At 72.8% G+C, this 46,142-nt stretch carries 50 protein-coding genes and 1 riboswitch; of the genes, 32 read left to right on the top strand and 18 right to left on the bottom strand.

Going from position 1 to position 46,142, the window contains the following annotated elements; translation table 11 throughout:
• Window positions 1–108 precede the first annotated feature (108 nt).
• Both rpsT and HA073_RS29005 read right to left on the bottom strand, forming a co-directional pair.
• Entirely contained in the window at window positions 109–375 is a 267-nt protein-coding gene (gene rpsT, locus HA073_RS29000; protein ID WP_030503107.1) for a 30S ribosomal protein S20, read from the bottom strand.
• 427 nt (window positions 376–802) lie between these two features.
• A complete protein-coding gene (locus tag HA073_RS29005; protein WP_240926015.1) occupies window positions 803–1,903 on the bottom strand; it encodes a phosphotransferase family protein in 1,101 nt (366 codons plus the stop codon).
• On the opposite strand from HA073_RS29005, the gene HA073_RS29010 reads away from it, so the two are divergent.
• From HA073_RS29010 to HA073_RS29040, 7 genes are all read left to right on the top strand, one after another.
• A complete protein-coding gene (locus HA073_RS29010; protein ID WP_043328995.1) occupies window positions 1,902–2,438 on the top strand; it encodes a DUF4240 domain-containing protein in 537 nt (178 codons plus the stop codon). The two genes, HA073_RS29005 and HA073_RS29010, sit on opposite strands and share 2 nt — an antisense overlap.
• A 106-nt stretch (window positions 2,439–2,544) precedes the next feature.
• Complete coding sequence (lepA, locus tag HA073_RS29015) at window positions 2,545–4,422, top strand: translation elongation factor 4 (RefSeq protein WP_069087980.1); 1,878 nt, start codon at window positions 2,545–2,547, stop codon at window positions 4,420–4,422.
• A gap of 220 nt (window positions 4,423–4,642) precedes the next feature.
• The gene (locus HA073_RS29020) at window positions 4,643–4,930 is read left to right on the top strand and encodes a GlsB/YeaQ/YmgE family stress response membrane protein (RefSeq protein WP_043328996.1); all 288 of its coding nucleotides are present in this window, start codon (window positions 4,643–4,645) and stop codon (window positions 4,928–4,930) included.
• A gap of 250 nt (window positions 4,931–5,180) precedes the next feature.
• A complete protein-coding gene (locus HA073_RS29025; protein WP_043328998.1) occupies window positions 5,181–5,465 on the top strand; it encodes a GlsB/YeaQ/YmgE family stress response membrane protein in 285 nt (94 codons plus the stop codon).
• Between the two features lie 222 nt (window positions 5,466–5,687).
• Entirely contained in the window at window positions 5,688–6,980 is a 1,293-nt protein-coding gene (locus HA073_RS29030) for a sugar ABC transporter substrate-binding protein (protein WP_043329000.1), read from the top strand.
• On the top strand, window positions 6,977–7,963 hold the full coding sequence (locus HA073_RS29035) for a carbohydrate ABC transporter permease (RefSeq protein WP_166457759.1): 987 nt from the start codon (window positions 6,977–6,979) through the stop codon (window positions 7,961–7,963). Before HA073_RS29030 ends, HA073_RS29035 begins: the two co-directional genes overlap by 4 nt.
• Window positions 7,960–8,793 carry a carbohydrate ABC transporter permease gene (locus HA073_RS29040; RefSeq protein WP_064448692.1) on the top strand — a complete coding sequence of 278 codons (834 nt, stop codon included), beginning with the start codon at window positions 7,960–7,962 and terminating at the stop codon, window positions 8,791–8,793. The genes HA073_RS29035 and HA073_RS29040 overlap by 4 nt, the downstream gene beginning before the upstream one ends.
• 13 nt (window positions 8,794–8,806) lie before the next feature.
• On the opposite strand, the gene HA073_RS29045 is transcribed toward HA073_RS29040, so the two are convergent.
• Both HA073_RS29045 and HA073_RS29050 read right to left on the bottom strand, forming a co-directional pair.
• Window positions 8,807–9,667, bottom strand: coding sequence for a hypothetical protein (locus tag HA073_RS29045; RefSeq protein ID WP_030503116.1), 861 nt, complete (start codon window positions 9,665–9,667; stop codon window positions 8,807–8,809).
• Window positions 9,668–9,816: 149 nt separating this feature from the next.
• Window positions 9,817–10,602, bottom strand: coding sequence for an enoyl-CoA hydratase family protein (locus HA073_RS29050; RefSeq protein ID WP_166457760.1), 786 nt, complete (start codon window positions 10,600–10,602; stop codon window positions 9,817–9,819).
• 19 nt (window positions 10,603–10,621) lie between these two features.
• Between HA073_RS29050 and hemW the strand changes: the two genes are divergently transcribed.
• The gene (gene hemW / locus HA073_RS29055) at window positions 10,622–11,845 is read left to right on the top strand and encodes a radical SAM family heme chaperone HemW (RefSeq protein WP_176722777.1); all 1,224 of its coding nucleotides are present in this window, start codon (window positions 10,622–10,624) and stop codon (window positions 11,843–11,845) included.
• 39 nt (window positions 11,846–11,884) lie between these two features.
• Here the strand turns inward: hemW and HA073_RS29060 are convergent, their stop codons facing one another.
• A complete protein-coding gene (locus tag HA073_RS29060) occupies window positions 11,885–12,529 on the bottom strand; it encodes a DUF4870 domain-containing protein (RefSeq protein WP_082931180.1) in 645 nt (214 codons plus the stop codon).
• Between the two features lie 233 nt (window positions 12,530–12,762).
• On the opposite strand from HA073_RS29060, the gene hrcA reads away from it, so the two are divergent.
• The 3 genes from hrcA to HA073_RS29075 all read left to right on the top strand — a co-directional run bounded on the left by hrcA (window position 12,763) and on the right by HA073_RS29075 (window position 15,740).
• Complete coding sequence (hrcA, locus tag HA073_RS29065; RefSeq protein WP_030503120.1) at window positions 12,763–13,785, top strand: heat-inducible transcriptional repressor HrcA; 1,023 nt, start codon at window positions 12,763–12,765, stop codon at window positions 13,783–13,785.
• Window positions 13,786–13,858: 73 nt separating this feature from the next.
• Window positions 13,859–15,004, top strand: coding sequence for a molecular chaperone DnaJ (gene dnaJ / locus HA073_RS29070; RefSeq protein WP_176722776.1), 1,146 nt, complete (start codon window positions 13,859–13,861; stop codon window positions 15,002–15,004).
• Window position 15,005: 1 nt separating this feature from the next.
• On the top strand, window positions 15,006–15,740 hold the full coding sequence (locus tag HA073_RS29075) for a 16S rRNA (uracil(1498)-N(3))-methyltransferase (protein WP_064448691.1): 735 nt from the start codon (window positions 15,006–15,008) through the stop codon (window positions 15,738–15,740).
• Window positions 15,741–15,754: 14 nt separating this feature from the next.
• Here the strand turns inward: HA073_RS29075 and HA073_RS29080 are convergent, their stop codons facing one another.
• Complete coding sequence (locus HA073_RS29080) at window positions 15,755–16,516, bottom strand: SDR family NAD(P)-dependent oxidoreductase (RefSeq protein WP_069087978.1); 762 nt, start codon at window positions 16,514–16,516, stop codon at window positions 15,755–15,757.
• A gap of 93 nt (window positions 16,517–16,609) precedes the next feature.
• On the opposite strand from HA073_RS29080, the gene HA073_RS29085 reads away from it, so the two are divergent.
• The 8 genes from HA073_RS29085 (at window position 16,610) to HA073_RS29120 (ending at window position 24,018) form a co-directional block, all read left to right on the top strand.
• Window positions 16,610–16,954 (top strand): histidine triad nucleotide-binding protein, encoded by a 345-nt coding sequence (locus HA073_RS29085; RefSeq protein ID WP_013475524.1) that lies wholly within the window; start codon window positions 16,610–16,612, stop codon window positions 16,952–16,954.
• Complete coding sequence (locus HA073_RS29090; RefSeq protein ID WP_166457761.1) at window positions 16,951–18,327, top strand: serine hydrolase; 1,377 nt, start codon at window positions 16,951–16,953, stop codon at window positions 18,325–18,327. The genes HA073_RS29085 and HA073_RS29090 overlap by 4 nt, the downstream gene beginning before the upstream one ends.
• A gap of 134 nt (window positions 18,328–18,461) precedes the next feature.
• Window positions 18,462–19,520, top strand: coding sequence for a PhoH family protein (locus HA073_RS29095; RefSeq protein ID WP_030503125.1), 1,059 nt, complete (start codon window positions 18,462–18,464; stop codon window positions 19,518–19,520).
• A gap of 38 nt (window positions 19,521–19,558) precedes the next feature.
• A complete protein-coding gene (gene ybeY, locus HA073_RS29100; protein ID WP_030503126.1) occupies window positions 19,559–20,032 on the top strand; it encodes an rRNA maturation RNase YbeY in 474 nt (157 codons plus the stop codon).
• A complete protein-coding gene (locus tag HA073_RS29105) occupies window positions 20,008–21,417 on the top strand; it encodes a hemolysin family protein (protein WP_176722779.1) in 1,410 nt (469 codons plus the stop codon). The genes ybeY and HA073_RS29105 overlap by 25 nt, the downstream gene beginning before the upstream one ends.
• On the top strand, window positions 21,410–21,796 hold the full coding sequence (locus HA073_RS29110) for a hypothetical protein (protein WP_030503128.1): 387 nt from the start codon (window positions 21,410–21,412) through the stop codon (window positions 21,794–21,796). Before HA073_RS29105 ends, HA073_RS29110 begins: the two co-directional genes overlap by 8 nt.
• Window positions 21,793–22,689, top strand: coding sequence for a GTPase Era (era, locus tag HA073_RS29115; RefSeq protein WP_043329016.1), 897 nt, complete (start codon window positions 21,793–21,795; stop codon window positions 22,687–22,689). Before HA073_RS29110 ends, era begins: the two co-directional genes overlap by 4 nt.
• Before the next feature lie 150 nt (window positions 22,690–22,839).
• A complete protein-coding gene (locus HA073_RS29120) occupies window positions 22,840–24,018 on the top strand; it encodes an acyltransferase (RefSeq protein ID WP_166457762.1) in 1,179 nt (392 codons plus the stop codon).
• Between the two features lie 6 nt (window positions 24,019–24,024).
• Here HA073_RS29120 and HA073_RS29125 read toward each other — a convergent pair whose 3' ends face one another.
• On the bottom strand, window positions 24,025–24,804 hold the full coding sequence (locus HA073_RS29125; RefSeq protein ID WP_043331022.1) for a DUF4097 family beta strand repeat-containing protein: 780 nt from the start codon (window positions 24,802–24,804) through the stop codon (window positions 24,025–24,027).
• A gap of 102 nt (window positions 24,805–24,906) precedes the next feature.
• Here HA073_RS29125 and recO point away from each other — a divergent pair, with 102 nt between their 5' ends.
• The 4 genes from recO (at window position 24,907) to HA073_RS29145 (ending at window position 27,190) form a co-directional block, all read left to right on the top strand.
• Window positions 24,907–25,779 (top strand): DNA repair protein RecO, encoded by an 873-nt coding sequence (recO, locus tag HA073_RS29130; RefSeq protein WP_043329020.1) that lies wholly within the window; start codon window positions 24,907–24,909, stop codon window positions 25,777–25,779.
• A complete protein-coding gene (locus HA073_RS29135; protein ID WP_166457763.1) occupies window positions 25,776–26,588 on the top strand; it encodes an isoprenyl transferase in 813 nt (270 codons plus the stop codon). The genes recO and HA073_RS29135 overlap by 4 nt, the downstream gene beginning before the upstream one ends.
• Before the next feature lie 70 nt (window positions 26,589–26,658).
• On the top strand, window positions 26,659–26,844 hold the full coding sequence (locus HA073_RS29140; protein ID WP_013287960.1) for a hypothetical protein: 186 nt from the start codon (window positions 26,659–26,661) through the stop codon (window positions 26,842–26,844).
• 121 nt (window positions 26,845–26,965) lie between these two features.
• Window positions 26,966–27,190, top strand: coding sequence for a hypothetical protein (locus HA073_RS29145; RefSeq protein WP_043329023.1), 225 nt, complete (start codon window positions 26,966–26,968; stop codon window positions 27,188–27,190).
• Window positions 27,191–27,205: 15 nt separating this feature from the next.
• Here HA073_RS29145 and gndA read toward each other — a convergent pair whose 3' ends face one another.
• Window positions 27,206–28,648 (bottom strand): NADP-dependent phosphogluconate dehydrogenase, encoded by a 1,443-nt coding sequence (gene gndA, locus HA073_RS29150; RefSeq protein ID WP_043331024.1) that lies wholly within the window; start codon window positions 28,646–28,648, stop codon window positions 27,206–27,208.
• A gap of 344 nt (window positions 28,649–28,992) precedes the next feature.
• On the opposite strand from gndA, the gene HA073_RS29155 reads away from it, so the two are divergent.
• Window positions 28,993–29,286 carry a hypothetical protein gene (locus HA073_RS29155; RefSeq protein WP_166457764.1) on the top strand — a complete coding sequence of 98 codons (294 nt, stop codon included), beginning with the start codon at window positions 28,993–28,995 and terminating at the stop codon, window positions 29,284–29,286.
• Between the two features lie 267 nt (window positions 29,287–29,553).
• On the opposite strand, the gene HA073_RS29160 is transcribed toward HA073_RS29155, so the two are convergent.
• The 3 genes from HA073_RS29160 to HA073_RS29170 all read right to left on the bottom strand — a co-directional run bounded on the left by HA073_RS29160 (window position 29,554) and on the right by HA073_RS29170 (window position 32,477).
• Complete coding sequence (locus HA073_RS29160) at window positions 29,554–30,354, bottom strand: energy-coupling factor transporter transmembrane component T (protein ID WP_166457765.1); 801 nt, start codon at window positions 30,352–30,354, stop codon at window positions 29,554–29,556.
• The gene (locus tag HA073_RS29165; RefSeq protein ID WP_166457766.1) at window positions 30,351–31,769 is read right to left on the bottom strand and encodes an ABC transporter ATP-binding protein; all 1,419 of its coding nucleotides are present in this window, start codon (window positions 31,767–31,769) and stop codon (window positions 30,351–30,353) included. The genes HA073_RS29160 and HA073_RS29165 overlap by 4 nt, the downstream gene beginning before the upstream one ends.
• Window positions 31,770–31,886: 117 nt before the next feature.
• Window positions 31,887–32,477, bottom strand: a complete 591-nt coding sequence (locus HA073_RS29170; RefSeq protein WP_064448685.1) for an ECF transporter S component — start codon at window positions 32,475–32,477, stop codon at window positions 31,887–31,889.
• Window positions 32,478–32,552: 75 nt separating this feature from the next.
• A riboswitch (TPP riboswitch) is annotated at window positions 32,553–32,659 on the bottom strand.
• A 76-nt stretch (window positions 32,660–32,735) separates the two neighbouring features.
• On the opposite strand from HA073_RS29170, the gene HA073_RS29175 reads away from it, so the two are divergent.
• The 4 genes from HA073_RS29175 to HA073_RS29190 all read left to right on the top strand — a co-directional run bounded on the left by HA073_RS29175 (window position 32,736) and on the right by HA073_RS29190 (window position 36,995).
• Entirely contained in the window at window positions 32,736–33,572 is an 837-nt protein-coding gene (locus HA073_RS29175) for an alpha/beta fold hydrolase (RefSeq protein ID WP_205798956.1), read from the top strand.
• A complete protein-coding gene (locus HA073_RS29180; protein WP_030503141.1) occupies window positions 33,569–34,318 on the top strand; it encodes a sugar isomerase domain-containing protein in 750 nt (249 codons plus the stop codon). The genes HA073_RS29175 and HA073_RS29180 overlap by 4 nt, the downstream gene beginning before the upstream one ends.
• Before the next feature lie 91 nt (window positions 34,319–34,409).
• Entirely contained in the window at window positions 34,410–34,913 is a 504-nt protein-coding gene (locus HA073_RS29185; RefSeq protein WP_043329032.1) for a DUF6328 family protein, read from the top strand.
• Window positions 34,914–35,021: 108 nt separating this feature from the next.
• Entirely contained in the window at window positions 35,022–36,995 is a 1,974-nt protein-coding gene (locus HA073_RS29190; protein WP_069087970.1) for an acyl-CoA dehydrogenase family protein, read from the top strand.
• Window positions 36,996–37,391: 396 nt separating this feature from the next.
• Here the strand turns inward: HA073_RS29190 and HA073_RS29195 are convergent, their stop codons facing one another.
• The 6 genes from HA073_RS29195 to HA073_RS29220 form a co-directional block, all read right to left on the bottom strand.
• Window positions 37,392–37,997: a hypothetical protein gene (locus tag HA073_RS29195; RefSeq protein WP_113972675.1), complete on the bottom strand. Its 606-nt coding sequence runs from the start codon at window positions 37,995–37,997 to the stop codon at window positions 37,392–37,394.
• Between the two features lie 52 nt (window positions 37,998–38,049).
• Window positions 38,050–38,352 (bottom strand): metalloregulator ArsR/SmtB family transcription factor, encoded by a 303-nt coding sequence (locus HA073_RS29200; RefSeq protein ID WP_030503145.1) that lies wholly within the window; start codon window positions 38,350–38,352, stop codon window positions 38,050–38,052.
• Window positions 38,353–38,395: 43 nt separating this feature from the next.
• Window positions 38,396–39,271 carry a metal ABC transporter permease gene (locus HA073_RS29205; protein ID WP_166457767.1) on the bottom strand — a complete coding sequence of 292 codons (876 nt, stop codon included), beginning with the start codon at window positions 39,269–39,271 and terminating at the stop codon, window positions 38,396–38,398.
• Window position 39,272: 1 nt separating this feature from the next.
• Window positions 39,273–40,037 carry a metal ABC transporter ATP-binding protein gene (locus HA073_RS29210; RefSeq protein ID WP_030503147.1) on the bottom strand — a complete coding sequence of 255 codons (765 nt, stop codon included), beginning with the start codon at window positions 40,035–40,037 and terminating at the stop codon, window positions 39,273–39,275.
• Window positions 40,034–40,981: a metal ABC transporter substrate-binding protein gene (locus HA073_RS29215; protein ID WP_043329040.1), complete on the bottom strand. Its 948-nt coding sequence runs from the start codon at window positions 40,979–40,981 to the stop codon at window positions 40,034–40,036. Before HA073_RS29215 ends, HA073_RS29210 begins: the two co-directional genes overlap by 4 nt.
• 88 nt (window positions 40,982–41,069) lie before the next feature.
• On the bottom strand, window positions 41,070–41,333 hold the full coding sequence (locus HA073_RS29220) for a DUF6703 family protein (RefSeq protein ID WP_030503149.1): 264 nt from the start codon (window positions 41,331–41,333) through the stop codon (window positions 41,070–41,072).
• Window positions 41,334–41,360: 27 nt separating this feature from the next.
• Here HA073_RS29220 and HA073_RS29225 point away from each other — a divergent pair, with 27 nt between their 5' ends.
• The 3 genes from HA073_RS29225 (at window position 41,361) to HA073_RS29235 (ending at window position 43,763) form a co-directional block, all read left to right on the top strand.
• Window positions 41,361–41,702: an antibiotic biosynthesis monooxygenase gene (locus HA073_RS29225; RefSeq protein WP_030503150.1), complete on the top strand. Its 342-nt coding sequence runs from the start codon at window positions 41,361–41,363 to the stop codon at window positions 41,700–41,702.
• Between the two features lie 94 nt (window positions 41,703–41,796).
• Entirely contained in the window at window positions 41,797–42,270 is a 474-nt protein-coding gene (locus HA073_RS29230) for a hypothetical protein (RefSeq protein WP_043329042.1), read from the top strand.
• A gap of 113 nt (window positions 42,271–42,383) precedes the next feature.
• On the top strand, window positions 42,384–43,763 hold the full coding sequence (locus HA073_RS29235; RefSeq protein WP_013475540.1) for a glycine--tRNA ligase: 1,380 nt from the start codon (window positions 42,384–42,386) through the stop codon (window positions 43,761–43,763).
• Between the two features lie 56 nt (window positions 43,764–43,819).
• Here the strand turns inward: HA073_RS29235 and HA073_RS29240 are convergent, their stop codons facing one another.
• Window positions 43,820–44,791, bottom strand: a complete 972-nt coding sequence (locus HA073_RS29240) for a type IV toxin-antitoxin system AbiEi family antitoxin domain-containing protein (protein WP_113972674.1) — start codon at window positions 44,789–44,791, stop codon at window positions 43,820–43,822.
• 178 nt (window positions 44,792–44,969) lie between these two features.
• Between HA073_RS29240 and dusB the strand changes: the two genes are divergently transcribed.
• Complete coding sequence (dusB, locus tag HA073_RS29245) at window positions 44,970–46,133, top strand: tRNA dihydrouridine synthase DusB (protein WP_069087966.1); 1,164 nt, start codon at window positions 44,970–44,972, stop codon at window positions 46,131–46,133.
• The last annotated feature ends 9 nt before the right edge of the window (window positions 46,134–46,142 follow it).

The following is a 46,142-nucleotide window of genomic DNA, read 5'->3' on the forward strand; positions in this document are numbered from 1 at the left end:
TCAGGGGGCCGTTTCGTACCAAGATCTGCGGCGTGATCGGAGTGGGACAGCCGGAAGCCCCGTGGGCTCGATGGCCCCGGGGCTTCCGGTCGGGATCTGCGGTGCCGGTCAGGCAGAGAACGAGGCGACGCGCTTGGCGATCGCCGACTTCCGGTTGGCCGCCTGGTTGGCGTGGATGACACCCTTGCTGGCAGCCTTGTCCAGCTTCCGGGTGGCCTCACGCATCAGCACGGTGGCCTTCTCGGCGTCGCCCGCCTCGGCAGCCTCGTGGAACTTCCGGATGGCGGTCTTCAGCGACGACTTGACCGACTTGTTACGCAGCCGGCGCTTCTCGTTCTGCCGGTTGCGCTTGATCTGGGACTTGATGTTCGCCACGCGACAGCCTCGTCTTGATAGCTCGGGTTGGTCTGCTTTCGCGCACGACGAGCATGCGTCATCGCCGCGCGAAAAGCCAGGCTACCAGGTCGGTCCCCGACGAGCCAAAACGCCTCCGGCCGGGGCCCACCTGCCACCGTCACCAGCATGCCGTCGCACCCAGCGATCACACCAGTCCGATCGGCGTTTCCAGGCTGGTCGAGCGGCGCGCCACTTCGGGGAAGTGGCGGGGCCAGGGCCGGTGTGATGTGGCCATTTCCCCGTGCTGGTGTGGATCAAGGGCGAGGGCCGGTGGACGGGCGCGCCAGTTCGGGGAGGTGGCGGGGCCAGGGCCGGTGTGATGTGGCCATTTCCCCGTGCTGGTGTGGATCAAGGGGGGAGAGGGCCGGTTCGGTGGGATGCGGCCACTTCGCCGAACCGGGGTGGATCACGGGGAACCGGCGGGGTGGGGCCGGGCCCAGCCTCGCCGCTCGGCCAGCCAGCTGAGCGCCTGCTCGCCGCTCCAGCGCTGGTGGGCGCGCAGGTGCGGGGACGCCGTCGACGGTTCGGCGGCGGCCCCGGTCAGGTAGTAGCCGGCCAGCGCGGCCAGCGTCACGTCCAGCGCATCAGCGGGCGCCCCTGCCACCGCCGGGTGACCGGCGAACGCGGCGTCCGCGTCCAGGCCACTGGCGTACGCGGTGAGCAGCAGCCCGGCCAGGTCGAACCAGGCCGGCCCGTGACAGAGCCACGGCCAGTCGCACAGCCAGGCGCGCCCGCCGGAGTCGATCAGGAGGTTGTCCACCCGCAGGTCGCCGTGGGCCAGCCCGGGGGCCGCGTCGGCGTACCCGGGCAGGCGCGACTCCAGCGCCACCAGCTCGGCCAGCGGGGCGCCGGCGGCCTGCTCGGGCAGCGGCTCGCGCCCGGCGGCCACCTCGCCCCACCAGAGGATGTCGTCGCGGGCCAGGTCCGCGAGCCGGGGGAGCGGGAGCGCGGCCAGCTGCGCAGGCGGGTCGGCGAGGGCGGCGGCCACCTCGGCGTACGTGGCGAGAGCGGCGTCCAGCTCGGCCGGCGCCCAGGGCAGCGCGGGGGTGTGCCCGTCGATCGCGTCGAGCGCCAGCGCGTACCAGCCGGACTCGGTGAGCGCCCAGCGCGGCCGGGGCACCGGCAGGCCGGCCGGGAGCCGGGCCAGGATCGCCGCCTCGTGGGCGTACCAGTCGACCAGGTGCCGTTGCCCGTGCAGCGCCGCCGCCTTGACGAACACGCGCTCACCGTCTGGGCCGGTCAGCACGGCGGCGAATCCGCTGGTGAACCCGCCGGCGGCCACCCGTACCGCCGCCGGTGGGCCGCCGAGCCGGGCGGCCAGCGCGTTCCGCAGCCCGGCCGGCAGGTCGGCCCAGCCCGGCCGCACGGCCGTCGACCCGTACGCGACGGGCGGGAGTGAGATCGCACGCACCGCACCATGCTGCCGCACGCGGGCCGCGCCGCCCCGCCGCACCGGTGGCGCGCGGCGAACCGGCGCGTCGGAGGGCTCTGCCAGACTGCCTGCCATGAGGACCGACGAGTTCTGGCAGCTGATCGACGACGCCCGCGCCGGGGCCGGGGGAGAGCCCGACGCGGTCGCCGCCCGGGCGGTCGCGCTGCTGGCCGAGCGCGACCCGGAGGAGATCGTCGGGTACGCCCACCACCAGCGGCGGGTGCTCGCCGCCTCCTACCGGGTGGATCTCTGGGGCGCGGCGTACCTGATCAACGGCGGCGCCTCGGACGACGGCTTCGAGTATTTCCGGGGCTGGCTGATGACCCAGGGCCGGGCGGTGTTCGCCAAGGCGGTCGGCGACCCGGACTCGCTCGCCGAGTTGCCGCAGGTGCGGGCGGCGGCGCTCAGCGGCGAGGAGTTCGAGTGCGAGGACATGCTGGCGGTGCCGTGGGACGCGTACCGGAAGGCCACCGCGACCGACCTGCCGGCCGAGCGTGACCCGGTGCCGGTGCCCGACCTGAACGACTTCTGGGACTTCGACGACGAGGAGGAGGCCCGGCGTCGGCTGCCGAGACTGGCCACCCTCTTCGTGGAGCCGCCCGTGGAATAGCAGTGGAGTAAAGGGGGAGTCCGGGCGCTCCCGGGGCGACGTGGGACCATGGAGGGGGCCGGCGGCGCGCCGGCCCGCTCACGTCAGCCGACCAGAACGGACCGCTGTGCCACCGACGCTCGATCCCGGCGCGAACGCTCCTGGTGCCACCGACCCGGCGCGCATCCGGAACTTCTGCATCATCGCCCACATCGACCACGGGAAGTCGACCCTGGCCGACCGGATGTTGCAGCTCACCGGTGTGGTCGACCCACGGCAGATGCGCGCGCAGTACCTGGACCGGATGGACATCGAGCGCGAGCGCGGCATCACCATCAAGAGCCAGGCCGTGCGGATGCCGTGGACGATCCGCGAGGGCGACCGGGCCGGTGAGACGGCCGTGCTCAACATGATCGACACTCCGGGCCACGTGGACTTCACCTACGAGGTGTCCCGTTCGCTGGCTGCCTGCGAGGGCGCGATCCTGCTCGTCGACGCCGCGCAGGGCATCGAGGCGCAGACGCTCGCCAACCTCTACCTGGCGCTCGAGAACGACCTGCACATCATCCCGGTGCTCAACAAGATCGACCTGCCGGCCGCCCAGCCGGAGAAGTACGCCGAGGAGCTGGCGCACCTGATCGGCGGCGATCCGGCGGACTGCATCAAGGTCTCCGGCAAGACCGGCGAGGGCGTGCCGTACCTGCTGGACGAGATCGTCCGGCAGTTCGTGCCGCCGGTGGGTGACGCCGAGGCCCCGGCCCGCGCGATGATCTTCGACTCGGTGTACGACGTCTACCGGGGCGTGGTCACGTACGTCCGGGTGATCGACGGCCGGATCTCGGCCCGGGACCGGATCAAGATGATGTCCACCGGCGCGGTCCACGAGCTGCTGGAGATCGGTGTCATCTCGCCGGAGATGGTCAAGGCCGACGCGCTCGGCGTCGGCGAGGTGGGCTACCTGATCACCGGCGTGAAGGACGTGCGCCAGTCCCGGGTCGGTGACACGGTCACCATCAACAACAACCCGGCCAAGGAGGCGCTCGGCGGTTACAAGGACCCGAAGCCGATGGTCTACTCGGGGCTCTACCCGATCGACGGCTCGGACTACCCGAACCTGCGCGAGGCGCTGGACAAGCTCAAGCTCAACGACGCCGCGCTGGTCTACGAGCCGGAGACCTCCGGCGCGCTGGGCTTCGGCTTCCGCTGCGGCTTCCTCGGCCTGCTGCACCTGGAGATCATCCGGGAGCGGCTGGAGCGGGAGTTCAACCTCGACCTGATCTCCACCGCCCCGAACGTGGTCTACCGGGCCATCCAGGAGGACGGCGAGGAGATCGTGGTCACCAACCCGAGCGAGTACCCGACCGGCAAGATCGCCGAGGTGTACGAGCCGACGGTGCGGGCGACGGTGCTGACCCCGAACGACTACGTCGGCGCGGTGATGGAGCTGTGTCAGGGCCGCCGGGGCAGCCTGCTCGGCATGGACTACCTCTCCGCCGACCGGGTGGAGCTGCGCTACACGCTGCCGCTGGCCGAGATCATCTTCGACTTCTTCGACCAGCTCAAGAGCCGTACCAAGGGTTACGCCTCACTGGACTACGAGCCCTCCGGCGAGCAGGCGTCGGACCTGGTGAAGGTGGACATCCTGCTGCACGGCGAGCCGGTCGACGCGTTCAGCGCGATCGTGCACAAGGACAAGGCGTACACGTACGGCACGACGATCGCGGCGAAGCTGCGTTCGCTGATCCCGCGCCAGCAGTTCGAGGTGCCGATCCAGGCGGCGATCGGCAGCCGGGTGATCGCCCGGGAGACCATCCGCGCGATCCGCAAGGACGTGCTCGCCAAGTGCTACGGCGGTGACATCAGCCGCAAGCGCAAGCTGCTGGAGAAGCAGAAGGAGGGCAAGAAGCGGATGAAGATGGTGGGCCGGGTGGAGGTCCCCCAGGAGGCGTTCATCGCGGCGCTCTCGTCCGACTCCGGTGACGGCAAGCCCGCCGGCAAGAAGTAGCGGTCCGGCTCCGCGCAGCGGCCGGCGTCCCCTCGCAGGGGCGCCGGCCGTTCGCGTACCCAGGAGATTTTCAGCCTCTGGCAGCGCTCCCACCTGCGGGTTCGCGTCAGTCGGGAGGGTGGCGGTCGATACGGCCGGTTTCGGTTTTCGATGCGTCGGGCACTTAGCGGTCACGACAGCAACCGCACAGAACGTGCGAAATCGCTTTAGGAGGACGACCGTGGAGTTCACCGTCTGGGGCATCATCACCGCGCTGGTCGTGGGTCTGATCGTCGGCGCGCTGGGCCGGCTGGTCGTGCCGGGCCGGCAGAACATGCCGATCTGGCTGCACATGGTGATCGGCGTCGGCGCGGCGCTGCTGGGCACCGTCCTGGCCCGCGCGCTCGGCATCGCCACGCAGACCGCCGGCATCGACTGGGCCGAGCTGGCCGTGCAGGTCGTGCTCGCCGCCATCGGTGTGGCCCTGGTGGCCGGCGTCGGCCGCCGCAGCAGCGTCTCGCGTTACTGATCGCATCACGCGCCTCGACGGGTGCCCGGCCGCATCGGCCGGGCACCCGTCGGCGTATTCGGCGCATTGAACCCCGTCGGTGTGCCGGGCCCGCCCGCCGCGCCCGGTTTCGGGGAGAAGCAGCAGGTCAGGGTACGTCTGAACAATTCGTCATCGGAGTCGGTTTGGATTTCCGGGCGGTCGGGAATTTAGCGATCACGACAGTAACCACACAAAAACGTGTGACCGGATCTTAAGGAGGAGGGCGACCATGGAGCTCACCGTTTGGGGCATCATCACGGCGCTGGTCGTTGGTCTGATCGTCGGCGCGCTGGGCCGGCTGGTCGTGCCGGGCCGGCAGAACATGCCCATGTGGCTGCACATGCTGATCGGCGTCGGCGCCGCGCTTCTGGGCACGCTCGTCGCCCGGGCCTCCGGCTTCGCCGAGACCGCCGGCATCGACTGGCGCGAGCTGATGCTGCAGGTGCTGTTCGCCGCGATCGGCGTGGCCCTGGTGGCCGGTGTCGGCCGTCGCCGCGGCGTCTCGCGCTACTGACCCCGCACCACGCGCCTCGACGGGCGCCCGGCCTCACCGGCCGGGCGCCCGTCGGCGTTCGTGGGCTCTGAACTGCCCGGACGGCATCGATGTCGGCCGGGCCCCGGCTGCGATACGGTCGCCTGTGCCCTCCGTCACGAACACCCCCTGTTGTAAAGGAAATTTTCCTACTAAGGTGCGGCGGAGAAGGTTAGTGCCAAACGGCCCTGAGGGAGATATGGCGTGAACAGGTGGAAGCGGCTGGCTCCGGTCACCGCCATCGTGGCGTCGGCCGCGTTGGTGCTGACCGCGTGCGGTGGCTCCGGCGACGACGACAAGGCCGCCGACAACAGCAAGCTCACTGTGTGGATGATGGGTGAGGGCGGCGACGCCCAGACCGCGTTCCTCGACAGCGTCGAGGCGGAGTTCAAGAAGAAGCACCCCGAGACCGACGTGGTGGTGCAGTACATCCCCTGGCTCGAGGCGCCGAAGAAGTTCCAGGCCGCGCTCGCCGGTGGCGAGGGCCCGGACGTCACCGAGCTGGGCAACACCGAGACCCAGGGCTGGGCCGCTCAGGAGGCCCTGGCCGACGTCTCGGACAAGTTCAACGCCTGGTCCGAGGGCAAGGACATCCTGCCCGACCTGGTCAAGAACGCTCAGCTCGACGGCAAGCAGTACGGCGTGCCGTGGTACGCCGGCGTGCGCGCCGTCTACTACCGCACCGACTGGTTCGCCGAGGCCGGCGTGAAGCCGCCGACGACCTGGGACGAGATGGTCGCCGCCGCGAAGGCCGTGCAGGCCAAGAAGCCCGGCACCTACGGCATCGCCCTGCCCGGCAACTCCGAGCTGCCGTTCTACTCCTTCCTCTGGAGTGCCGGCGCGGAGATCGCCACCAAGGAGGGGGACAGCTGGAAGTCCGGCTACAACACCCCCGAGGCGCAGAAGGCGGTCAAGTTCTGGACCGACCTGGTGACAGTGCACAAGGTCGCCCCGCCGGCCGCCGCCGGATGGAACGAGGTCGACGCCCGTACCCAGTTCGCCACCGGCAAGGCCGCGATGGCGTTCGCCGGTAGCTGGCAGGGCGGCGCGATGAAGAAGGACAACCCGGACATCGAGAAGGTCTGGGGCACGTTCCCGATCCCCGGTCCGGACGGCAAGGCCGCCCCGGCGTTCGCCGGTGGCTCCGACATCGCCATCTGGAAGGACAGCGAGCGGGCGGCGCTGGCCTGGGACTACATGACCGTGCTGCTGAGCAAGCAGAAGGACAAGGAGTTCGCCAGCAGCCTCGGGTTCTTCCCGGTCTACCAGGACCTGGTCAGCAGCGGTGACTACGCCAACGACAAGGTGATGGCGGCGTTCGCCACGGCCATCCAGAACACCAAGCTGACCCCGCTCACCCCGAAGTGGGTCGAGGTCAGCCGCACCAAGACGGTGACCCAGGCGATGAACAGCTCGGTCATCAAGGGCCAGAAGACGGTCGAGAAGGCCACCGCCGACGCGGCCACCGAGATCGAAAGCATCCTCAACGCCAAGTGACCACGCTGACCGAGGCCACCGGCGAGGCCGCCGCGCGGGAGACCCCCGCGCGGCGGCGCCGTCGCCGGGTGGACCACCTTCCGTACCTGCTGCTCCTGCCCTGCCTGGCGATCATCGCCGTGCTGCTGCTCTGGCCGCTCGGCCAGGTCGTGTGGATGTCCTTCCACAAGCTGGACAGCGTCCGGCAGCTGCGCGGCGACCGCGAGTGGCCGTGGATCGGCCTGGCCAACTACGCGCAGATCCTCGGCGACCCGTTCTTCCGTACGGTGCTGCGCAACACGGTGCTGTTCGCGGTCGCCAACGTGGCGCTCACGATGGTCCTCGGCACGCTGGTCGGGCTGCTGCTCAACCGCCTGGGCAAGAAGATGGCCACGTTCGTGGCGAGCTGCGTGATGCTCGCCTGGGCCACCCCGGCGCTGACCGGCACGATCGTCTGGAAGTGGATCTTCGACGACACGAGCGGCCTGGTCACGTGGCTGTTCAACAAGCTCCCGGACGGGCTGTCCACGGCGCTGTTCGGGCGCAGCGACTGGACCGGGTACGGCTGGTTCAACGACCCGCTGCTGTTCTTCGCCATCCTGACGCTCGTGGTGGTCTGGCACTCGTTCCCGTTCATCGCGGTGAGCGTGCTGGCCGGGCTCAAGAGCGTGCCGGCGGAGTTGCAGGAGGCGGCCCGGGTCGACGGCGCCGGCCCGTGGAAGGTGTTCTGGAAGGTGACGTTCCCGATCCTGCGGCCGGTCTTCGGCATCCTCGTGGTGCTCTCCACGATCTGGGACTTCAAGGTCTTCACCCAGCAGTTCGTGCTGGCCGGCGGCACCCAGGACCGGTCGACGTTCATGCTGTCGATCTACTCGTACGCGGAGGCGTTCTCACCGCCGCCGAAGTACGGCCTCGGCTCTGCCATCGCCGTGATCCTCACCGTGATCCTGCTCGTGGTGACCGCCCTGTACGTCCGCATGGTGCTGCGGCAGGAGGACGAATGATGAAGAAGATCGCCCTCAACGGCGCGGGCCTGCTGGTCGCGCTCTTCGCCGCGTTCCCGGTCTACTGGATGGTGGCGACGTCGCTGAAGCCCAACCGGGAGATCTTCTCGTCCACGCCCCGGCCGGTGCCGGCCGAGCCGACGCTGGAGCACTACCGGGAGATCCTCACCGGCAACCTGATCCCGGGCGTGACGTTCACCGACTTCTTCCTCAACAGCGTGCTCGTCGCGGGGGCCACGGTGCTGCTGAGCGGGCTGGTCGCGCTGCTCGCCGCGACAGCCGTGGCCCGGTTCCGGTTCAAGCTGCGCACCACGTTCCTGATCATGCTGCTGGTGGTGCAGATGATCCCGCTGGAGGCGCTGGTCATCCCGCTGTTCCTGATGATCCAGCGGCTCGGTCTCTACAACACGCTGCCCAGCCTGATCCTCACGTACCTCGGCTTCTCGCTGCCGTTCGCGGTCTGGATGCTGCGCGGCTTCGTCGCAGCGGTGCCGAAGGAACTGGAGGAGGCCGCCGCCATCGACGGCGCCAGCCGGGCCCAGACGTTCCGCAAGGTGCTGTTCCCGCTGGTCGCGCCCGGCCTGGTCGCCACCAGCATCTTCTCGTTCATCACCGCCTGGAACGAGCTGATCTTCGCGCTGACCTTCATCAACGACCAGCAGAAGTACACGCTGCCGGTGGCGATGACGTTCTTCTTCGGCCGCGACGACACCGCCTGGGGCTCGGTGATGGCCGCGTCCACGCTGTTCACCCTGCCGGTGATCGTCTTCTTCCTGCTGGTGCAGCGCCGGATGGTCTCCGGCCTGGTCGCGGGAGCTGTGAAGGGCTGAGGGCGGCGGCCGGTCAGGCCGCGGCGAACACCTCGGCGCGTACCTCGGTGGCCGGGTCGCCCTTCACCCGGGCCCAGGAGCCCTGCTCGGCGGTCCACTCCAGGTTGCCGAAGCGGACCTTCTTCACGCCGTGGTCGTCGGCGTGCGAGACCAGCCAGTGCGCGTACCGCCAGCCGTTGCGGTCGTCGCCCGCCGGCACGGTGAGCGCGGTCAGGTCCGTCGCCGTGGCCAGCCGGGGCAGCCCCCAGTCCAGCGACAGGCTCTCCAGCACGGCGCTGGCGGCGGCCGGCCCGCGCATCGTCGGCGGCGAACTCACCGTGCAGGCCACCGCGCCGGTCGCGTGGCCGAGCAACGCGCGGGTCAGGACCTCCGACTCGTCGGCCCACTTCTCGTACGCCTCGGGGAAGGCCGACCGCTGCACCCGCTGGGCGGCGTCGGTGACCCGCATCCGCTCCCAGCCCTTGACCTTCTTCAGCGCGGCGTAGAACTTGTTCGCCGCGTACCGCGGGTCCTGGACCTGTTCCGGGGTGCCCCAGCCCTGGCTCGGGCGCTGCTGGAACAGGCCGAGCGAGTCGCGGTCGCCGTGCGCGATGTTGCGCAGGTGCGACTCCTGGTACGCGGTCGCCAGCGCCACCACCACCGCCCGCTCGGGCATCCGGCGCTGCATGCCGATGGCCGCGATGGTCGCCGCGTTCGCCATCTGGTCGGCGCCGAGCACCACCTCGCCGTCGGCCTGCACCGTGCAGGTCCGGCTGGCCAGGGGGAGCCGCAGGTGCTCGCCGAACTGCTTGGTCACGACATAGACCGCGAGCAGCGCCAGTACGCACACCGCAACACCAGATGCCACGATCGCCGCTCGCGTCCGCACCCGCACCCCCTGTCCCGACAGTCCGACAAGCGTACGTCGGCCCCGCGCCGCCGCGTCTCGGCCGAGTGGCCGTCCCGCCACCACGTGACCGGCGCCGTGCCGCCGGGCGGGGCCCGCCACCACCGAAGGTGACCAGCCGGGCCCCGCCGCGCACCTCAGTCTCCGGCGGGCACCCAGGCGGCGGGTCGCTTCTCCCGGAACGCCATGACGCCCTCACGCCCCTCGTCGGAGAGGAAGTACCCGGTGGACAGCGCCGCCAACTCGGCGATCTCGGCCCGCAGGTCAGTCGCGGCGGGCCGGCGCAGCAGCTCCTTCGCCCCGGCCAGCGCCCCCGGCGCGCCCCTGACCAGCGAGGCGCAGTAGCGCTCGACGGCGGCGTCCAGCTCGTCGGCCGGCACCGCGGCGGTGACCAGGCCGACCTCGGCGGCGCGGCGGCCGTCGAACGTGTCGCCGGTCAGGTACAGCTCGGCGGCGGCCCGCTGGTCCAGCCGGGGCAGCACGGTCGCCGAGATCACCGCCGGGATCACCCCGATCCGCACCTCGGTGAACGCGAACGTCGCCTCCTGCGCGCAGACCGCCAGGTCGGCGGCGGCGATCAGGCCCAGCCCGCCGGCCCGGGCCGGCCCGGCGACCTTCGCGACGACCGGCTTCGGGCACTCCCGCACCGCCACCAGCACGTCGCCGAGCATCCCGGCGGGCACCGTGCCACTGGCGTACGCGGCGGCGGTCTCCTTCAGGTCGGCGCCGGAGCAGAAGACCGGGCCGGTGTGGTCGAGCACGATCGCGCGTACCGCGTCGTCGGCGACCGCGTCGGCGAGCCCGGCCAGCAGCTGGGTCATCAGGGGCGTGGAGAGCGCGTTGCGGTTGTGCGGGCTGTCCAGGGTGAGTGTCGTCACCCCACGGGCCGTGGCGACTCGCACGAGAGCGTCCGGAGAGGTCATGCCGGGCACACTAGTGGCCATGCCCGGCGTCCTTCCAGAAGGCGAACCCGTCCCGCGCGACGGATCGCTGCCCGCCACCGCCCGTCGCGCCGTCGGCGCGCGCGGCTTCGGCGTGTACGTCCACGTGCCGTTCTGCGCCAGCCGGTGCGGTTACTGCGACTTCAACACGTACACCGCCTCCGAGCTGGGCGGCGGGGCGAGCCGGGAGACGTACGCCGACTCGGTGCTGGCCGAGCTGGCGCTGGCCGCCCGGGTGCTGGGCGACTCGCCGCCGCAGCGGGTCGACACCGTCTTCGTCGGCGGCGGCACGCCGACCCTGCTGCCCGCCGACGACCTGGCCCGGATCCTCGACGGCATCGACCGCGTCTGGGGGCTGGCCGCCGACGCGGAGGTGACCACCGAGGCCAACCCGGAGTCGGTGACCCCGGAGTCGCTCAAGACGCTGCGGGCGGCCGGCTACACCCGGATCTCGCTGGGCATGCAGTCCGCCGCGCCCGGGGTGCTCGCGGTGCTGGACCGGCGGCACAGCGCGGGCCGGGCCACCGCCGCCGCGCTGGAGGCGCGCGACGCCGGGTTCGAGCACGTGAACCTGGACCTGATCTACGGCACGCCGGGCGAGACGGCAGACGACTTCGCCGCCTCGCTGGCCCAGGTGGTCGACGCGGGGGTGGACCACGTCAGCGCGTACGCCCTGATCGTGGAGGACGGCACCCGGCTGGCCGCGCGGATGCGCCGGGGCGAGCTGCCGTACCCCTCCGACGACGTGGCGGCGGACCGCTACCTGGCCGCGGAGGCGGCGCTCGGCGCAGCCGGCTTCTCCTGGTACGAGGTGTCGAACTGGGCCCGCTCGGCGGCGGCGGCGTGCCGGCACAACCTGCTCTACTGGACCGGCGCCGACTGGTGGGGCCTGGGCCCGGGGGCGCACAGCCACGTCGGCGGCGTGCGCTGGTGGAACGTCAAACACCCGAGCGCGTACGCGGCGCGGCTGGCCGAGGGCGCCTCGCCGGCACTGGCCCGGGAGGTGCTCAGCGCGGACGAGCAGCACATGGAGGACGTGATGCTGCGGGTGCGGCTCGCCTCCGGGCTGCCGCTGGACGTGCTGGACGAGCCCGGCCGGGCGGGCGCCGAGCGGGCCCGGGACGCCGGGCTGCTCGACGCCGGGGCGTACGCGCGGGGGCTTGTGGTGCTGACGCTGCGCGGACGGCTGCTGGCCGACGCGGTGGTACGCGACCTGCTGCCGTGACCGGCGCCGGCCGGCCGCCCCCTCGGCCGGCCGGCGGTGTCACTTCACGAAGTTGTAGGTCATCGGGTAGCGGTAGAGCACACCCTCGTTGGCCTTGACCCCGCCGATGATCCCGAAGATCAACGGCACCAGCCAGACCAGCATCGGGACGAAGAACAGGATCCCGCAGGTGATGACCGTGATCACCCAGGCGAGGACGCTGGCGATGGTCCAGGTGATCTGGAAGTTCAGCGCCGCGACCGCGTGGGCGCGTACGGTCGGCGACTGCTGGCCGCGGGTCATCATCGCGATCAGCGGGGCGACCCAGCCGAGCAGACCGCCACCGATGATGACGCCCGCGGCGCCACCGAAGTGCGCCACCAGGGCCCAGGTCTTCTCGTCGTTGTTGGCGTACCCGGCCGGGCCGTAGCCGCCACCGCCGGGATAGCCGCCACCGGCGCCGTAGCCCGGCGCGCCGGCCGGCGGGGGGTAACCACCAGGGGGCGGGTAGCCGCCCGGCGGAGGCTGGGCACCGGGGGGCGGGTAGCCGCCCGGGGGCGGATAGTCACCGGGCGGGGGATACCCGCCCGCGCCCGGCGCGCCGGACAGTGGAGCGGTGGGCGGCTCGCCGGAGCCGTAGGGCGCCGACGGGTCGGGCTGGGGGCCGGAGTCCCCTGCTCCGGGAGGGCGAGGAGGTTCAGTCATGGAGGTCACGGTAGGGCCAGCGGGCAAGTCGCACCAGGGCGACACAGACCGAGCGTGACCGGCTGTTCGGCCCTGGCGTGCCGCGCGGTGTGGTGGGCCGCACCGCAGGTCCGTCAGGCGATCATCGCGTCGGTGGGGGTGCCGACGTAGACTGGCACTCGCTACAGTCGAGTGCCAGCCGCCCGGCGGATGCCGCGTGCCGGCCCGGCCGAGGTGTGTCAGGAGGTGGGGACATGGGTCTCGACGACCGCAAACTTGCCGTGCTGCGCGCGATCGTCGAGGACTACGTCGCCACGCAGGAGCCGGTGGGCAGCAAGGCCCTGGTCGAGCGGCACCAGCTCGGCGTCTCCCCGGCCACGGTGCGCAACGACATGGCGGTGCTGGAGGAGGAGGGCTACATCCGGCAGCCGCACACCAGCGCCGGCCGGGTGCCCACCGACCGCGGCTACCGCCTCTTCGTGGACCGGCTCTCCCGGGTCAAGCCGCTCAGCCCCGCCGAGCGCCGCGCCATCGAGCGCTTCCTGGTCGGCGCGGTCGACCTGGACGACGTGGTGCACCGCACGGTCCGGCTGCTCGCCCAGCTCACCCGGCAGGTCGCCGTGGTGCAGTACCCGAGCCTGGCCCGGTCCAAGGTGCGTCACCTGGAACTCGTGCCGATCTCCACCACCCGGCTGATGGTCGTCATGATCGCCGACACCGGCCGGGTCGAGCAGCGGCTCGTCGAGCTGCCCGCCCCGGTTCCCGCCGACGACGTGACCGACCTGCGCCGGCTGGTGAACGAGAAGCTCGTCGGCAGCCAGCTCTCCGAGACGCCGCCGCTGGTGCAGGCCCTGGTGGATGAGTCCGCGCCGCACCTGCGCCCGGCCATGACCACGCTGTCCACGGTGCTGCTGGAGACGCTCGTGGAACGGCACGAGGAGCGCCTCGCGCTGGCCGGCCAGGCCAACCTCACCCGGGGCGGCCTGCTCGACTTCCAGGGCTCGCTGCGGCCGATCCTGGAGGCGCTCGAAGAAGAGGTAGTGCTGCTCAAACTGATCGGCGAGACCGAGCCGAGCACCACCCGCGTGCTGATCGGCGACGAGAACGAGTTCGACAACCTGCGGGCCGCCTCGGTGGTCAGCACCGGCTACGGACCGGGCAGCACCATCGTCGGTGGGCTCGGCGTGCTCGGGCCGACCCGGATGGACTACCCCGGCAATATCGCCATGGTGAGGGCCGTGGCACGCTACGTGGGCGAACTGCTGGCCCAGAACTGACCAGTCAGGGCCGACGGCCGGTTGCGGCCGACGACCGGAGCGACGCGAGACGAACATGAGGACACCTAACGCAGTGGCCAGGGACTACTACGGCATTCTCGGCGTGAGCCGGGAAGCCTCCGACGACGAGATCAAGCGCGCCTACCGCAAGCTGGCGCGGCAGTACCACCCGGACGTCAATCCGGACCCGGAGGCCCAGGAGAAGTTCAAGGACATCAACGCCGCGTACGAGGTCCTCTCGGACGACCGGAAACGGCAGATCGTCGACCTCGGCGGCGACCCGCTCGCCCCCGGCGGCGGTGGCATGGGCGGCCCGGGCGGGCCCGGCGGCGCCGGTCCGTTCGTCGGCTTCCAGGACATCATGGACGCGTTCTTCGGCGGCGCGGCGGGCGGCAGCCGGGGACCCCGGCCGCGCACCCGGCCCGGCGCGGACGCGATCCTGCGCCTGGAACTGGACCTCAACGAGACCGCGTTCGGCGTCGAGGCGCCGATCACCGTCGACACCGCGGTGCTCTGCACCACCTGCTCCGGCGCCGGCACCGCCGCCGGCACCCACCTGGCCACCTGCGAGGCGTGCGCCGGCCGGGGCGAGGTGCAGTCGGTGCAGCGCACGTTCCTCGGCCAGGTGGTCTCCGCCCGGCCGTGCACCGTCTGCCAGGGCTACGGCACCACCATCCCGCATGCCTGCCCGACCTGCGCCGGTGAGGGCCGGGTGCGTACCCGCCGCTCGCTGACCGTCAAGATCCCGGCCGGCGTCGAGGACGGCATGCGGATCCGCCTGGCCCAGCAGGGCGAGGTCGGCCCGGGCGGCGGCACCGCCGGCGACCTCTACGTGGAGATCCACGAGCGGCCGCACGACGTCTACTCCCGCAAGGGCGACGACCTGCACTGCCGGGTGACGGTGCCGATGACCGCCGCCGCGCTCGGCACCCGGCTGACCATCAAGACGCTGGACAGCGAGGAGACCGTCGACGTCAAGCCCGGCACCCAGCCCGGCAGCACGCTGCGGCTGCGCGCCCGGGGCGTACCGCACCTGCGCGGCACCGGCCGGGGTGACCTCTACGTGCACCTGGACGTGCGTACCCCGACCAAGCTCGACGCCGACCAGGAGCGGATGCTGCGCGACTTCGCCAAGACCCGCGGCGAGGAGGTCGCCGAGCTGACCAAGCAGGGCGGCTTCTTCTCCCGGATGCGCGACGCCTTCAACGGGCACGCCTGAGGTGTCCGCCCCGCTGTTCCTGGTCGAGGCGCTGCCCACCGGTGACACGCTGACGCTGGACGGCCCGGAGGGCCACCACGCGGCCACCGTGCAGCGGCTGCGGGCCGGTGAGGAGCTGCTGCTCGCCGACGGCCGGGGCGGCACCGCCGCCGCGGTGGTCACCGCCGTCGGCCGGGGCACGCTCGACCTGCGCGTCACCAGCCGGGGGTACGCGGACGCGCCCGTCCCGCGGCTCGTCGTGGTGCAGGGCATCGCCAAGGGCGACCGGGGTGAACTCGCCGTGCAGGCGATGACCGAGGTCGGGGTGGACGAGATCGTGCCGTGGGCGGCGTCCCGCTCGGTGGCGCAGTGGCGCGGCGACCGGGGCGTACGGGCCCGGCAGAAGTGGGTGGCCACCGCCCGGGAGGCGGCCAAGCAGGCCCGCCGCCCGTGGCTGCCGGTGGTGGCCGGCGCCCCGGACGAGTCGACCGCCACGGTGGCCCGCCGGATCGCCGGCGCGGCCGCCGCGTTCGTGCTGCACGAGGGCGCGCAGGACCGGCTGACCACAGTCGACCTGCCGACGGCCGGGGAGATCGTCCTGGTGGTCGGCCCGGAGGGCGGCATCGCCGACCACGAGCTGGCCACGTTCGCCGAGGCGGGCGCCCGCACGGTCCGCCTGGGCCCGTCGGTGCTGCGTACGTCCACAGCAGGCGTGGCCGCCCTGACAGTCCTGGCCACCCGCCTGACCCACTGGTAGCGGGGGAGGGTGGGTCAGGAGCGGAGGTAGGAAGCGCCGTTCAGGTCGATGATCGTTCCTGAGGCCCACTCGGCCTCGGGGCTCGCCAGCCAGTGCACCGCCGCCGCGATCTCCTCCGGACGCGCCACCCGGTGGAACGGGGACTGCGCGCGTACCGCCTCGCCCCGCTCTGCCTTCAGGTGCTCGTTGGTCATGTCCGTCTCGACGAAGCCGGGCGCCACGCAGGCCACCCCGATGCCGTACGGCGCCAGGGCCACCGCCAGCGACTGGGCCATCGCGTTCATCCCGGCCTTGCTGGCCCCGTACGCCGGGTTGGCCGGCTCGCCCCGGAACGCGCCCCGGGACGAGACGTTGACGATCCGGCCCCCACTGTCGCGCATGTGCTGCGCGGCGCACCAGGCCGCGTTCGCCGCGCCGACCAGGTTGGTGTCGAGCACCTCCCGCCACCGCGCCCGCCACTGCTCGTAGCTGCTCTCGAAGACCGGGTGCGGGGGATCGGCCGGCCCGAACACACCGGCGTTGTTCACCAGCACGTCGAGGCCACCGAGCCGCTGGGCCGCCTCGTCCACCATGGCGCGTACCGCGTCGGGGTCGGCCAGGTCGGCGCGTACCACCACGTGCCCGTCGCCGGGCAGCTCGGCGCGCAGCCGCTCCGCCAGCTCGGCGGAGTCCCGGTGGTGGATCGCCACCCGGTCCCCACCTGCGGCGAACGCTCGCGCCACCGCCCGCCCGATGCCCCGCGAGGCCCCCGTCACCAGCACCGCCCGTCCCGCCATGGCGGCCATCCTGCCGCACCGGCCCGGGGTGTTAAGAAGGGCCCCTTCCCATGCCGGAGGCGTTAAGCGGGGGCCCCTCCTTACACTGCTGCGATGGACTGCCTCTTCTGCCGGATCGTCGCCGGGGAGATTCCGGCCACCATCGTCCGCGAGACCGCCACCACCCTGGCCTTCCGGGACATCGACCCGAAGGCGCCCACGCACGTGCTGGTGATCCCGAAGGAGCACTACGCCGACGTGGCCACGCTGGCCCAGGGCGCGCCCGAACTGGCCGGGGAGGTGCTCCAGACCGCCGCCGTGGTGGCCGAGGAGGAGGGCCTGACCGTGGACGGGTTCCGGCTGATGTTCAACACCGGCCCGTACGGCGGCCAGGAGGTCTTCCACGTGCACGCCCACCTGCTCGGCGGCGCGCCGCTCGGCCCGATGCTCTGCCGATGACCGACGTGTCCGACCGGCTCGGCCGGATGGTGCGCCAGGCGCAGGCCACCGGGCGGATCCCGGCGGTGTCGGCCGCCCTGCACCGCGCCGACCGGCCGCTCTGGACCTGCGCCGTGGGCGACACCGGCAACGACACCCCGCTGGGGCCGGAGACGGTGTTCCGGATCGGCTCGGTCACCAAGACGTTCACCGCGGTACTCGTCATGCAGTGCCGCGACGAGGGCCTGCTCGACCTGGACGACCCGGTCGGGCGGCACCTCGACCTGCCGGCGCACGGCGAGCTGACCGTACGCCGGCTGCTGTCGCACACCGCCGGCCTGCAACGCGAGCCCCACGGCGACGTGTGGGACAGCCTGCGCGCCCCGGCCGTGGAGGAGCTGCTGGCCGATCTGGCCCGGGTCGAGCGGGTGCTGCCCACCGGGCGGCGCTTCCACTACTCCAACCTCGGCATGGCCCTCCTGGGCGAGATGGTGGCCCGGCTGCGCGGCGGGACCTGGGCCGAGGTGCTGGCCGACCGGGTCCTCGCCCCGCTCGGGCTGACCGCCACCGGTCCGGCCCCGACCGAGCGTGCCGCGACCGGGTTCCTGGTCGACGCGTACTCCGACGAGGCCCACCCGGAGCCACCGGCCGACTTCGGCGCGGTGGCCCCCGCAGCCCAGCTCTGGAGCACCGCGCCGGACATGGCCCGGTGGGCCGCCTTCCTGGCCGACCCGGCGGCGCTCGACCCGGACGGCGCGGTGCTCGCCGCGGCCACCGTCGAGGAGATGCGCTGGCCGCTCACCACCACCGACGAGTCGGTCTGGACGGCCGGCTTCGGCCTCGGGCTGATCCTGGTGCCGCAGCCCGAGCGGGTGACCCACGTGGGGCACGACGGCGCGATGCCCGGATTCCTCGCCGCCGTCTACGGGCGGCGCGGCGGGCAGGGCACCGCCGGGGCGATGGGCGCCGCGGTGCTCGGCTCGTCCGGCGCCGGCGTGGAGGTGTTCGACCTGGCGCACCGGCTGCTCGCCGCCGCCGCCGAGCACGACCCGGCGGAGATCGAGCCGTGGCGTCCCGGCCCGCCCGCGCCGGCGCACCTGCGCGGCATGCTGGGCCGCTGGTGGGGCGAGGGCTTCGAGTACGTCTTCTCCTGGCACGACGAGACGCTGCGGGCCCGGGGCGCGGACGACCCGGCCGGGAAGCCGCCTGCGGTGTTCGCGCCGCTGCCGGACCGGCCGGACGTGTTCCGCACGGTCTCCGGCCGGGAGGTGGGGGAGCTGCTGCGGCTCACGCGCGACGAGCACGGCGTGGTGGTCCGGATGCACTGGGCGACCTACCGCTTCACCCGCCGCCAGGAGACCTTCGACGGGTACGACTTCCGCGCCGGTGACTGATCGCCGAGCGCCGGAAATGGGCGCGGTGTGCGCGGTGCCGACCCGATACGATGGGAGGTAACCGTACGCCGCGCCAGCAGGGCCCGGCACAGAGAAGCGGAGAGCAGGTGGCGCAGGGCCCGACGGCCCGACCTATGACCGGCACCCCACCTCCCGGCACGCCGCGCGTGCAGACCAGGATCACGGTCGGAGACCAGAAGATCATGGTGAACCTGCTCGGCGCGGGCGACGAGATCCTGCGACTCGTCGAGCGTTCGGTCAACAGCGACGTCCACGTGCGCGGCAACGAGATCACCATCACCGGCGCGCCCGCCGACAACGCCCTCGCCGAGCGTCTCTTCAGTGAGCTGCTCGAACTGATCGAGAAAGGCGAGACCCTGACCACAGACGCGGTACGGCGTACCGTCGGCATGCTCGAGCAGGGCGGCGCCGAGCGGCCCGCCGAGGTTCTGACGCTCAACATCCTCTCCCGGCGCGGCCGCACCATCCGTCCCAAGACGCTCGGGCAGAAGAAGTACGTCGACGCGATCGACGCGCACACCATCGTCTTCGGGATCGGCCCGGCCGGTACCGGCAAGACCTACCTCGCGATGGCGAAGGCAGTGCAGGCGCTGCAGGCCAAGCAGGTCAACCGGATCATCCTGACCCGCCCGGCGGTCGAGGCGGGGGAACGGCTGGGCTTCCTGCCCGGCACCCTGAACGAGAAGATCGACCCCTACCTGCGCCCGCTCTACGACGCGCTGCACGACATGCTCGACCCGGAGACCATCCCGAAGCTGATGGCCGCCGGCACGATCGAGGTCGCGCCGCTGGCATACATGAGGGGCCGCACGCTTAATGACGCGTTCATCATCCTGGACGAGGCGCAGAACACCACGCCCGAGCAGATGAAGATGTTCCTCACCCGGCTCGGCTTCGGCTCCAAGATCGTCGTCACCGGTGACGTCACCCAGGTGGACCTTCCCGGCGGGACGACCAGCGGCCTGCGCGTGGTCCGGGAGATCCTGAACAACGTCGAGGACGTGCACTTCGCCCAGCTCTCCAGCTCCGACGTGGTCCGCCACAAGCTGGTGGGTGAGATCGTCGACGCGTACGCCCGCTGGGACGCCGAGCGGGAGAACCAGCAGGCCCAGAGCGTGCACGCCGTACCCGGGCGGACCGCCCAGGGCGGCCGGGCCGGCCGGCGCCGCTGACCACCGGCGCAAGCCGTCACACCATCAGAGGAAGACAGTTGTCCATCGAGATCGCCAACGAGTCGGGTGTCGAGGTCGACACCGACGCCGTGCTCGCCGTCGCGCGGCACGCCCTCGACGAGATGGGGGTCAACCCCCTCGCCGAGCTGTCCGTGCTGCTCGTCGACATCGAGTACATGTCGGAGCTGAACCACCGCTGGATGGGCGGCGACGGCCCGACCGACGTGCTCGCCTTCCCCATGGACGAGGGCAGCGTCGACCACGGCCCGGGCGAGAGCGCCCCGGCCGGCGGTGAGCCGGCCCTGCTCGGCGACATCGTGCTCTGTCCGGAGGTGGCGGCCAAGCAGGCCGCCGTGGCCGGGCACTCGGCGGCCGACGAGCTGCACCTGCTCACCGTGCACGGCGTGCTGCACCTGCTCGGCTACGACCACGCCGAGCCCGAGGAGGAGCGGGAGATGTTCGGTCTCCAGGCCCGGCTGCTGGCCAGCTGGCGGTCGACCCGGTCGCGGTGATGGACACCTTGGCGGCGGTCCGCGCGCCCGCCGGCCTGCCCGATCTTCAACTCCTGGTCTTCGCCGCCGGGCTGGTGGTCCTCGCCGGCCTGATCGCGATGACCGAGGCGGCGCTCGCAGCGGTCTCCCCGGCCCGCGCCGCGGAGCTGACCCGGGACGGGGCGCGCGGCGGGCGGGCCCTGCAGGTGGTCGCCGGTGACGTGGTCCGCCATCTGAACCTGCTGCTCCTGCTGCGGCTGCTGGCCGAGCTGACCGCCACCACGCTGGTCGCGCTGGTGGCTGTGGACACGTTCGGCGCGGGCTGGCGGGCGGCGCTGGTGACCGCCGGCGCCATGACGGTGGTGAGCTTCGTGGTGGTCGGGGTCGGGCCGCGCACGATCGGCCGCCAGCACGCGTACGCGGTCGGCCGCGCGGTCGCGCCGCTGGTGCGCTGGCTGGGCCGCGCGCTCAACCCGCTGGCGTCGCTGCTGATCCTGATCGGCAACGCGGTCACCCCGGGCAAGGGCTTCCGCGAGGGGCCGTTCGCGACCCAGGTGGAGCTGCGGGAGCTGGTCGACCTGGCCGAGCAGCGCGGCGTGGTGGAGCACGGCGAGCGCCAGATGATCCACTCGGTCTTCGCGCTCGGCGACACCATCGCGCGCGAGGTGATGGTGCCGCGTACCGAGATGGTGTGGATCGAGGAGCGCAAGACGCTCGCCCAGGCGCTGGCGTTGTTCCTGCGCTCCGGGTTCAGCCGCATCCCGGTGATCGGCGAGAACGTCGACGACGTGCTCGGCGTGCTCTACCTCAAGGACCTGATCCGGCGGGTGCAGGGCGACCAGGGCGCCCGGCAGATGCCGGTGGCCGAGCTGATGCGCCCGGCCACGTTCGTGCCGGAGTCCAAGCCGGTGGACGACCTGCTCTCGGAGATGCAGGCGGCCCGCAACCACCTGGTCATCGTGGTCGACGAGTACGGCGGCACCGGTGGGCTGGTCACCATCGAGGACATCCTGGAGGAGATCGTCGGGGAGATCACCGACGAGTACGATGTCGAGCGCCCGCCGGTCGAGCATCTGCCGGACGGGGCCGTGCGGGTGACCGCGCGGCTGCCGGTGGAGAATCTGGGCGAGCTGTTCGACACCGAGCTGCCCACCGACGAGGTGGAGACGGTCGGTGGCCTGCTGGCGCAGGCGCTCGGCCGGGTGCCCATCCCGGGCGCCGAGGCCGAGGTGGCCGGCCTGCGGCTGATGGCCGAGGGCACCACCGGCCGGCGCAACCGGATCGACACGGTTCTGGTGAGCCGCGTCGACCGGGGCGACGCGCCGGAGGGCGCGAACCGAAACGACCCGCCCGATTCCCGTGGCGACAACAACCGTTCCGAGGAGAGGCAATCCGCCGATGCCTGAGACACCCGCCGTGCCCGCCGCCCTGCCCACCCCGGCTGATCCGGCCGAGCTGAGCGCCGAGGACGCCAAGCTCGTCGTGCTGGCCCGGGGCGCGCGGGGCCGGGTGGCGGCAGTGGAGGGCGCCGCGGTCCGCGACCAGGACGGCCGGACGTACGCGGCGGCGAGCGTGGCGCTGCCGTCGTTGACGCTCACCGCGCTCCAGCTGGCTGTCGCTTCGGCGGTGGCGGCGGGCGCGAGCCGGCTGGAGGCCGCTGTGGTGGTGACCGAGGCGTCGACGCTGGACGGGGCGGGGCACGCGGCGGTGCGTGACCTGTCCGCCGACGCGCCGATCCACGTGGCCGCGCCGGACGGCGCCGTGCTCGGCACGGTGGTCGAGTGACCACGCCTGAGGCGCGTCCCTACCGGGCCGGTTTCGCCTGTTTCGTCGGGCGGCCGAACGCCGGCAAGTCGACGCTCACGAACGCGATCGTCGGCACCAAGATCGCGATCACCTCGAACAAGCCGCAGACCACCCGGCACATCATCCGGGCGGTGCTGCACCGGCCGGACTCGCAGCTCGTGCTTGTCGACACCCCGGGCCTGCACCGCCCCCGCACGCTGCTGGGGGAGCGCCTCAACGACCTGGTCCGGGAGACGTGGAGCGAGGTCGACGTGATCGGCCTGTGCGTGCCGGCGAACGAGCCGGTCGGCCGGGGCGACCGTTTCATCACCGGCGAGCTGGCGAGCCTGAAGGCCACCGTGCTGGCGGTGGTGACGAAGACCGACCTGGTGGACAAGAAGCGGCTGGCCGAGCAGTTGCTCGCGGTCAGCGAGCTGGGCGAGTTCGCCGCCGTGGTGCCGGTCAGTGCCGTCTCCGGGCACCAGGTCGACACGCTCGTCGACGTGATGACCGGCTACCTGCCGGAGTCTCCGCAGCTCTACCCGGACGACATGCTCACCGACGACCCGGAGCAGGTCCTGGTGGCGGAGCTGGTCCGCGAGGCGGCGCTGGAGGGCGTACGCGACGAGCTGCCGCACTCCATCGCGGTGGTGGTCGAGGAGATGATCCCGGAGGGCAACCTCACCAAGATCTACGCCGACGTGTACGTCGAGCGGTCGAGCCAGAAGGCCATCGTCATCGGCCACCGGGGCAGCCGCCTCAAGCACGTCGGCACCACCGCCCGGCGGCAGATCGAGGAGCTGCTCGGCACCCGGGTCTACCTCGACCTGCACGTACGGGTGGCGAAGGACTGGCAACGCGACCCGAAGCAGCTGCGCAAGCTCGGCTTCTGAGCCCTCGGCCGGGCGTGCTCGGCGACGGGTGATCAGGATCAGTCAGGCCTATGGGACATCTCACTTTTCATAGGCGTCTGTGGTTGTTTCGAGGTGTCCGGGAGCAGGGTAGGGACCATTGTCTCTGCCCCCGGACCCCGCCGCGAGCTGATGCGAAACCGCTATCTGGACCTGCTGCGCTTCCTGGCCATCCTCCGAGTCGTCACGTACCACGTCACCGGCTACGCCACGCTCACGCTGGTGTTCCCGGCGATGTCGGTGATGTTCGCCCTGGCCGGGTCGCTGATGGCCGCGTCGCTGGACCGCAGCGGGGTGGGCGCGGTCGGGCGGCGGCTGCGCCGGCTGCTGCCGTCGCTGTGGGTGGTCGCCGCCGTCTTCGTGCCGGCCATGCTGCTCACCGGGCTGGCGTTCGGCCCGAAGGTGCTGCTCTGGCTGTTCCCGATCAGTGACCCACCGGCCAACTACTGGGGCGGGCTGGCGCTCAGCCCGATCTGGTACCTGCGGGACTACCTGTGGTTCGTGCTCGCCTCACCGTTCGTGCTGTGGCTGTTCCGCCGGGCGCCGCTGCCCACGCTGGCCGCGCCGTACCTGCTCCTGGTCGCGATCGAGGCCGGCATCCTGGCGAACCCGCCGACGGTGCTGCGCGAGTTCGGCCTCTACTTCGGCGCCTGGCTGCTCGGCTTCGCCCACCACGACGGGCTGCTGCGCCGGATGCGCAACCGGGTGCTGCTGCCGGTGGCCGCCGTCGTCGGCGCGGCCGGCCTGGCCTGGATCTTCACCCATCCCGGCCCGCGCGGGTACGACATCAACGACATCCCGCTCGGTAACGCGCTCTGGTCGGCCGCGTTCATCCTGGTCGCGATCGGCCGCGCGCCGACCGGGGTGACCTGGGTCGACCGCCTGCCGGCGCTCGGCCGCGCGGTGACGGTGGTGAACCGGCGCGCGCTGACCATCTACCTCTGGCACATGCCGTTCGTGGTGGCGCTCACCCCGCTCGTCGGCCTGGTCGGCTGGTCGCCACGCGACCCGGTCGGCCTGTGGCTGCGGGTGGGGCTGGTCTTCGCGCTGGTCGGCGTGGTGACGCTGATGGTCGGCTGGGTCGAGGACGTGGCCGCCCGGCGTACCCCGGAACTGCTTCCCGGCAGGCCGCGGCGGACCGTGGCGGAGCGGGCGGCGGCCGCCCCGGCCAGCCCGGCTCCCGCCGGCGCCCAGGACGGGCTGGTGGGCGCCGGCGCCCGGATCCCGTCGCCGCGCCGCGCGGTGGACCGGGCGGACGACCCGCCGCCGGGCGCGGGCGGCCACCGGCGGGACGCCCCGGCCGCCGACTGACCGCGCTCAGCGGCTGGTGACCGTCACGTTCCCGCTGGTGGCGGAGACGTCCAGCAGCACTGACGCGCCCGGGTCGTCGGTCACCGTCACGTCGGTGTCCCCGGATCTCGCCTCGGCCCGCACCCGGTAGCGGCCGGCCGGCACGGCCAGGTCCACGTCCCCGCTGGTGGCGTGCAGCCGGGCCGGAGCGGGCTGGTCCAGTTCCACGACGACGTTGCCGGAGGTGGTCTCGGCGTCGACCGCGGAGGCGAGGCGCCGGGCCTCGATGTCGCCGGAACGGGCCCGCAACCGCACCGGGCGGGCCGCCTCGACCACCCGGATGTTGCCGGACGTGGACGACGCGCGGACCTCTCCGGTGGCGCCCCGGATGGTCAGGTCGCCGGAGCTGAGCGTGAACTCCACCGCCCCGATCTCGGTCAGGTCGACGTTGCCCGAGGCGGTCCCGCCCTTCACCGCCACGCCGGGCGGCGCGGTCACCTCCCAGGAGATGCTGCACCGGTGACCGCAGTCGGTGGGCAGCACGAGTTCGTCGCCCTTGATCTCGTACCGGCTGGTCGGCTCGTCGCCCTGGTAGCGGACGACGCGCTTGATCCGTACCTGGTCGGCCGGGCCGTTGGCCCGGACCACGACGTCCCCGGAGCCGTCTTCCGTCACGGTGATCCGGGTGATCTTCGCCTGCTCGGTGTGGTCGTAGTCGAGCCGGCGGAACGAGAGGGTGTCACACCCGGAGAGAACGATGAGCGTGGCGGCAGCGGTCGCGGCCACCGCGGTACGGAGCGAAGCCATGGCCAGCACACTAGGTCCGGCCCGGCGCCCGGCACATCGGGGATCGCCCGCCGGTCCACCCCGAGCCGACCCTGAGATCGCACCCGGAGGGAGAATGGCCTGATGGCCGGGTACCGCCGACAGCTCTACCGCGACGACGCGGTGGTGTTGCGTGTGCAGAAGCTGGGCGAGTCCGACCGGATCATCACGCTGTTCACCCGCCGGCACGGCCGGTTGCGCGCGGTGGCCCGGGGCGTGCGGCGCACCACGAGCCGGTTCGGCGCCCGGCTGGAGCCGTTCGGGCACGTCGACCTCCAGCTCGCCGGTGACCCCAAGGGCAACCAGGGCAGCTCGCTGCACACCGTCAGCCAGGTCGAGGCGATCGAGCTGTACGGAAAACGGTTCCTCGGCGACTACCCCCGCTACACGGCCGCCAGCGCGATCGCCGAGACCGCCGAGCGGCTCACCCCGGTCGAGCGCGAACCGTCGCTGCGGCTGTTCCAGCTCACCCTTGGCGCGATGAAGTCGCTGGCCCGCGGCGAGCACGCCACCACGCTGGTGCTCGACGCGTACCTGCTGCGCGGCATGGCGTTCGCCGGCTGGGCGCCGGCGCTCGCCGCCTGCGCGGTCTGCGGCGAGCCGGGCCGGCACCGCGCGTTCTCCGTACCGGCCGGCGGCGCCGTCTGCCCGGACTGCCGGCCCCCCGGCGCCGCCCACCCCGCGCCCGCCACGCTGGAGCTGATGTCCGCGCTGACCTCCGGCGACTGGGGGTACGCCGACGCGGCCGAGACCGGCGTACGCCGGGAGTGCAGCGGGCTGGTCGCGGCGCACCTCCAGTGGCATCTGGAACGCGCGCTACGCTCGCTGCCGCTGGTCGACCGGGGCGCCCCGGCGGCCGGCGCGGTCCCGTCGCCCGGCGGCGCGGGACCGGATGTGGCCCCGCCGCGCTCCGGCGCCGGGCCCGTCGCCGGTGTGAACAGGGAGATGACCGAGTGATCCGATCGACGAGGGCGACCCGCCGCGAGCCGGTCCCGCCGACCCCGCACCCCTCCGGGGCCCGTCCGCCGGCGCTGCCGCCCGCCGCGGTGCCCCGGCACGTCGCCATCGTGATGGACGGCAACGGCCGCTGGGCCAAGGAGCGCGGCCTGCCCCGCACCAAGGGGCACGAGCAGGGCGAGCACAGCCTCTTCGACACCGTCGAAGGCGCGATCGAGATGGGGATCCCCTACCTGTCGGCGTACGCGTTCTCCACCGAGAACTGGCGGCGCTCGCCCGACGAGGTCCGCTTCCTGATGGGCTTCAACCGCGACGTCATCCGTCGCCGCCGCGACCAGCTCGTCGATCTGGGCGTACGGGTGGTCTGGTCGGGCCGCGCGGGCCGGCTGTGGAAGAGCGTCATCTCCGAGTTGCAGACCGCCGAGGAGATGTCGCGCGGCAACTCGACGCTGACGCTGCAGTTTTGCGTCAACTACGGCGGCCAGGCGGAGATCGCCGACGCCGCCGCCGGGATCGCCCGGGACGTCGCCGCCGGCCGGCTGGACCCGGCCAAGGTGAACGAGAAGACTGTCGCGCGGTACCTCTACCACCCCGAGGTGCCCGAGGTCGACCTGTTCCTGCGCCCCTCCGGCGAGCAGCGCATCTCCAACTTCCTGCTCTGGCAGACCGCGTACGCCGAACTGGTCTACCTGGACACGCTCTGGCCCGACTTCGACCGCCGCCACCTCTGGTACGCCTGCGAGCTGTACGCCCAGCGCGACCGCCGCTTCGGCGGCGCCCTGCCCAACCCGGTCGCCCCGGGCGCCTGAGGGGGCAGGCTTACCGGCGCGCCGCTCTGGGTACCGATACCTCCAGACAGCAAACGCGGAGGTGAACCACATGATTCAGAAGCGGATCGCGCAGTGGGCGGTCATGGCGGTCGCCGTGCCGCTGGCGGCGGCCGGCGCGCGCCGGCTCAGCCACACCCTGGAGGCCCGTCGCGGCCCGTCCGGGGTGAGCCGTCTGCTGACCAAGGGCGCCGACCTGATCCGGCCGCAGAAGGCCAGGCGTCGCCGGTTCTTCTGACCTGCGACGTCGGCCCGACCGGTACGCCCCGCATCCGGCTTTCCCGCCGGGCGCGGGGCGTTGCGCTCTACGATCGGCGCAGGGCGCGCCGCCGGGTGCGCGCCCGCCACGGGGGTGGAGGATGCGCGATCTCCGGTACGAGATGACTGCTGCCCTGGCCGCCGCCGACCTGGTGGAACCGGACCGCCGGGACGCGGTCGCCGGGCTGTGCGCCGAGCTGGCCGAGCGGTGGTGCGCCGAACTGGGGCACACCCCGGCGGTCCGCTCCGGCGAGATCGGCGAACTGGCGGCCGGCGAGCCGGCGGCCGGCTGGGCGCCCGACCCGCACGCCCAGCGGGCCTGGTGAGGTGTCCGGCCGGGCTCACGCCTCCACTTCGGAGCGGTCGCCCGCCCAGAGCGTGTGGAACGAGCCGTCCCGGTCCACCCGGTGGTAGGTGTGCGCGCCGAAGTTGTCCCGCAGCCCCTGGATCAGCGCGGCCGGCAGCCGCTGCGCCCGCAGCGCGTCGAAGTAGGCCAGCGACGACCCGAAGGCCGGTGCCGGCACGCCCGCCCGGGCCGCGTCGGCCACCACCCGTCGCCAGGCCGGTACGCCGGCGCTGACCCGCTCGGCGAACCACGGCGCGACGAGCAGCGTCGCCAGGTCCGGCTCCGCGTCGTACGCCTCGCGGATGCGGTCCAGGAAACCGGCCCGGATGATGCAGCCACCCCGCCAGATGGTGGCCGTGCCGCCCAGGTCGATGTTCCAGTCGTACTCCCGGCTGCCGGCGCGGATGTGGTCGAAGCCCTGCGCGTACGCGACGATCTTGCTGGCCAGCAGCGCGCGGCGCACGTCCTCGACGAACGTCTCCCGGTCGTCCACCTGCCACTTCTCGCCCGCGTCGGCGAACACCCGGCGGGCGGCCTCGCGCTGGCCGGCGTGCCCGGACAGCGACCGGGCGAACGTGGCCTCGGCGATGCCGGTGATCGGAATGCCCAGGTCGAGCGCGCTCTGCACGGTCCAGCGGCCGGTGCCCTTCTGCTCGGCCTGGTCGAGCACCACGTCGACGAACGCCTGACCGGTTGCCGCGTCGGTGTGGCCGAGCACGTCGGCGGTGATCTCGATGAGGAACGACCCCAGCTCGCCGCCGTTCCACTCCCGGAAGATCTCCGCGATCTCCGCCGGGCTCGCCGACAGACCGGCCCGCAACAGGTCGTACGCCTCGGCGATGAGCTGCATGTCGGCGTACTCGATGCCGTTGTGCACCATCTTCACGAAGTGGCCCGCGCCGTCCGGCCCGACGTGCCGGCAGCAGGGCTCGCCGTCCACGTGCGCGGCGATCTTGGAGAAGATCGGCCCCAGCTTCTGGTACGACTCGGCCGACCCGCCGGGCATGATGCTCGGGCCGAGCAGCGCGCCCTCCTCGCCGCCGGACACGCCGGTACCGACGAAGTGCAGCCCGTGCGCGCGCAGCGCCTCCTCCCGGCGGCGGGTGTCGGCGAAGTGCGCGTTGCCGCAGTCGACGACGATGTCGCCCTCCTCCAGCAGCGGGACCAGCTCGTCGATCACCGCGTCGGTCGGGGCGCCGGCCTTCACCATCACGATCACCGCGCGGGGCCGCTCCAGCGAGCCGACGAAGTCCGCGAGCGACTCCGACGGCACGAACGTGCCCTCGTCGCCGTGCTCGGCGACCAGGCTGCGGGTACGTTCCGGCGACCGGTTGTGCACCGCCACGGCGAAGCCGTTGCGGGCCAGGTTCCGGGCCAGGTTGCGGCCCATCACCGCCAGACCGGTGACCCCGATCTGCGCCGTCGCCTGCTCTGCCATGCGTACCGCCACCTCTCGTCCGTACTGCCGTGCTGCGACCGTATCGCGGCCGTCGAGGATGTGGGCGACGGTGTCCACAGGGTGTGACCGGCGGGTGGCCGTACGTCCCTCGGCTTAATTCGGCTGCGGGACTCGCCGGTGGCGCGATAGCGTTGCCGCATGCGTATGTGACGCCCCACCTCCGAGCCCGGTCCACCGCCGCGAGTGCCGTGGACCCGTCCTGCTCCGGGCGTCCGCATCCTTCCCCGCCACCGTCGGTCGCGGTGTCTGTCGTGATCGGAATGCGCCGGAGTCCTCGCTCGGCGCGTCCCGGTCGGCGCGCCCGCACGACAGGAGGCCCGCGAATGCCCGCGAAGCGCAATCCGAAGAAGTCCCGCAAACAGTCCTCGCCGCAGGTGATCGCGCCGGCGCTCGACGCGCTCACCGCGCCGCCCGCAGTGGTGCTCCCGACGGAGCCGGTGGCGTCCGCCGGGTCCCTGGACGCGGCGCCGCATTCGGCGTCACCGGAGACTCCGGTCCTGCTCAGCGCGCCCGCGACGCCGCCCCGATCCGGCCCACCGGCAGGGCGGCAGGCCCGGGTCACCGGGCGCAGCCAGCGCGCCGGCCAGACCCGCTTCTACGCGTTCCGCCGGAGCTGACCGGCAGGCCGGTTCCCGTCGCCCGCTGCCCGGGCAGGCCCCTCATCCGGGTCCTTGCCCGGGCAGCGTTTCTCCTTCCCGCCGCTCGCCCCCACCGCCGGTGTCCCTAGAGATCTTGGAAGATTTCGGCCCCTATAGGGACCATTTCCTACCAAGATCTTCCCCGACGCCGGTCGATCATGAAGTTGGCGGCGACAAAACGGGCAACCCGTGCGTGCCGTCAACTTCATGATCAACGGGGCGGGGCGGGGCAGGGCGAGGGTGGGGTCAGCCGATCAGGGGGCGGAAGGTGCCCAGGGCGATGCTTGTCGCCAGAGCGGCGGCGGCCAGGAGGGCCGATCCCACGACCAGCAGCGTGTCCGCGCCGGTGAAGCGCTGCGGGCGGGCCACGGTGCGCGGCGTACCCGCGTCGAAGCCCCGGGCGTCCATCGCGACGGCGAGCCGTGTACCGCGCCGGATCGCGCCCACCAACAGCGTGAACGCGGTCGACCCGAACAGCCGCAGCTTCGCCACCGGATTGCGGCCGGCGTCCACGCCACGGGCCCGCCGGGCCATGCTGATCATCCGCCACTCCTGCTCCAGCAGCGGCACCATCCGGAACGCGGCCAGCGCGCCGATGGCGAACCGGGCGGGCGCCTTCGCGTTCTGGATCAGCGCGTCGGCCAGGTCGGTCGGGTCGGTGGTGGCGAACACGACGATGCCGGGCAGCGCCACCGCGAGCATCCGCAGCACCAGGCCCAGCGCCGTGACGAGCACCCCTTCGGTGACCAGGACCGGCCCGGCCTGGAGCAGCACCGGGCCGGAACGGTCGGCCGCGAAGAGCACAAGCGTGACCAGGATGCCGACGGCACCGGCGAGCAGCGGCCAGGCGCGGCGGGCCAGCACCCGGTAGCGGACGCCGAACAGCGGCAGCACCGCGAGTTCGACGGCGATGGCGACGGCCGGGGCCACCGGATCGAGCGTCGCCACCAGGATCAGCGTGAACACCATCGCGGCGGCCAGCTTCGCCACCGGGTTGCGCCGGGCCAGCGGAGCGCCCGGCGCGGCGACCGGTTCGACGTTGATCACGAGGACGCCCCCAGGGTGAGCGTCCGGTCGGCCAGCGCGGCAACGAAGTCCTCGTCGTGGGTCACCGCCACCACGCCGTGCCCGGCGTCGCGCAGCTCGGCGAGCAGGTCGATCAGTTCCAGCCACGTGCGCCGGTCCTGGCCGAACGTGGGCTCGTCGCAGATCAGCAGGCGGGGCGCGGTGGCCAGGGCCGTCGCCACGCTCAGCCGCCGCGCCTCGCCACCCGAGAGGGTGTACGGGTTGGCGCCGGCCAGCCGGTCCAGCCGCAGCCGCTCCAGCAGGGCGTCCACTGTGGCGCTGACCGCTGCCTGGGGCTGCCCGGTGCGGCGCGGGCCGAGCGCCAGCTCGTCGCGGACGGTGGCGGTGACGAACTGGTGTTCCGGGTCCTGGAACACCGAGCCGATCCGGCGTACCAGCGCGGGCGCCCGCCAGCGGTGCGGGGGAGTGCGCGCGTCCCGCCCGGCCAGTTCCGCCGACGCGGTGACGCCGCCCGTGCCGGGTTTCAGCAGGCCGCCCAGGAGCAGCGCCAGCGTGGACTTGCCGGCCCCGTTGGGGCCGAGGACGGCGAGCGCCTCGCCGGCGCGTACCCGAAGATCGGTGGGGTCGAGCCGGGGCGGCAGGCCGAGCCGCTCCGCGGTGAGCAGCACGTCGCCGGGCGGCGTGGTGGCGTGCCGGGGTGGCGTGACGTGGCCGGGCACCCAGACCCCGGCGGCGGCCAGCGCGTCGCCGTGCGCGGCGAAGACCGCAGCGGGCGGCCCGTCGGCGCGCACCCCGCCGCCCGGTTCCAGCACCACCACGCGGTCGACCAGCGGCAGCGCCTCGGTGACCCGGTGCTCCACCAGGACCATCGTGGTGTCCGGGTCGAGCGCGTTCGCGACGGCCCGGCGGATCAGCGCGGCGCCGGCCGGGTCGAGGTTGGCGGTGGGCTCGTCGAGCAGCAGCAGTCCGGGGCGCAGCGCGAGCGTGCCGGCCAGGGCGAGCCGCTGCTGCTCGCCGCCGCTGAGCGCGGCGGTCGGCCGGTCCCGGTCGTACGGGAAGCCGACCCGGCGCAGCGCCTCGTCGACGCGGGGCCAGATCTCCCCGGCGGGCACGCCCCGGTTCTCCAGCCCGAACGCCACGTCGTCGCCGGAGCGGGCCATGACGAGCTGGGTCTGCGGATCCTGGAAGACGATGCCGACGCGCTCGCGGGCCTTGCGCGGGTCCAGCCCGTCGATCTCGACGGTGCCCTCCTGCTCGCCGGAGTCCTCCGGCAGCAGCCCGGCCAGCGCCGCCAGCAGCGTGCTCTTACCGGCGCCGGAGGGTCCGAGCAGCAGCACCCGCTCGCCGCTCTCCACGCGCAGATCCACCCCGCGCAGAGCCCAGCGTTTCCGTCCCCCGTGCCGCCACCCGAACCCCCGCAGCACCACCCCGCTCACCGCCCACCACCCCCTCTCCCGGCCCAGCCTGCGTGATCAAGGAGTTCGCGTCCGGAAAACCGTGCCCGGCGGACGCAAACTCCTTGATCACCGGGGCGGGGCGAGGCGAGGCGAGCCTCAGACCAGGGCGCGGTCGCGGCCGGCGGGGAAGCGGTCCAGGACGCCGGTGTTCGCCAGCGCGCGGGTGAGGGCCACCGCACCCAGGCCGGCCACCAGCAGACAGCTGAGCACGCCGAACGCGATGTAGGGCAGCCGGAACGTCGTCCAGCTCGTGCCGGGGTACCAGTAGAGAGCGTCGAACAGCGTGGCGAAGAGGCCGCCGCACGCGCCGGCGAGCGCCGCCGTGAGCGGCCGGTGGAGGCGGTACCGGGTGGCCGCGAAGACCGCCTCGACGCCCAGGCCCTGCACCGCGCCCTGGAGGATCGCCATCGCACCGTAGGGGGAGCCGAGCAGCACCGAGACGGCCGAGGCGACGGTCTCGGTGAGCAGCGCCGCCCCCGGCTTGCGGACGATGAGCGCGCTCAGCACGGCCGGGATGAGCCAGACGCCGTACATGACCGACTGGAGCGGGGCGAAGAAGGCGAACGGCCCGTCGCTGCCCTTCCAGAGGATGTTCCAGAGCTGGAACACGACGCCGAAGGTGACGGCGATGACCGAGGCGACGACGATGTCGACGGTACGCCAGCGGTTGCTGTCGGTGTGGTTCACGGTTGGCTCCCAGTTCGTCGAGGTGAACCAGGAGAAGACGCACGCCGCGCCCGGTGGTCACCGGACGGCGACGCGGCTGGAGGTCGACCGAACTCCCTGCGCTGGCATTACCCAGATCAGGTTCGAGGGTCTGCGGGCACCGGCCCGCACTCTCAGCGCTGTGCGCTCCCCTGTCGGATGTGAAGTTGTCTCGTCGCAGACGCTAGCACCGACCACGGGCCCCGGCCCAGCAGGGCGAGTGTCGGTATGGTGGCGATCATGCTGGTGGATGCGCGGGGACTGACGTTCGAGGTACGCGCCGGTGGCCCCGAGGGCGGTGACCCGGTCCTGCTGCTGCACGGCTTCCCGCAGCACTCCGGCGAGTGGGACGCGGTGACGCCCGCGCTGCACGCCGCCGGGCTGCGCACGTACGCGCTCGATCAGCGCGGCTACTCGCCCGGCGCGCGGCCGGCGGACGTCGGGGCGTACCGGATTCCGGAGCTGGTGGCCGACGCGGCGGCGGTGCTGGACTCCCTCGGGGTGACCCGCGCCCACGTGGTCGGCCACGACTGGGGCGCGATCGTGGCGTGGGGTCTGGCGGCGGCGCACCCGGAGCGGGTGCGGACGCTGACCGCGGTGTCGGTGCCGCACCCGGCCGCGATGGGGCACGCGCTCGCCACCGACCCGCGGCAGAAGGTCAAGTCCGCGTACATAGCGTTGTTCCGTAAGCCGGGTACGGCGGAGCGGGTGCTGCTGGCGTGGAACGGTGCCACGCTGCGCAAGCTGCTCAGCGGCGTGGGCGACGCCGGCGCGGTGGCCCGGTACGCCGAGCCGATGCGCGAGCCGGGGGCGTTGACGGCGGCGCTGAACTGGTACCGGGCGATGACCGGGGCGGACATGAAGGCGGTCGCCCCGGTCGGGGTGCCCACCACGTTCGTCTGGAGCGACAAGGACGTGGCGATCGGCCGGACGGCCGCGCAGGCGTGCGCCGCGCACGTCACAGGTGACTACCGGTTCGTGACGCTGCCCGGCGTCAGCCACTGGATCCCGGACGAGGCGCCCGGCCCGCTGGCCGAGGCGATCCTCGCCCGGTGCGCAGGAACGGAGGAGGCATGACGGTGAGCGCCGAGGCGTACCTGGCGGTGGTGACCGAGACGATCGGCCGGGTCGCCGCCGAACAGCGGCGCAACGTGGCGGACGCGGCCGACCTGATCGCGGCGGCGCTGCGCGCCGACGGCGTGGTGCACGCGTTCGGCACCGGGCACTCCGAGGCGCTGGCCATGGAGATCGCCGGTCGGGCCGGTGGGCTGGTGCCCACGAACCGGATCGCGTTGCGTGACCTGGTGCTGGTCGGCGGCGACCCGGCCGACGTGCTGGGCCCGAAGCTGGAACGCGACCCGGCGGTGGCGCACCGCCTCTACGAGCTGGCGCCGATCCGGCCGCAGGACGTGTTCGTGCTCGCCTCGAACTCGGGCGTGAACGGGGCGATGGTCGAGTTCGCGTCCATCGTGAAGGAACGCGGGCACGGGCTGGTGGCGATCACGTCGGCGCAGCACTCGGCCCGGATGACGTCGCGGCACCCGTCCGGCCGCAAGCTCGCCGACTTCGCCGACGTGGTGCTGGACAACGGCGCCCCGTACGGCGACGCCACGCTGCCGCTGCCGGGCGGCGGCGCGGTGGGCGCGGTCTCGTCGATCACCGCGGCGCTGCTGGCCCAGCAGATCGTCGCCGAGGTGGTGGCCCGGCTGGTCGCGGCGGGGGAGCGTCCGCCGGTCTACCTGTCCGCGAACATCACCGGCGGCGACGAGCACAACGCCGAGCTGGAGGCACGGTACGCGGGGCGGATCCGCCGCGGTTCCTGAACCGGTTTCGTGATCATCCGTACGGGGCACAGGCGGTCCTGCCGGTGGGCGTTCACCCGCCGGCCGTGCCGTCTCCCGGGGAGGTCCGCGAGTGTCGAAGGAATCCGAGAAGCAGCGCTGGCAGCGCAACTTCGCCGATCTGTTGCAGGAGCTGCGCGTCGCGCAGACCGGCGTGCAGATCCTGTTCGCCTTCCTGCTGACGCTGCCGTTCAGCGCCGGGTTCGACCGGACCACCGAGTTCCAGCGTGACGTCTACATCCTGGCGCTGCTGACCGCCGCCGCCTCCGCCGCGATGATCATTTCTCCGGTGGCGTTCCACCGGGCGCTGTTCCGCCAGGGACGCAAGCCGGAACTGGTCCGCTTCGCCCACCGGATGGCCACCGGCGGCCTGTTCTTCATGCTGATCGCGATGGTCAGCTCGGTCCTGCTGGTCTCCGACTTCGTGCTGGACCGGCCGATCGCGTTCCTGCTCAGCGCGCTCACCGGGCTCTGGTTCCTGATCTTCTGGGCGATCCTGCCGTTCAGCCGCCGCAACTGGGGCGACGACGACATCGACGACGAGGACGACGACCCGCAGACGCTCACCGGCGGCTGACCGTCCGCCAAATCGGACGTGCACGCGGCGCTACCCCTGGGTAACACCCGGGGGTAGCGTCGTTTTCGTCGAGCGCGTCGACGCAGCCGGACCGACGAGGAGGCAGCCGTGACCACGACACAGAACAGCCGGCCCGAGTCCCCCGACGGCGCGGGGCCGCTGCCCGGAGAGGCGGGCCAGGTCACCGAGAAGGAGGCCCGCCAGGTCGCCGAGGCGGCCCGCGAGTCGGCCTGGGACCGGCCCAGCTTCGGCAAGGAGTTGTTCCTCGGCCGGTTCCGGCTCGACCTGATCGACCCGTGGCCCCGCCCCGACCCGGCCGAGGTGGCCCGTGCCGACGAGTTCCTCGGCTCGCTGCGGGCGTACCTGGGGTCCGAGGTGGACGGTGAGGCGATCGAGCGGGACGCGCGCATCCCCGACGAGGTGTTCCACGGACTGGCCGGGCTGGGCGCGTTCGGCATGAAGATCGACCGGAAGTACGGCGGACTGGGGCTGAGCAACCTGCACTACTGCCGGGCGCTGATGCTCGTCGGCTCGGTGAACCCGGCGGTCAGCGCGCTGCTCTCCGCGCACCAGTCGATCGGCGTGCCGCAGCCGCTGAAGATGTTCGGCACACCCGAGCAGAAGGACCGGTTCCTGCCCCGGCTAGCCGCCGGTGAGGTCTCCGCGTTCCTGCTCACCGAGCCGGACGTCGGCTCCGACCCGGCCCGGCTCGCCACCACCGCCGAGCCGACGGCGGACGGCACCGGCTACCGGCTCAACGGGGTGAAACTCTGGGCCACCAACGGCACGCTCGCCACCCTGCTCGTGGTGATGGCCCGGGTGCCGGCCGGCGAGGGGCGGCGCGGCGGCATCACCGCGTTCGTGGTGGAGGGCGACAGCGACGGCATCACCGTCGAGCGGCGCAACTCCTTCGTCGGGCTGCGCGGCCTGGAGAACAGCCTCACCCGCTTCCACGACGTGTTCGTGCCGGCCGAGAACGTGATCGGCGGCGAGGGCAAGGGCCTGAAGATCGCGCTGACCACGTTGAACACCGGCCGTCTCTCGCTGCCGGCCATGTGCGTGGGCGCCGGGAAGTGGGCGCTGAACGTGGCCCGGGAGTGGGCGGCGGACCGGGTCCAGTGGGGCCGACCGGTGGCCGAGCACGAGGCGGTGGCGAAGAAACTGTCGTTCATCGCCGCCACCACGTACGGCATGGAGTCCATGCTCGACCTGTCCTGCATGCTCGCCGACGACGACCGCAACGACATCCGGATCGAGGCGGCGCTGGTCAAGCTCTACGCCAGCGAGATGGCGTGGCGGATCGCCGACGAGCTGATCCAGATCCGCGGCGGACGCGGGTACGAGACGGCCGACTCGCTCGCCGCCCGGGGCGAACGGCCCGCCGCCGTCGAGCAGCTCCTGCGTGACCTGCGGATCAACCGGATCTTCGAGGGCTCCACCGAGATCATGCACCTGCTTATCGCCCGCGAGGCGGTCGACGCGCACCTGTCGGTGGCGGGCGACATCATCGACCCGGACGCCGGGCTGGGCCGCAAGGCGAAGGCGGGCGCGCGGGCCGGCGCCTTCTACGCCAAGTGGCTGCCCACGCTCGCTGTCGGCAAGGGGCAGACGCCCGGGGCGTACCAGGAGTTCGGGCCGCTGGCCGGGCACCTGCGCCACGTCGAGCGGACCTCCCGCAAGCTGGCCCGGTCGACGTTCTACGCGATGTCCCGGTGGCAGGGGAAGATGGAGCGTAAGCAGGCGTTCCTCGGCCGGGTGGTGGACATCGGCGCGGAGCTGTTCGCGATGAGCGCGGTCTGCGTCCGGGCCTACGCCGAGCGGGACGCGCACCCGGAGAACGTCGAGCTGGCTGACCTGTTCTGCCGTCAGGCGCGGCTGCGCGTCGACGAGCTGTTCACCGGCCTGTGGTCGAACACCGACTCGGTCGACGTGGCCGCCGCCAAGCGGATCGTCGCCGGCCGGTACGCCTCGCTGGAGGACGGCGTCCTCACGCCGCCCGCCGACCTGCCGTGGGTGGCGCGCTGGGAACCGGGGCCGTCCACCGCCGAGGACGTGCGCCGCCGCATCCCGCCGGCCCGCTGACCAACCGCTACGCCTCGGCGCGCCCGCGCGGCGGTCGTCGTCCGCCGGTGCGGTGCCGGGTTCCGGCGTGCTGCGCCTGCGGACGGCGTCGTCCGTCGGCCCACGTGGAGTCCGGCGACTGCCCGGCCGCGCAGGAACTTCGGCCGCGCCCCACCGGTCTCCGTTCCCGAACCGGGGGAGCGAGCTGGTGTCGCGGCGTGGCCCGGGCCCGTGGCCGTGGTGCCGGACCTGCGGCGTGCCGTCGGACCGGCGGTCCTCAGGCGGGGCCAGCGACCCGTTACGCGGTGTCACGTGGTGCCAGAGGAAGGACTCTGTTTTGGCGTTATGCCTCTCATAAATATGACTCAGAGGCATAACGCCGAGAAGTGCATCAGCCGGGAGCCGGGAGCCGGGACGTCAGCGGCCGCCGCGCAGCCCCAGCCCGCGCAGCTCCAGCGCGGCGAGCGCGTCGACAGTCGCGTCGTCGCCGCGCCGCCACGCCTCGGCGACGTCCGGCGCGATCCGGTTCAGCTTCGACAGCGGCTGACCGGCCAGCGCGCGCAGCGCCAGCAGGTCCCGGCCGGCCGGCGCGCCGGCCAGGGCCTTCGCCGCGCCGGCCCGGCGCATCCAGCGCACCCGCAGCGGCAGCCAGCCGAACAGCACCAGGCCGAGCGGAAACACCAGCACCGCGATGGTCAACCCGAGCGCCAGCTGCCCGACCAGTTCCTGCTGGTCGCGGCCGGCCTCGGCGACCGCGCGGGCGGCGTCGGCGGCCCGGGTGAACGGCGCGGTCAGCTCGTCGCCGACCAGCGGCACGCGGCCGACCTTGCCGCCGGCGTCGGCCAGGTTGTCGGCGAGGCCACCGCCGGCCCCCTCCAGCTTCTGCCCGGGTACGGCGAGCTTCTCGACCACGTCGTGCAGCCACAGCGCGAAGCGGATCGCCGCGTACACCCAGGCGACCACGAGCAGGTCGGTGAGGAACTGGCGGGCGGCGGTGGGAAAGCGGTCGGCGTAAATCTTCACGCCGGACAGCCTGCCACGGCTCGGCCCTGCCGGCACGAGACAGTTTCGCGCCTCAGGAGGGCCCTTCACCGGCGTGGCTGACCGCGTCCGCCACGATGTGCGCGACGTGGTCGTCCACCAGGGCGTACGCGATCTCCCGGCCGCGCCGCGACCCGCGTACCACCCCGGCGCCGCGCAGCACCCGCAGGTGCTGGGAGACCAGCGGCTGTGGCGCGCCGAGCTTCTCGACCAGCTCGTGCACGCAGCGCTCGCCCTCGGCCAGCTCGCTGACGATCGCGAGCCGGATCGGGGCCGAGAGCGCGCGCAGCAGGTCACCCGCGCCCTCGAAGGCGTCGTACCCGTTCGTGCCGGTCACCCTGTAACGGTAACCAATCCCAGCTGCGTCAGCCGGTAGGGCCTCATCCGAGCAGCACCTCGTGCTCGGCGGGCTCGACCGGCGGCGCGGCCCGGTCGCTCCCGCTCCGGCGTCGCAGCGCCCGCACACCGGCCGCGCCGAGCGCGACCAGCAGGAACGAGCCGATCGCCACCAGCACCACCGACGCGCCGGGCGCGGTGTCAGCGGTGGCCGCCACCCAGACCCCGGCGCCGGCGGCGAACAGCCCCAGGGCCATGGCCGCCGCCATGGTGGACCGGAAGCCCCGGGTCACCTGCTGCGCGGTGGCCACCGGCACCACCATCAGCGCGCTGATCAGCAGCACCCCGACCGCCCGCATGGCGATGGTCACCGTGATCGCGGTGCCGACCGCGATGATCAGGTTCAGCGCGCGTACCGGCAGGCCGGAGACGCGCGCGTACTCCTCGTCGTGGCAGACCGCGAACAGCGCCGGGCGCAGCACCAGCATGGTCACCAGCAGCGCCGCGCCGAGCACGCCGATGGTGACCAGGTCGCCCTGCGAGGTGGTGGTCAGCGACCCGAACAGGTACGCGTTGAGCGCCCCGCTGCTGGCGTTGGAGAGCCCGACCAGCACCACGCCACCGGCGATGCCGCCGTAGAACAGCAGCGCCAGCGCCAGGTCGCCGGAGGTGCGCCCGTACGCGCGGACCAGCTCGATGACGATCGCGCCGAGCGTCGCGGCGATCACCGCCACCAGCACGGGGGAGCGGTTGAGCAGCAGGCCCGCGCCGACGCCGGTGAGCGCCACGTGCCCGATCCCGTCGCCGATCAGGGCCAGCCGCCGCTGTACCAGGTAGATGCCGAGCGCCGGCGCGGCCAGCCCGATGATCAGCGCGCCGACCAGGGCGCGGAGCATGAAGTCGTACTGGAAGAGGTCCATCTCAGATGCCTGTCCAGAGCCGGGCGGGCTCCTCGTCGCAGTGCGGGTGCACGTGCTCGTGGTCGGGGTCGGCGTGGTGGCCGGCGGGTTCCGGCACGGCGCCGTCGTGGGCGATGCCGCCCTGGTGCACCACCACGGCCCGGCTGATCAGCGGGCGCAGCGGGCCCAGCTCGTGCGCGACGAGCAGCACCGTCCCGCCGCCGTCCCGGAACGAGCGCAGCGCCCCGGCGAACGCCTCCTGGCTGGCCGCGTCCACCCCGGCGGTCGGCTCGTCGAGCACCAGCAGCTCCGGCCCGCCGGCGAGCGCGCGGGCGATCAGGGTGCGCTGCTGCTGGCCGCCGGAGAGCGTGGACACCGGGTCGCCGGCCCGGTCGGCGAGCCCGACGGCGTCCAGCGCCGCCGCCACCGCCTCCCGGTCCGCCCGTCCGGCGGGCCGCAGCACGCCGCGGCGGGCCAGCCGCCCGGACGCCACCACCTCGCGTACGGTGGCGGGCACTCCGCTGCCCGCGCCGAGCCGCTGCGGCACGTACCCGATTCGGTGCCACTGCCGGAAGCGGCGCTGCGGCGTGCCGAACAGGGCGACCGACCCGGCGCCGACCGGCACCAGGCCGAGCGCGGCGCGCACGAGCGTCGACTTGCCGGAGCCGTTGGCGCCGAGCACGGCGACCACCTCGCCGGCGGTCACTGTCAACGAGACGTCACGCAGCACCGGGCGGCCGTCGTAGCCGACTGTGGCGTGCGCGATCTCGATCACGGGTGGGGTCATGAACAGTCCAGAGCGGTTCGCAGGGTCTGCAGGTTGGTACGCATCGCGGAGAGGTAGTCGCCGTCGGCGGGCGGGCCCTCCAGCGGGTCCAGCACCGCCGTCTTCGCGCCCACCTCACGCGCGATCGTCTCGGCGACCTTCGGGCTGACCAGCGTCTCGAAGAAGATCGTGCCGGCCTGGTGCTCGCGGGCCTCCTCGGCGACCTCGGCGAGGCGCTGCGGCGACGGCTCGGACTCCGGGGTGAGCCCGCTGATGCCGATCTGCTCCAGTTGGTAGCGCTCGGTGAGGTAGCCGAACGCGGTGTGGCTGGTGACGATCTCGCGGCGCTTGCAGGTGCGCAGGCCGTCGGCGTACTCGGTGTCCAGCTTCGTCAGCTCGGCGCGCAGCGCGCCCGCGCGGGCGGTGTAGTCGGCGGCGTGCTCCGGGTCGGCCTTGCCGAGGCGCTCGGCGAGCTTGTCGCCGATGGTGGCCAGCCGGGTCGGGTCGAGCCAGACGTGCGGGTCCTTGCCGCCGCCCTCCCCGGAGTGCCCGGCCTCGCCCTCGTGGTCGTGGTCGTGGCCACCGGCGGCGGCGTCGCGCAGCGGTGTCACGCCCGCCACGTCGAACGCGCGGTCGCCGCCGTTCTGCTCCACCGCCTCGTCCACTGCCGGCTGGAAGCCGCTGAGGTAGACGACCACGTCGGCGTCGACGACCTGGCCGACCTGCCGCGGGTTGAGTTCCAGGTCGTGCGGCTCCGCGCCGGGCTTGGTCAGGTTGCTGACCGAGACCGTGTCGCCGCCGATCCGCTCGGACAGGAACTGCAGCGGGTAGAACGCGGCCACCACGCCGACCTTGCCCGGCTCGCTCGCGGCGCCGGTGCCGTCCGCGCAGGCGGTCAGGCCGGCGGCGGCGAGCAGGGCGGTTGCGGTGGCGGTCAGGACACGGCGGGGTGCGCGAACGGTCATGGGCTCAACTGTCCGCGACAACGAAAACTATTGTCAAAAACGCATGATTGCATGTCAGCGCAGGTCAGCTCGGCTCTGCTTCCGTACGTCAGCCGACCATGAGCTTCGCCAGCGCCACCGCGATCAACAGGGTGAGCATCACCAGCCGGAACATCCGGGTCGCCGGCGCCTGCACCGGCCAGGTGACCGACATCAGCCACACCAGGCCGCCGGCCAGCGCCAGCAGCAGGACGCCGCCCGCCGGGCCGGGCGCGAAGAGGCCGACCAGCATCAGGGCCAGTACGGCGAGGAACACCGCCGTCGGGTTGAGCCGTGCCAGCCGGGACAGCACGGGACTCTGCGTACGCTGCATGCCACAAACTCTACGAGGAGGAACGCCGTGCTGGTCACCAACCGGTTCGTGGTGGAAGCCGAAACGGTGGACGAGTTCACCCGGGAGGCGCACGCCGCGCTGGCCGCGCTCGCCGCCCGCCCCGGCTACCTGCGCGGTGAGCTGCTGCGGGCGCTCGACGACCCGGACCACTGGTGCCTGCTCACCGAGTGGGAGTCGGTCGGGGCGTACCGGCGGGCGCTCGGCGGGTTCGACGTCAAGGTCACCGCCGTGCCGCTGCTCGCCCGATCGGTGGACGAGCCGTCGGCGTACGAGACGCTCGCCAGCGCCGCCCCCGAGGGTGAGATCGTCGTCGTCGCCAGCGATCGGGCCGCAGGTCCTTACCGGTGAGTGCCGGGGCACTACCCTGGCGCGTATGACCGCTCCCGGACCGGCCGCACCACCCCCGTCGTCAGTTCCGCCCGCGCCGCCGGCGGACCCCGGGGTGCCCGCGCCGCCGCAGGGGCCCGGTGCCGCGCCGCCGTTCGCCGCCCCGCCCACCGAGGGCGGGCGGACCCGGCTCTGGCTCGGCCTCGGCGCGGGCGCGCTCGCCGTGCTGATCTGCTGCGGCGGAGGCGGCGCGGCGGTGGTCGGCCTGGCCGTGAGCAACGCCCAGGCGATCGGCGAGCAGGGCCGGGCCGTCACCAGCGACTACTACCAGGCACTGGTCGCCCGGGAGTGGTCCAAGGCGTACGACACGCTCTGCGACGACCTCCGCCGACGCGAACCGCGGCCCGAGTTCGTGCGGCGCGTCGCCACCGAGCCGCAGATCTCCGGCTACCGGGTCGGCGAGGTCGACATCACCACGCTCACCGTCCCGGTGGACGTCACGCTGGCCGGCGGTCGGCGGGAGGCGCAGACCGTGACGCTGGCGCCGGACCAGCAGACGGGCGGCGTGGAGGTCTGCGGGGTGAGCTGACCGGCCCCCGGTATTCTGCTGGGCTCGGGACGAACGCGGTCGTACCGTTGTCCCGAACAGCCCGGTTTTATCCATCTCAACCGCGCCGACCGCCAGCCGGCGTAGGAGGAAACATGCCAGCCGACCGTATCGACGCCGTCACCAGCCTCGCCAAGCGCCGGGGCTTCGTCTTTCCCTCCAGCGAGATCTACGGGGGCACCCGGTCGGCGTGGGACTACGGTCCGCTCGGCGTCGAGCTGAAGGAGAACGTCCGCCGGCAGTGGTGGCGGACCATGGTGCAGCAGCGCGACGACGTCGTCGGCCTCGACTCGGCGGTCATCCTGGCCCGCAAGGTCTGGGAGGCCAGCGGCCACATCGCCGAGTTCGTCGACCCGCTCACCGAGTGCCAGTCCTGCCACAAGCGGTTCCGGGCCGACCACCTGGAAGAGGCGTACGAGGCCAAGCACGGCAAGCCGCTGACCTCGCTGACGGAGCTGAACTGCCCCAACTGCGGCAACAAGGGCACCTTCACCGAGCCGAAGATGTTCAACGGCCTGATGAAGACCTACCTGGGCCCGGTGGAGAGCGACGAGGGCATGCACTACCTGCGCCCGGAGACCGCCCAGGGCATCTTCGTCAACTACAAGAACGTCGAGACGGTCGCCCGCAAGAAGCCGCCGTTCGGCATCGCGCAGACCGGCAAGTCGTTCCGCAACGAGATCACCCCCGGCAACTTCATCTTCCGGACCCGCGAGTTCGAGCAGATGGAGATGGAGTTCTTCGTCGAGCCCGGCACCGACGAGCAGTGGCACGAGTACTGGCTCTCCGAGCGCTGGAACTGGTACCTCGACCTCGGCCTGTCCGAGGAGAACCTGCGCTTCTACGAGCACCCCAAGGAGAAGCTCTCCCACTACTCGAAGCGCACCGTCGACATCGAGTACCGGTTCCGGTTCGGCGGCAGCGAGTTCGCCGAGCTGGAGGGCATCGCCAACCGCACCGACTTCGACCTGTCCACGCACAGCAAGCACTCCGGCGTCGACCTGTCGTACTTCGACCAGGGCAAGGGCGAGCGCTGGATGCCGTACGTGATCGAGCCGGCCGCCGGCCTCACCCGCGCGGTGCTGGCGTTCCTGCTCGAGGCGTACGACGAGGACGAGGCGCCGAACACCAAGGGCGGCGTGGACAAGCGCACCGTCATGCGCTTCGACCCGCGGCTGGCCCCGGTCAAGGTCGCCGTGCTGCCGCTGTCGCGTAACGAGGCGCTGTCGCCGAAGGCCAAGCAGCTCGCCACCGACCTGCGCAAGCGCTGGGTGGTCGAGTTCGACGACTCGCAGGCGATCGGCCGCCGCTACCGCCGGCAGGACGAGATCGGTACGCCGTTCTGCGTCACCGTCGACTTCGACACGCTCGACGACAACGCCGTGACGGTCCGGAACCGGGACACCATGGCCCAGGAGCGCGTCTCGCTGGACCAGGTCGAGCGCTACCTGATCGAGCGCCTCCCCGGCTGCTGACCTTGCTGTAAGGAAGGGCCCCTTCTTAACGCCTCGCGTAGAGAAGGGGCCCCTTCTTAACACCCGTCGCCGGGGGAGATCGGCTCCGCCCGTACGCCGGTCGCGGCGCCCACCCCGCGCCTGGCCGCGTACGCGTCCTCCACCGTGCGCCGCACCCGGCCCGGCTCCCTGCGGATCTGCGCCGGCGTGAAGTGCAGGACCAGCACCCCGTACCGGCTCAACTCGTTGTGCCGGTCCAGCGTCCGTGCCCAGTCGGTCGGGCTGAGGTGGTACTCCCGCGAGTCGACCTCCAGCGCCACCGCGCAGTCGGCGAGGTAGCCGTCCGGCGTCGGCAGGCGGGTGCCGTCGGCCGCCGACAGCCGCGGGTTCCACAGGATCCCGCCGAGCACGCCGCTGCCGCCCAGGCACTCCCGCAGCTCGGTCTCCGGCGCGGAGCGGACCCCGTCCGTGATTTCGGCGAACGCCTTCCGGATCAGGGCGGTGCGGCTGCGCCGGGCCCGGCGGATCTCCGCGTCGAGGCTGTCCAGATCGGTGAAGCCGCGCTGCACGGCCTCCGCCACCGTCGCCCGTACCGGCCGCAACTGGCGCAGGTCGCGGGCCGCGTCCACCACCGCCCGCGCCGGCGAGCACACCGGATAGAGCGTGGTCCGCCGGGCCCGCGGATCAAGCTCCAGGGCCCGCGCGATCACCGCGTGACCGGCCGAGCGGCGCCGCGCGTGGTGCGGCAGGATCAGGTGTACGTCAGCAGTGCGCGGACTGTGCCGAAAGCCGTACCAGATCAGGGCGGCCAGGCCGGTGAGCTGCGCGTCGGCGCCTGCGTAGAGCGCCGCCGAGATGCGTCGTTGCTCGTCGGTGAGGGTGCCGGTGACGAGCGCGTACGTGGCCGGCAGCACGCGCTGCCACAGGCCGCGCCGGGTCTGCCGGTACAGGTACATGTCGTCGTATCCGACGCCGAGAAGCTGCGTCCGCGTGACGATCTGCTGCTGGCGTTCCGCCAGGTCGCCGAGTTCGGGTGGTTGTTCGGGCATGCCCGGCAGCGTGCGGGCTCCGCCGATCCTTCTGTGGCCCGCTCGCCCACCCTGTGGACAGCCGGCCCGGCTGTGGAGAGCGTCCGCGAGGCGGGCCGGCTGTGATATGCGCCCTGTTAACAAGGGGCCCCTGCACTACCGGAGACGTTAATAAGGGGCCCTTCCTTACACTTGGTCGGTGACTGCCCCTACGCTGCCCGCGCTGACCATCGGCCCCCACGAGGTGTGGCCGCCGGTGGTGCTCGCGCCGATGGCCGGGATCACCAACGTCGGCTTCCGCCGGCTCTGCCGCGAGCAGGGCGGCGGCATCTACGTCTGCGAGATGATCACCACCCGGGCGCTCGTCGAGCGGAACCCGAAGACGCTCCGCATGATCGCCTTCGGCGCCGAGGAGCAGCCCCGCAGCCTCCAGCTCTACGGCACCGACCCGGAGATCACCGCCGCCGCCGTGCGGATCGTGGTCGAGCGCGACCTGGCCGACCACATCGACCTCAACTTCGGCTGCCCCGTGCCCAAGGTCACCCGGCGTGGCGGCGGCTCGGCCCTGCCGTGGCGCCGCCGTCTGTTCGCCCGGCTGGTCAGGGCCGCGGTGGACGCCGCGTCACCGGCCGGGGTGCCGGTCACCGTCAAGATGCGCAAGGGCATCGACGACGACCACCTGACGTACGTCGAGGCGGGGCTGGCGGCCCAGGACGCGGGCGTCGCGGCGGTCGCCCTGCACGGGCGTACGGCCGCGCAGCGCTACTCCGGCACCGCCGACTGGGACGCGATCGCCACGCTCAAGTCGGCGCTCGACGTGCCGGTGCTCGGCAACGGTGACATCTGGGAGGCCGACGACGCGCTGCGGATGGTCGCGCACACCGGCGTGGACGGCGTGGTGATCGGGCGCGGCTGCCTGGGCCGGCCGTGGCTGTTCGCCGACCTGGAGGCCGCGTTCAACGGCAGCCCCGAGCGGCGGCTGCCCTCGCTCGGCGAGGTGGCGGTGACCATGCGCCGGCACGCCGAGCTGCTGGTGGAGCAGTTCGTGGCCGGTGCCCGCAACCCGGCCCGGGGCGAGCGGGACGGCTGCACCGACTTCCGCAAGCACGTCGCCTGGTACCTGAAGGGCTTCCCGATCGGCAGCGAGCTGCGCCGCTCGCTCGCCATGATCGAGAGCTTGGCGCAGCTCGACGACCTGCTCGGCAAGCTCGACCCGGCCGTACCGTTCCCGGTGGAGAACCTCGGCCAGCCGCGCGGCCGCACCAACTCCCCGGGCAAGGTCTTCCTGCCCGACGGGTGGCTGGCCAGCCGCGACGACGACACCCCGCCGGACGGCGCCGAGCTGGACGACTCCGGCGGCTGACAACCCGGG

This window comes from Micromonospora sp. CMU55-4 (assembly GCF_011602315.1).
GTDB lineage: Bacteria > Actinomycetota > Actinomycetes > Mycobacteriales > Micromonosporaceae > Micromonospora > Micromonospora chalcea.

Bases quoted from the DNA above. Each gene is read 5' to 3' on its own strand.
- HA073_RS29220 (WP_030503149.1), bottom strand. From the start codon at position 41,333: ATGCAGCGTACGCAGAGTCCCGTGCTGTCCCGGCTGGCACGGCTCAAC.
- HA073_RS29235 (WP_013475540.1), top strand. From the start codon at position 42,384: ATGCCAGCCGACCGTATCGACGCCGTCACCAGCCTCGCCAAGCGCCGG.
- gndA (WP_043331024.1), bottom strand. From the start codon at position 28,648: ATGGCAGAGCAGGCGACGGCGCAGATCGGGGTCACCGGTCTGGCGGTG.
- HA073_RS29140 (WP_013287960.1), top strand. From the start codon at position 26,659: ATGATTCAGAAGCGGATCGCGCAGTGGGCGGTCATGGCGGTCGCCGTG.
- HA073_RS29090 (WP_166457761.1), top strand. From the start codon at position 16,951: ATGACCGACGTGTCCGACCGGCTCGGCCGGATGGTGCGCCAGGCGCAG.
- recO (WP_043329020.1), top strand. From the start codon at position 24,907: ATGGCCGGGTACCGCCGACAGCTCTACCGCGACGACGCGGTGGTGTTG.
- HA073_RS29125 (WP_043331022.1), bottom strand. From the start codon at position 24,804: ATGGCTTCGCTCCGTACCGCGGTGGCCGCGACCGCTGCCGCCACGCTC.
- HA073_RS29205 (WP_166457767.1), bottom strand. From the start codon at position 39,271: ATGGACCTCTTCCAGTACGACTTCATGCTCCGCGCCCTGGTCGGCGCG.
- HA073_RS29010 (WP_043328995.1), top strand. From the start codon at position 1,902: ATGAGGACCGACGAGTTCTGGCAGCTGATCGACGACGCCCGCGCCGGG.
- HA073_RS29215 (WP_043329040.1), bottom strand. From the start codon at position 40,981: ATGACCGTTCGCGCACCCCGCCGTGTCCTGACCGCCACCGCAACCGCC.
- HA073_RS29080 (WP_069087978.1), bottom strand. From the start codon at position 16,516: ATGGCGGGACGGGCGGTGCTGGTGACGGGGGCCTCGCGGGGCATCGGG.
- HA073_RS29005 (WP_240926015.1), bottom strand. From the start codon at position 1,903: ATGGCAGGCAGTCTGGCAGAGCCCTCCGACGCGCCGGTTCGCCGCGCG.
- HA073_RS29085 (WP_013475524.1), top strand. From the start codon at position 16,610: ATGGACTGCCTCTTCTGCCGGATCGTCGCCGGGGAGATTCCGGCCACC.
- HA073_RS29155 (WP_166457764.1), top strand. From the start codon at position 28,993: ATGCCCGCGAAGCGCAATCCGAAGAAGTCCCGCAAACAGTCCTCGCCG.
- HA073_RS29145 (WP_043329023.1), top strand. From the start codon at position 26,966: ATGCGCGATCTCCGGTACGAGATGACTGCTGCCCTGGCCGCCGCCGAC.
- HA073_RS29040 (WP_064448692.1), top strand. From the start codon at position 7,960: ATGATGAAGAAGATCGCCCTCAACGGCGCGGGCCTGCTGGTCGCGCTC.
- HA073_RS29120 (WP_166457762.1), top strand. From the start codon at position 22,840: ATGCGAAACCGCTATCTGGACCTGCTGCGCTTCCTGGCCATCCTCCGA.
- HA073_RS29110 (WP_030503128.1), top strand. From the start codon at position 21,410: ATGCCTGAGACACCCGCCGTGCCCGCCGCCCTGCCCACCCCGGCTGAT.
- HA073_RS29095 (WP_030503125.1), top strand. From the start codon at position 18,462: ATGACCGGCACCCCACCTCCCGGCACGCCGCGCGTGCAGACCAGGATC.
- HA073_RS29025 (WP_043328998.1), top strand. From the start codon at position 5,181: ATGGAGCTCACCGTTTGGGGCATCATCACGGCGCTGGTCGTTGGTCTG.
- HA073_RS29240 (WP_113972674.1), bottom strand. From the start codon at position 44,791: ATGCCCGAACAACCACCCGAACTCGGCGACCTGGCGGAACGCCAGCAG.
- HA073_RS29180 (WP_030503141.1), top strand. From the start codon at position 33,569: ATGACGGTGAGCGCCGAGGCGTACCTGGCGGTGGTGACCGAGACGATC.
- hemW (WP_176722777.1), top strand. From the start codon at position 10,622: ATGCCCGGCGTCCTTCCAGAAGGCGAACCCGTCCCGCGCGACGGATCG.
- HA073_RS29175 (WP_205798956.1), top strand. From the start codon at position 32,736: ATGCTGGTGGATGCGCGGGGACTGACGTTCGAGGTACGCGCCGGTGGC.
- hrcA (WP_030503120.1), top strand. From the start codon at position 12,763: ATGGGTCTCGACGACCGCAAACTTGCCGTGCTGCGCGCGATCGTCGAG.
- HA073_RS29050 (WP_166457760.1), bottom strand. From the start codon at position 10,602: ATGACCTCTCCGGACGCTCTCGTGCGAGTCGCCACGGCCCGTGGGGTG.
- HA073_RS29060 (WP_082931180.1), bottom strand. From the start codon at position 12,529: ATGACTGAACCTCCTCGCCCTCCCGGAGCAGGGGACTCCGGCCCCCAG.
- HA073_RS29210 (WP_030503147.1), bottom strand. From the start codon at position 40,037: ATGACCCCACCCGTGATCGAGATCGCGCACGCCACAGTCGGCTACGAC.